Raw genomic sequence first — 57,671 nt, forward strand, 5'->3', positions numbered from 1 at the left:
TTCCAGGACTTCCCCACGTTCATGAAGAAGGTCATCAGCGTCGAGCAGCCCTCCGAGGAGAAGCTCAACTGGAAGGCCAAGATCTTCTGGTCCAGCCGGACCTGGGAGTCCACCATCATCGAACAACTGCCGGACAAGCGCATCGTGTGGCGTTCCAAGGGGCCCAAGGGCCATGTCGACGGCGCGGTGACGTTCCACCGGGTCGCCCCCAACCTCACGCGCGTGCTGCTCGTTCTCGAGTACCACCCGCAGGGTCTCTTCGAGCGCACCGGAAACCTGTGGCGGGCGCAGGGACGCCGCGCCCGGCTGGAGCTCAAGAACTTCAGACGGCACGTCATGTCCCAGAGCCTGCTCAAGGCCGACGAGATCGAGGGTTGGCGCGGCGAGATCCGTGACAGCAAGGTCGTCATGACGCATGAGGAAGGCCTCGCCGCCGAGGAGAAGGCGCAGAAGGAGGGCTCCGACCAGTACGAGGAGTCGTACGACAGGGAGCCCGCAAAGGCCTCCTCCTCGTCGTCGTCGAAGACCACCAGCAAGAAGTCGGAGAAGGAGCCGCAAGCCAGCCGTTAAGCCTGCCTACGCGGGTGGCAAGGCCGCCACCGCGACACCACCCGCGACACCGCGACACCCGCGACACCACCAGTGAGGCCACCCGTGGGAGACGCGGCCCTCCGCCAGAGGCCGCCCGCCCGCGGGTGGCTGCGTTGCTCGGCACGTCGCGCTGGTGAATTCTGCTGAATACCATGCGTGACGAAGACGCCGATGGCCAGGATGGGCGCATGCCCTTCCCGTTGATGCCTGGGTACGACCACATCAATCTGGTCGCCGACCTCGATCCGGTCGCGGCGGTGCGGGACGAGGAGACCGGCGAACGGATCCGCAGATTTCCCAAGCTCATCCCGGCCGGATCACCAGACTTCGGATACGCGGTACAAACCGGCACGGAATGGCGCATCGGCTGCACCGGTGCGTCCGATCCGGCGGGGGCGCGGTACGACCTGGCCCGCGATCTGCGCATGGAAGCGGAGCACGAGAACGACGCCGAGGTCGTCCATGCCATGCGGGCGGCGGCCGAGCAACTGGATCCGCCGGAGGGCAGGCAGCTCCCCAAGGACGAGTGGGAGATCGGAGAGCGCCGTTACCGGGTCATCAGGATCGAGAAGTTCACGCTGATCCACCAGGGCGTGATGGAGCCGCCCCGCGTGACCGACTCCGACACTCCCGAAGCGGATCCGCTCCTGCGCGGCCTTCTCATCCAGCCTCGCGCTCCCGCCGGTCAGTGGGAGGCCCAGCTGCGGCTCAACCTGGTCGGATACATCCCCAAGCCCGGCAGCGTGCCGGACGAGATCATGGTTGAGGCCGGCGATGCGATCCGCAGGCATGCCGGCGTCGTGCTGCTTCCGCCCACGTTCACCGTGCTGGAGATCCTCGGCACCGCGGCGAAACCCATCACGGGCGGGAATGATCCAAGGGAGGCTCGCAGCCGTCTCGCGGGCTATTTCACCAATCTGCTGCCGGGGCTGCGCGAGTTCCAGGGCGATCCGGCGTCCGCCGCCGAACTCGCCGAATGGAAGCACGCCGCCGAGCAGATCGAAGCGACGAACGGTCACGCGTTCAACGTGCTGGGGCGCCGGTTCTGCACCATTCGCGTCTCACGGATGCTCCGGCTCGGCCGCGACGGCCCGGAGGCTCCACGCGGCTCCGACCAGGCACGTTATGGACTACAGGAGCCCGACACCGGCTGAACGTCCGGTGGGAGGTCGTCATCGGCATCAGGAGCGCGTCGTTGCTTTGAGCTTGCTCAGGAGTTGGGCGCTCTGCTGTTCCCAGTAGGCGAGGCCGAGCCGCTGATGCGCGGCAAGGGAGGCCTCGGCGTGGTCGACGGCTTGGTCGGTACGTCCCAGACTCGCGGCGAGCTCGGCGAGGACCAGGTGGTTCGATCCCCACGCGGCGGTTCCCATACCGGCGACCACGAGCTGGTCCGCCACCGGCGCCAGCCGGTCGTACAGGGCCTGCGGGTCGGGGACGCCGAGCCGGGCGGCGACCAGGCCCCAGACCGGGATCACGAAGTCGGCGATCCAGGTCTCGGCGACCTCGGTCCCCCAGCGTGCGATCAGCTCGCGGGCGAGACCGGTCCGGCCCGCTTCGGCGGCGGCCAGGACGGCGACGGGCCGGAGCGGCACCAGGTCCGGCGCGTCCGCGGCCGTTGCGAGGTCGTCCACCATCTCGGCTCCGGTGCCCTGGCCTCGCCTGCACGTGTACGTGGCCAGCAACGTCCGGAACCGCGAGCCCCACGGCACCGAACCGAACCGCAGGGTCGTGTACGCGCCGACAAGTGCCTGGGCGTCCGCCCACCGCGCGTCGAGCGTGGCACGGGCCGTTTCGGCGACCCGCACCATCGACTCCAGCTCGGGCCGCGGCCGTTCGCCCAGCAGCACGCGGCATCGCGCCATCTCGCGGTCCCATCCGGCCAGGTCCCCGGACCGCAGCAGGCATGACATCAGGAAGATGCGCGCGATCAGCTCGGTGGACCGGGGAATGTCCGGCAGCGCCGCCATCTCCTCAGCTGCCCGGCGCATCGTCTCGGTCCCGCCGGGGACGAATGCGGCGAGCAGCAGGTTGTTGAGGGTCTGCGCCCGCAACGCCGGGTTGCCGACCTGGCGGGCGAGCTCGACGCCCTCCGTCGCGTGGCGTTCTCCCTCGGCACGGCGCGGGCCGTAGTACAGCTCAACGCCGAGCGCCCCGAGCAGCCCTGCGCGGTCGCGGTCGTCCAGCGGGCGTGCCAGGAGCTCCTCGATCGCCTCGATGACGGGCTGCTTGACCACGCCGAACGGCCGCCACGTCCACAACGTCGGCGCGCTGAAGGCGGTGAGGACGCCGATCAGCGCCCCCGCATCGTCCGACTGCCGGGCCAGGTCGAACGCTTCGTCCAGGTCCCGGCCGGCACCCGCGGCGTCGCCCACGGCACGACGTGCCTTTCCCAGCTCGGTGAGCAGCCGGGCCCGCCCCGACTCAGTGCCCGGGCCAAGCGCGGTCAATGCCAGCTCCCAGAACTCGACCGCTTCGGTGTAGGCGAGTTGCCCGGTGGCGTGCCGGGCGGCACGCGACGCGTACTCCACCGCCTTGGCCGCACCACCGACCTTCGCCGCCCTACCGAAGTGCCGCGCAAGGGTCGCCGACTCCGCCATCGGCAGAACGGGCTCCAGCGCCTCGCCCACCTTCAGGTGCAGCCGCGATCGTTCGAGCCGGCTCAGCCCCGCGTAGAGCGCCTGGCGCACCAGCCCATGGCTGAACCTGTAGTCGGCGTCCCCGAACGATCCATCCGGAGGCTCGGTGAGCAGGCCCGCCGCGACCGCCGGTTCGAGGGCCGTCATCACGTCCTCTGCCGTGGCCCCGGTGATGGCCTCAAGGAGATCGATGTCGGCCTCGGCACCGACCACGGCCGTGGCCCGCAACAGCCGCCGGGTCTCCTCCGGAAGCTTGGTGACCCTCCGTTCGATCACCTCACGCGCGCCCTGGGGTACCGCCTCCGGCAGGCCGCGCTCGCTCTCGCGCAGACGGAGCACCTCACCCAGGTAGAACGGGTTGCCGCCGGTCCGTTCCAGCAGGACGTCCACCAACCCCGGCTGCTCGGCGGTCCCGCGCGCTCGCAGGTAGGCCGACACGTCTCCGGCGTCGAACGGGGGCATCTCGACGTACTCGGTGCCTTCCAACCGGGACAGCGAGCCGAGGGCGGTGCGCAGCTGGTCCGGGTGGTCACCGGGCTCCGCGCGCAGCGTCGCCACGATGAGCACGGGCCGCCGGGCGATCGCGTCCGCCACGTACGCCAGCAGGCGCAACGACGACACGTCCGCCCAGTGCAGATCCTCCAGGACGACCATCAGCGGCCCTCCACCGCCGGAGCCGGCCAGCGCCGCGACGACCCGTTCATACAGGTCGTACAGCGCCGCATCCGGGTCGGCGGACTCCCCCGGCACCTCGCTCGACAGCAGGGCAGGGTCGGCTCCCGCGTCGCGCAGCACCTGGATCCAAGGCCAGAACGCGGGAGCGGTGCCGTCCACGCACCCCCCTTGGGCAACCCGGAAGCCGCGAGCCACCGCCTGTTCGGCGATCTCCCGGGCGAGCCTGGACTTCCCGATCCCCGCCTCCCCGGTCACCAGCAGCACCCCGCCGCTGCCACGCCGCACTTCGCCGAGCCGCTCGTCCGCGCGGGAAAGCTGCCCTTCCCTGCCGATGAGCCGATTGGACCCGGCCCTCCGTTCCTCTGGCGGCTCGGCAGAACGTTCCGCCGGCGCGGCCGCTGGAGGGGGGACGGATGGCACTTCCAGCTCCGGCGACTGGTCGAACACCGCCTGCTCCAGCCGGCGCAGCTCCGGGCCCGGCTGCAGGCCGAGGTCGTCATCCAGCCGGGAGCGGACGCGGCGGAGCGCGGCGAGCGCGTCGGCTTGGCAGCCCGCCCGGTAGAGGGCGAGAACGAGCAGGGCCCAGGCACGTTCCCGGTATGGGTGTTCTTCGACGAGGGCTTCGAGCTCGGTAACGGAGGCCGCGGCCTCGCCGAGCGCGAGCCGGGCCTCCAGCCGGTCCTCCCGCGCCACCGCCCGCACCTCGGCGAGCCTCGTGATCACCGGCTGTGCGAACTCCTGGTCGGCGAACTCCCCCAGCGGCTCCCCGCGCCAGAGCTCGAGAGCCCGGTCCAGGATCTGGAGCGTCTCGGCGTGCGCACCCCGCGCCAGCGCCCGGCGCCCCTCCTCGGCCCACGCGGCGAAGCGTTCGAGATCGACCTGACCGGGGGCGACGGCCAGCAGGTAGCCGGGTTCGCGGGTGAGCAGCACCTGCGGCGGGGTCCGGGGCGCCCGATCCGGCTCCAGCACCTTGCGCAGGTGGGCGATGTACGCCTGGAGGGTACGGGTGGCCCCGGCGGGCGGCTCCCCGGCCCACAGCTCCTGGATCAACCGGTCCAGCGACACCACGCGGCCGGGTTCCAAGGCCAGCATCGCGACGAGGGCGCGCTGCTTGCGGGTGCCCAGATCGAGGCGGGTCCCCGAGCCGTCGGTGACCTCCAGCGGGCCGAAGAGCCCGATCGACAGGCCGGCTGACATATCCACCTCGATGTTCATCCCCTCAGGCGTCCACAGCATAGGACCGTCCCCAGCCCACACCAGCTCGGACCTCAGCTCGATCCCAGCTCAACCTCAGACCGGTCGGCCGAAGCTAGGGTCATCGACGCGGAGGGAAGAGATCATGAACATCGCACACGAGCTGCGCAGCACGATCAAGGGCCGGGTTCTGGCGGCGGGTGATGAGGGGTTCGAGCAGGCCACCCGGCCCTGGAACGTCGCGGTCGCCCAGCCCGTGGACGCCGTCGTGGACGCCGCCGACGCCGACGACGTGGCCGCGCTCGTCCGCCACGCGCGGCTGAACGGGCGGACCGTCCTGGCCCAGCCGAGCGGCCACGGTGCCACCGGCGACGTCGAAGGCGCGATCCTGCTGCGCACCGGCCGCCTCAACGAGCTCGACGTCCGGCCGGACGAGCGGACCGCCCGGGTGGGTGCCGGGGTGAAGTGGGGCCAGGTGCTGGAGGCCGCGAGCCCGCACGGGCTGATGGGTCTGGCCGGAAGCTCTCCCGTGGTGAGCGTGACGGGGTACACGCTCGGCGGCGGACTCAGCTGGTTCAGCCGCATGCACGGCTTCGGCGCCGACGGGGTCCGCGCGTTCGACATCGTGGACGCCGGCGGCGACAAGGCCCGCGTGACGGCCGACTCCGACCCGGACCTCTTCTGGGCACTGCGCGGAGGCAGCGGGGATTTCGCCATCGTCACCGCCATCGAGTTCGACCTCTTCCCGGCACCGCAGCTCTACGGCGGCCGGTTGATGTGGCCCGCCGAGAAGGCTCCCGAGGTGCTGGCCGCTTTCCGGGAAGTCACCGCGACGGCTCCGGACGAGCTTGCCGTCTGGTTCGACCTTCTGCAGTTCCCCGGCGCGGCCCCGCTAGTCGCCGTGGACTCGACCTACCTGGGAGACGCAGCCGGCGCGGCCGCGCTGCTCGCCCCGTTCGAGAAGATCGAGGGCGTTCTGAACGACGGCCGCCGCGTGCTGCCGGTGGCCGAACTCGGCTCCATCACCGCCGAACCCACCGACCCCGCCCCCGGCCGGTCCCGCGCCGAACTGCTGACCGAGCTGACCGACGACGTGGCGGCGACGCTGCTGGAGAAGCCGATCGACCCGCTGCTCAGCGTCCAGCTGCGCCACCTGGGCGGCGCGCTGGCCCGCCCGGACGGGAACGCGGGTGCCAGCGGCCGGATCACCGAGCCCTACCTGCTCTACATGTTCGGCATCCCCACGACCCCGGAACGCGGCGCCGCCGTCCGCGACCGGCAAGCCGAGATCGCGACCGCCCTCACGGCCTCCACCAGCGGACGCAAGCCCTACACGTTCCTGGGCCCCGGCGAGAAGGCCGCGAGCGCGTTCTCCCCCGCCACCCTGTCCCGGCTCCGCGACATCAAGCGCGACCGTGACCCGCACGGCGTCTTCCGCGGCAACTTCCCCATCAACAGCTGAACGCGCGCCGCGAGTAAGTTGATCACGTGCCCTGGCCGTGCGGGCTGTACGGGGGTTGTACCTCGTAAGCTCGTGCGGTCACTGATCAACGGAATGGGCCGAGATGACCGAGATGTTGCAGGCGAACGATCCGCTGATGCTCGGCCGGTACCTGCTGAGCGGGCGGCTCGGACGCGGCGGCATGGGGACCGTGTACCTCGGCGAGGACCCCGAGGGCCATCGGGTGGCGCTGAAGGTCATCAACACCGAGCTGGCCGGGGATCCGGTGTTCCACGAGCGGTTCGTGCGCGAGGTGGAGGCGGCCCGGCGGGTGCGGCGGTTCTGCACCGCGCCCGTGCTGGACGCGTCGCTGGAGGGCGACACGATCTTCGTGGTGACCGAGTACATCGACGGGCCCACCCTCGACCAGGCGGTGTCAGAACGCGGGCCGCTGCGCGGCTCCAACCTCGACGGGCTCGCTGTGGGAGTCGCCACGGCACTGTCGGCGATCCATGACGCGGGTCTCGTGCACCGGGATCTGAAGCCTGCCAACGTGCTGCTGTCCGCGGTCGGCCCGCGGGTCATCGACTTCGGGATCGCGCGTGCCCTGGACGCCCAGACGGGGGTGACCACGACCGGGCAGGTCGTCGGCACACCCGCGTACATGGCGCCGGAGCTGCTGACCGGTGGAGAGATCACGCCGGCGTCGGACGTGTTCTCGTGGGGGTGCGTCGTGGCCTTCGCGGGCACCGGGCACAGCCCGTTCGAGGGCCAGCTCGTTCCCGAGATCCTCTACAAGGTGGTGCACGAGCAGCCCCGCCTTGACGGCCTCGATCCCGCGCTGCGCGAGGTGGTGGAGGCGGCGCTCGCGAAGGATCCGGCCGGCCGGCCGTCGGTGCCCGAGTTGCTCGAACGCCTCGCGGGGCACCCTCGTTCCAGCGGTGCCACGCAACCGCCGACCACGCCGCCGCCGACCACGCGGCTGACGCGACCTGATCGTCCGGGCAAGTCCGGGGTGCTGGCAGCGGGCATCGCGGTGGCGTCGGTGGCGGCCGCGGTCGTCGCGCTGGTCGTCCAGCCGTGGGCCGATGAGGAGCAGACCGGTGGGTCCCGGCCGGGCGGCGACGTCTTCGCGCGGTACGCCGGAACGTGGACCGGCAGCGTCGACCACCGGCGTGGAGGAAACGTCGTCTCCACGTTCGAGGCGGCCATGACGATCCGCCGGGGGAAACCAGGCCGGATCGTGGGCAACAGCGACTATGCCTCGCTCAACTGCAGTGGCAGCTTGACATTGCTGGACGTGACCGAGTCCAGGTTGCGGCTCTCGGAGAACATCGGCCAGGGGCCGTGCACGCCGACAGTGACGATCACGCTGTCGTACGAGAAGGACGGGTCGCTCGGCTACTCGTACAAGACGGTGGACAACGAGGGCACGGGCCGCCTCCACAAGGTCCGCTGAACGGTCTGAGCCGCCACCAGGTGAGGCTTCGCCACGCCCACTCCGCCGGGCCGTACGCGAACCGGCCCAGCCACCACCGGCTCGCCGTCACCTGAACGAGCAGGATCGCGAGCGTGAGCGGCACGAGTGGCAGGGTGCGGCCCGCGGCCAGAATCATGATGGTCGCGGAGAGGTAGTTGGTCAGGGCCATCCGTCCTAGCGGTTCGAGGGCGTAGCCGAGCGCGGCGCGGGCTCGGGTCCGCAGGGCGAGAAGGAGGCCCGTGGCGTAGGCGGTCGCCGTGACGACGCCTGCGACGGCCGGGATGCGGGGCGGCTCGGCTGTGAGCTGCCAGACGTTCAGCGGAACGGCCACGACCACGCTCGCGACGAAGGCGGCGCCGATCGGGTGCCGTTCGAGGTGGTCGAGGACGCCGTAGTCGACGGTGGCCAGGCCGAGCAGGAAGAGGCCCGGGATCAACTCGATCCCGCCTTCGGCGAACGCCAGTGCGGCGGCGGTGGCAGTGGCTCCCGTTCCGAGCACCAGGGAACGGGGCAGGAAGGAGGCCGGGAGCAGGACGAGGACACCGACGATCGCGTACGGCAGCAGCACTTCGCCCGGTTGCACCATCTGGTGCGCAAGGCCGATCGGGAGCAGGAAGCCGAGCCGGGCGAGCATCACCAGTTTGGGATGGTCCGTCTGAGCCGATGCCGCACGGAGGAACAGCGCGAAGCCCACCCCGAAGAGGAACGCGAAAATCGGGAAGAACCGCTGGTGCAACACCGTGTCGTACAGCTGCTCGTGCACGGGCTGGCCGGTCATGCCGGCGATGTTCACCGGCAGGATGCCGCAGAGTGCCAGACCGCGGAGTGCATCGATCTCGCGGACACGACGTCCGGGACCACGCATGCGCGTGCGGTCGGCGCCGCGGACACGGTCGGCGCCGCGGGTGTTGTCGGCGCTGCGGGCACGGTCGGCGCCGCGGGTGCGGACTCCGTCCATCCGTCTTCCCCCACCGCCTGTTCGGGGACGTCCTGACCCAGAATAGAAGCATGTCCAAACGCCGCGACGCCGCTCCATGCCCGTGCGGGCTCCCCGCCTCCTACCAGGACTGCTGCGGGCGCCTGCATCGCGGCGAGGCGCAGGCCGCGACGGCGGAACAGCTCATGCGCTCGCGGTTCAGCGCGTTCGCCGTCCAGGACGCCGCGTACCTCCTCAAGAGCTGGCACCCGGCGACCCGGCCGCCGTCGATCGACTTCGAACCCGGGCTGCGGTGGGAACGCCTCGAAGTCCTGGACGCGACCGAGGGCACGCCGTTCCACACGAAAGGGACGGTGGAGTTCCGCGCCGCGTACTCGGCCAAGGGAGGGCAGTCAGGGGAAATGCACGAGGTGAGCCGCTTCGTCCGCCACGACGGCGCGTGGGTTTACCTCAAGGGCACTGTGCAATAACTCTGGAGTCTCCCGAACCAAACCGGGTAACTTGCCATCAAAGCTGAGCAGGCTCTCTTTTTCGGATTTCCCGGGTCGGCGTGCCCCGGGCCGGTCAGCAGGATGGCGAACGTTGGTTCTGAGCAAACGATCTCGGTTTTTCGGACTCCTGCTGGCCGCTGGTCTGACGTTGTCCGCGTGCCAGTCCGATTCCGGCGGGCCCGGTGGCGGCGGGGGCGGGTCGGCGAAGGCACCCCCGGCCAAGGTGACGATCACCCCGGCGTCCGACACCAAGAAGGCGCGCCCCGACAGCGGCGTCACGGTGAAGGCGGTGGACGGCAAGCTCGACACGGTCAGCGTGAAGGCGGGGTCGAAGACCGTCGTGGGCGAGTTCAACGCCGCGCGCACCGAGTGGAAGTCCACGTGGACGCTCTCCCCCAACACCTCGTACGAGGTGTCCGCCAGCGCGAAGAACGCCGACGGCGTCGCGGCCCAGGCCGGCAGCAAGTTCAAGACGCTCAAGCCGGATGAGACCGTCACGGCCTCGCTGGACTGGATCCTGGAGGGCAACCAGGGCAAGAAGTACGGCGTCGGAACGCCGATCATCCTGAACTTCGACCGTGAGGTCCGCAACAAGGACCAGGTCGAGAGAGCGCTGGAGGTCAAGGCCGAGAAGCCCGTCGAGGGCGCCTGGCGGTGGATCGGCAACCAGCAGGTCGTCTACCGCACCAAGAGCTACTGGCCCGCGCACCAGAAGGTCACCCTCGTCGCCCACATGGCGGGCGTACGGGCGGCCAAGGGTGTGTACGGGACGAAGGACCTGACCCGCACGTTCAAGATCGGCGCGTCCCGGATCTCGACCGTCAACCTCAAGAAGCACAAGATGACCGTCAAGGTCGACGGCAAGAAGGTGCGCACGGTCCCGGTCAGCGGCGGCAACGGCACCACGCTCGAATACACCACCACCAGCGGCATCCACCTGGCGATGGAGAAGAACAACCCGACGCGGATGATCTCTCCGGGCCGCAAGAAGGGTGACCCGGGCTACTACGACCTGCTGATCAACTACGCGGTCCGGATCTCCAACAGCGGCGAGTACCTCCATCAGACCGCCGGCGAGTACTACTGCCTCGGCAGGGCCAACTGCAGCCACGGATGCGTCCGCCAGCCCGCCAAGGACGCGGTCTGGTTCTACCGCACCGTCCAGCCGGGCGACGTCGTGATCGTCACCGGTACGCGGCGCGACCTCCCTTGGGACAACGGGTGGTCCTTCTGGGAGATGCCGTGGAACAAGTGGAAGAAGGGCAGCGAGCTCGACTGAGCGGCCGGTTCGGATGAGCCGGTCGACTGGGCGGCCGGCTCGATCGATCCGTAGGTTCGATAGGGCAACCGACTAGGATGGACGGGGTGAAGCGCACCCCGTTCTCCCGCTGGCCCTGCTCCGTCGCCCGCACCGTCGACATCCTGGGCGACTGGTGGACGCCGCTGGTGCTGCGCGAGGCGTTCTACGGGGTGGCCCGCTTCGACGATTTCGCCAAGAGCCTGGGGATCGGGCGGAACGTCCTGACGCAGCGCCTCAACCGCCTCGTCGAGGAGGGCCTGCTCGAACGGGTGCCCTACCAGGAGCGGCCCGTCCGGCATGAATACCACCTCACGGAGAAGGGCCGCGACTTCTTCCCGGTGCTCACGGCGATGATGCGGTGGGGCGACAAGTGGATGGCCGACGACAGCGGCCCGCCCATCCTGATGCGCCACACCACCTGCGGCCACGCCGCGCACGCCGAGGTCGTCTGCTCCGAGTGCCACGAACCCCTCGGGCATGACAACGTTCTGCCCGAGCTGGGCCCGGGCTTCCCAGAACGCCTACGCGAACGAGCCGAAGCGCTACCCCGCTTCGCCGGCAACACCGGCGGCCAGTCCGCCAGCCGGTCAGGCGGCCGGTCCGGCGGCGGCTCCTGAGAGGGGCGAGACGCGTGCGGGGACGTGTTTGTGCCAGGGGGTGCCTGCGAACTCGTCGCGGTCTTCAGCCGCAGTGAGTTCGTTCGGGGCCACTCCGGTGACCGTCGGTGCGCCGTCGTCCGGGTCTTGGACTGCGAGGCCCAGGCCGTTCGGCAGCGAGATGTGTCCCGGGCGCATCCGGTCGGTCAGGTCCACGGGGACCTCGACGCTTCCACGCCGCGTGGTCAGGCGGACACGGTCGCCCGCGACCACGCCCAGTTCCTTGGCGTCCGCCTCGTTCATGCGCAGCATGCCCTCGGGGTCACGGCGGCGCCAGCCGGGGTCGCGGATGATCGTGTTGGCGGTGAACGCGCGCCGCTCGCCCGCTGAGAGGACGAACGGCCAGTCCGGCTCGGGTACCGGCCGCGGGCGCGAGGCGAGTCCGGCGACCTCGGTGAGGAGTTCGGGCACGTCCAGCTGGATCCGCCGGTCGCCGAGGCGCCGCCAGGTCTCCTCCTGCTCGTCGTCGGTGATGACCACGCCGTGCGGGTTCGACACGATGGCGTCGAAGAGCCGTTCGCCCGCTTCCAGCCCCTCCCCGTAACCGGCACGCTTCACCCCTGCGGGGTTGTCCTGGGCGCACTTGTGTGCGAGGGCCCAGAGGGCGGCGGCTGACGCGGCTCCGTTCGGCAGGGTGGGGCCGAGCGTCCGGTAGAGGAGTACGGAGGCCAGCTTCATGAGCTTTGGCCTCTCGGCGAGCGCGCTTAGGAACGCCTCCGCGAACGCCTGCCGCCCCTTGCCCGCGGCTTCGCGCAGCGGGGTGTAGTCGTCCTCGCTCAGCGCGCCCGCGGCCTCCACCAGACGCGCGTGGATCTCAGGCTCCGGCAGAACGCCGTCGGGGGCGTTCACCACCGGGTGGCGCAGATGGAAGATGTTGCGCGGGAAATCGAAGTTGAAGAACGTCGCCTCGTACTTCTCGTACTGCGTGGGCGCGGGCAGCACGTAGTCGGCCAGCCGGGCGGTCTCGGTCATCGCCACGTCGATGACCACGACGAGGTCGAGAGCCTTGAGCGCCTCGCGCATGCGCGCCGAGTCGGCGAGCGAGTGGGCGGGGTTGGCGCTCTCGACGAGCATCGCCCGGTAACGGTCGGGGTGGTCGGTGAGGATCTCCTCGGCGATGACGTTGCACGGAACGAGGCCGCCGATGATCTTCGCTCCGACCACCGGGCTCCTGGGGCCCTCACCGGCGGGATGGCCACGATCCCGGCCGATCGGCGCCATGCTGGAGAAGACGTACTGCGCGCCCTCCTTGCCGAGGTTGCCGGTCAGCAGCCAGATGAGCTTCTCGACGTAGCTGACGAGCGTGGAGTCGCGGTTCATCTGCACGCCGAGGTCTTCGAGGACCGCCACCGACGACGCACCCGCGAGTCTGCGCGCGGCGGCCCGGACGAGGTCCTCGGGCACGTCGGCGATCTCGCAGTAGGCGGCGATCGGGACGTCGTTCAGCACGGCCGTCACCGCCTCCAGGCCGTCGGCGTGCTCGGCGAGCCAGTCCGCCGCGACCAGGCCCTCCCGCACCAGGATCGCCGCCAGCGCGGTCAGCAGGTAGAGGTCGGTCCCGGGTCGCACCTGGAGATGGAAGTCGGCCAGCTCGGCGGTCTCGGTACGGACCGGGTCGATCACGATCATCGAGCGGTCCGGGTCCTTGGCGATCTCCTTGAGCACCGACCGGGCACGCGGGAAGCCGTGCGACTGGTAGGGGTTCTTGCCGACGAACAGCGCGACCTCGCAATGCTCGACGTCGGCGCGGTTGGGCAGGCCGAGCATCCGCGCGTTCACCCAGAACTCGCCGGTCTTCTCCTGCGCGAGCGCGCTGGAGCGGTACCGCATGCCGAACGCGCGCATCGTCGCGGGCGCGTACGCGCCGCCGAGGTGGTTCCCCTGGCCGCCACCGCCGTAGTAGAAGATCGTCTCGCCGCCGTGGGCCGCCTCGATCTCCTTGAACCGCGCCGCCACCTCGGCGATCGCGGTCTCCCAGTCGATCTCCTCGAAGGTGCCGTCGGGACGGCGCCGCAGTGGCCGGGTGATCCGGCCGGACCGGCCGTTCTGGTAGTGATCGAGGCGCAGCGCCTTGTTGCAGGTGTAGCCGTGCGAGGCGGGATGCGCCTTGTCGCCGCGGATCTTGTCGAACGACCCGCCGGCGCCCACGAGGATCTCGATCCCGCAGTTGCACTCGCAGAGGATGCAGGCGCTGGGCCGCCATTCCCCCGCCGTTCCCGGGCCGCCTGCCGGTCGTCCCGCGCCCGCCGTTCCGGTTCCGTGCTCGGCCATCGTCATCCGGACCTCCCTTGGCCCGCACTCTAACCGAGTCAGTTCTTTAGCGAAACCCACTGCCCGCGGCGGCGGGGATAGCCTTTTCACATGGCCGACCGCCGAACGCTGCGCATGACGTTCAACGAGAACGCCGCCCTCTACGACCGGGCCCGGCCGCACTACCCGGCTGGGATCTTCAACGACCTGGACGCGCTGGCCGGGACCGGCCCGGGCTGCCGCGTGCTGGAGATCGGCTGCGGTACCGGCCAGGCGACCGCGCCACTGGCCGCGCGAGGCTGCGAGGTCGTCGCCGTCGAGCTGGGCGCGGAGATGGCCGAGGTGGCACGCCGCAACCTGAAGGGCTTCCCTTCGGTCGAGGTCGTGAACGGGGCGTTCGAGGAGTGGTCGCTGCCGGACGAGCCGTTCGACATGGTGTTCGCGGCGACGGCGTTCAACTGGGTGGACCCGGAGGTGCGGGTGGCCAAGGCCGCCGACGCGCTCCGGCCCGGGGGCGCGCTGGCCACCGTCGCGACCCACCACGTGGCGGGCGGCACGGAGGCGTTCTTCGTCGAGGTCCAGGACTGCTACGAGCGGTACGACCCGGAGACTCCCGAGGGGCTGCGCCTGCCTGCGGCGTACGAGGTGCCCCGGGACACCGAGGTGGACCGGTCGGGGCTCTTCGGGACGGCGATCTTCCGGCGGCACGAGCTGGACCTCTCGTACACGACCTCGGAGTACCTCGACGTGCTCCGCACCTACTCCGGACACCGGGCCCTGCCATCGGGGACGCTGGCCGAGCTGCTCGACTGCATCGGGCGGCTCATCGACGACCGTTTCCGCGGCCGGATCACCAAGCGCTACATGTTCGAGCTACGGCTCGCGTACCGGAACCGGACCTGAACGGGGGCGGCTCGCGTACCGGAACCGGACCTGAACGGGGGCGGCTCGCGTACCGGAACCGGACGTGAACGGGTGCGTCAGCAGGTCCAGACCTCGAAGCTCTTCTGATCGGAGATGGGCCCGGACACCTTCACGGTGACCGTGACCCTCGCCCGGCCGTTGAACGATCCGTTGCCCTGCCCCTCCACCTTGGGGCTGCCCGCGCGGTGACTGCCGCCGTCGACCCGCGAGCCGTCCAGGTACACGCTGTAGTCGAAGCTGGAGCCGCCACTGGGCTCCCTGATCTCATAGAAGTAGAAGTAGCGGGCTTTGTTGCAGTCGCCATTCAGCGAGATGACGTTGACACTGCCGCCAGTGCTGCCACCGCCACCGTTGCTTCCGCCACCTCCACCATCGCTTCCGCCGCCGCCGTCGCTACCGCCGCCGCCGTTAGAGCCCCCGCCCCCGCCACCGCCACCGCCGCTTGAAGGCTTGGGACCAGGAATACCCGGCGTGCCCGGCTTCCCGCTGGATCCCGGTTTCGGCTTGCCGCTCGCGCTGGGCGAACCGCTCCTGCCCGGGGAGGGCTTGCCCGACTGGTCGCCCTTCCTGCCGTTTCCAGCATTGCCCGCGTTGGGCCCAGTGGTGCCGTTCTGCGTACCGGCGGAGCCGCTATCCGAGCCGGAGCCGCTGCCCTTGCCCTTGGCCGAGTTGGACGCGTCCGACGGCCCAGGCCAGAAGATGAACCCGGTGGTGATGACGACCATTGCCAGCACGACAGCGGCGGCGACCGCCAGAACAAGCACCCTGTTCTGCTGTGGCGACCCTTGCACGCCCTGCTTACCTTGCTTGCCCTGCTTACCTTGCTTGCCCTGCTTGCCTTGCCGAGCGCCGGGCATCGGCATGGGAAGCGCCGGCGAAGCCGCCCCCGACGGCCGAGTCACAGGAGCCGGCGGTTGCGGGCCAGTCCCCAGCGGCTGCGGAGGCACGGGCACCTGTGGGCTGTTCGACGGCGCTTCCCCAGCAGGGACCGGCGCCTGTGGAAGGCCCGGGCCTGGAGCCGGGATGGGTGGTTGAGGGGCGGTCGATGCCGAACGGGCGCTGAGAAGGCGCAACACCACGTCCTGCATCGTGGGCCGCTGGGCGGGGTCCTTCGCCAAACAGGCGACGACCAGCGACCGCAGCGGCTCGGACAGCTCTCCGAGCCTGGGCTCGCCCTGCAGGACGCGGTGCATGATCGCCGGGAGGCTGTCGGCGCCGAACGGCGGCTTGCCGGTGGCGGCGAACGCCACGACGGCGCCCCACGCGAACACATCAGCGGCAGGGCCGACGAATTCGCCCGCGAACTGCTCGGGCGCCATGTAGGCCGGGGTGCCGATGATACTGCTGGTCATCGTCAGCGGCGCGGCGCTGTCGCGGGCGATCCCGAAGTCGATGACGCGCGGGCCGTCCGGGCCGAGCAGGACATTGGACGGCTTGAAGTCGCGATGCACGATGCCGGCGCCGTGGATCGCCGCGAGCGCGGTGGCGGTGGCGACGGCGAGCCGCTGGACGGCTGCCGCGTTCTCCCGTGCCCCCGCCTCCTGCAGTGACGGTCCCTCGATGTACTCGGTGACGATGTACGGACGCGGCCCCTCCAGCGAGGCGTCAAGCACCTGCGCGATGCAGAACGGGTCGACTCGCCGCGCCGCAGCGATCTCCTTCATGAACCGCTCGCGTACGCGCGGATCGGCGGCGAGCTCCTCGCGGAGCAGCTTGACCGCCACCGGCGTGCCCCCGGCCGTCGAGCCGAGATACACCACGCCCTGACCACCCATCCCCAGCCGCTTGGTGAGCCGGTACGGCCCGACCTCCCTGGGGTCGTCCGGGCGCAGAGGGTCGGCTTCGGACATGGGGTGCGGCTCCTGCGACGGGAGAATGATCAGGGGAGATTCGCCACGATATTGCACCTTCGCGGCCCCGCGTCCCCATTTGCCGATCTTGTTATTGGACCGAGAGAACCAGGTCAGGCGCGGTACATGACCAGGCCACCGAAGGCGTTCCATGAAGCCGCGCAGAAGACCCCGGCCGTGACGGCCATCGCCGGCCCGAGCACCCCGGGCTTGAGCCTGCCGACGGCCATGGCGACCAGCCAATGGACGATCCCTATGGACGCGACGGTGACGACGAACGCCCACCACGCCCGGGCCGCCCCGTTCGGCTGGACGTAGAACGTGAACATCAGCAGCAGACCGATGGTGCCGGCACTGAAGAGTCCAGCCAGCACCCAGGCCGCGATGCGAACCGCACTCCGAATCATGGCGCGCCTCCACGTTCCCGCACGCCACCCCGAACTGTCTCCTACCCACCGGCGAGCAAAGCCCTGACCATCGACTTCGTCCCAGTTCATCAATGAGTCGGCCAAACGGCGCCCGGAGCGCGGGCCCGCACACCCGGGTGCTGGTTGAGTCCAAGGATGCGTTCGACAAAGCGAATCATCGCCGTGGCGATCGCCACGGGTCTCGCCGGCACCGCGACCGCGATCCCGGCGTCCGCCCTCGCACCTCCGCCGGTCCACAAGCCGGGGGTCTACCGCCTCATCGCCAGCCGCGTCACCGCCGACGGGGTGAACAGCCGTAGCGGCCCCAGCACAAAGTTCAAGGTGGCCGGTGTGCACAAGCCGGGTTCCCTGCTGGCCGCGTCCGGGCGCAACTCCCAAGGCTGGTCGGAGGTCTTCCTGTCGACCGGCGGCTCAGCCTGGCTCCCGTCGGCTTACCTCACCAAGGGGTCCGGCACCGTCTACAAGGTGCAGGGGCAGCCCGGGGTCAACATCCGCTCCGGCCCGGACGCCAAGAAGTTCAGGCAGGTCGGCTTCCTGAAGAACGGCGTCATCGTCCCTGGCACGGGCAACGCCAAGTACAAGTGGGCACAGCTCCTCCTGTCCGATGGCCGGCTCGTCTGGGCGTCCACCCGGTACCTCGTTCTGATGAACGAGACGCTGACGGCACCCGCCACCAACACGCCTCCCGCCAACGACGCGCCGAAAGACTCACCGAAGGTCAAGGACACCGACAAGCGGCCAGCGACCAGAACACCGCCGCCCGCCGAGGAACCGGCGGGCCCTCCCCACTGAACCGCGGCACAACAACGGGCCGGTGCCCATCGCCGCCAGTGGCGAGGTCACCGGCCCATCCCGTCGCGTCCTGGTCCAGGCATGACCTGAGGCTTGATAAACATGGGCCCGTGATCAACGTGCTGCTCGCCGATGACCACCACATCGTGCGCGGCGCCCTCGCCGCACTGCTCGACCTGGAGCCGGACCTGACCGTGGTGGCGCAGGTCGACGCGGGCGACAAGGTGGTCCCCACCGCCCGCAAGTACCGCCCTGACGTAGCCGTACTGGACGTCGACATGCCCGGCCTGGACGGTCTCGCCGCAGCCGCGGAGCTCCGCGCCGAGTTCCCCTCCTGCCGCGTCCTGATCCTCACCGGCCACGGCAAGCCCGGGCACCTGCGTCGCGCACTGACCGCGCAGGTGAGCGGCTTCCTGCTGAAGACGGCTCCCCCGGACGAACTGGTGGCCGCCATCCGCGCCGTCGCCGAAGGCCGCCGGGTCCTCGATCCGAGTCTCGCCCTCACCGCCTGGGACGTCACCGACAACCCGCTCACCCCGCGCGAGACCGACGTCCTCAGATTGGCCGCGGAGGGCGCCGAGGCCCCCGAGATCGCCGAACGCCTCCATCTGACGGCCGGCACCGTCCGCAACTACCTGACCGCCGCCGTCACCAAGCTCAACGCCCGCAACCGCACCGACGCCGCCCGCATAGCCCGCGAAGCCGGCTGGATCTGAAACGCCTGAATCCCGAGCGTTCCCGAAAACAGGGCCTGAAGCGGTCAAATCGATCGATCCTTGACACGAACCCCCAGGTCCCAGCAACCCTCTAAACCAGCAGGCGGGCAGGAGACGCCGGCCACGGGGGCTCATCGGAGAGATCCATGGACGTCGCGCTGCACGAACTCCACGTCGGCCAAGCCGACACGCTGGCGCAGCTCTACCGTGAAAACCGCTCGCACCTACAGAAGTGGGAGCCGGCACGCGATGACGCGTTCCTAGAACCCGACCACCAGCGCAAGCTCCTCGCTGAGGCCCAGCGACTCCGCGAAGAGGGCAGACGCTGGGCTGCGCTGATCCACGAAGGTGACGAGTACGTCGGGTTCCTCGCGCTCAACCACATCGTGCGCGGCGCGTTGCAAAGCTGCCAACTGGGGTACTGGGTCGCGGAACGGCATTGTGGCCGCGGGATCGCGTCCGGCGCCGTCGCGCTCGGTCTGGATGTGGCCTTCGGCATGCTGGGGCTGCACCGGGTGGAGGCTTCTGTGCGAACCGACAATCCAGGCTCGGTCCGGGTCTTGCAAAAGAACGGTTTCCGCCGCATCGGCTTGGCCTTGTCACACGTCTTCCTGGACAGTTCCTGGCACGACCAATGGCTTTATGAACGGCACGAACCGGGTATCGCGCAGTGACAGCGATCTTTGTTCGGCGCGTTCCCGCGCGCCGCCGGTCGGGCCCGTGTACCTTGACGTGCGGTGGACCCTAGCCCTTACGACCAAGGGAATCAAGGCTCGACACGGGGTCGCCGCCAGTCCTTGAAACCGCAGGCCCGTGCCCCGGCGACTCCTCCGTCACCGCATGGGTCTTGCTCGCTTCCGGGGACCGCAATTCAACCGATGTGTGGTGGAGGGAATCGCAGACACGATGACCACTACCATGGTATTTCGCCCTCCACTGGAATCACCTAACGATCCTGCCTGGCAGCGCGACTACAAGCTGTTGTGGGGTGGTAGCGCTATTTCGATGCTCGGCGGTATGGGCGCGACCCTGACCGGGCCTTTGGTGGGCCTTGCTCTCTCAGGTTCGGCCGTCGCGACGGGCTGGATCGTGGCGGCGGGTACGTTGCCCCATCTCCTTCTCCAAATACCCGCGGGAATCGTGGCTGATCGGCTGGATCGCAGATGGACCATGCTGGTGAGCCAGATCGTGCGTGGAATGGTGGCGGCCACGGCGGGGGCGCTCCTGTTCGTGGACGAACTCTCGATCCCCCTGCTTCTCCTCTCGGTGGCCATCAGCGGCATCTGCGTCACATTCCACGGTGTGGCCGAGGTGGGTGTCGTTCCAATGATCGTTCCACGGAGTCGGCTTCCGCAGGCCATGGCGACGAACGAAGCGCGCAACCATCTGGCCCTGTTGCTCGGGCGTCCGCTGAGCGGCCTGATCTACGGCCTGGATCGGGCCTTGCCGTTCGCGGCCGAGTCCTTCTCGTGCCTGGTCTCCGCTGTGACCATCGCGCTGATTCGGACCAAGCGCCTCCGGCCGACCTTGCTCCGGCCCCAGAAGAACGCGCAGGACCGCGCCGGCCGGACCGGCACCGCCCGCTCATTGATCAACGAGATGGGCGGGGGGTTAAGGTGGCTCTGGGAAGTCCGCTTCCTCCGAACAGCGATGCTCGTCTGCGTCGTGACCAATTTCCTTTTTCAGGCGATCATCTTGCTGTTGGTCGTCGCCTCGAAAGAGCGAGGCCTGTCCACACTCGTGATCGGTGTCCTTCTCGCGGCTCCAGGGCTCGGCGGACTCGTGGGGACTCTGGTGGCCCCGGCCTCGTTGAAACGCGTCAAGCCCACGACCGTGGTCAGGGCATGTGTCTGGGTTTGGTTCGGTCTCACCGGCGCCATCGCCCTGTCCTCGGATCCCCTCGTGTGGTTCGTCGCCTGGGCCGGTGTCGGCTTCATGGGCGCGCATATGAATGTCACGATCGCCACGCATCAGGCCATGACGGCTCCACCGGAACTTCTCGGCCGGGTGACGAGCGCCAACCGGTTCCTGTCGCTTGGAGCCGTCCCTCTCGGCACGATCTGCGCGGGTTATGGCATCTCGGTCATGGGCCCGTCCTACGCCTCGCTGGTCGTCTGCGCTGTGATCGGCGCGCTGGCCGTCGCCATCACAGCGCGCCGCCGGTCACTTCCGCCCCTGTCACTGCGGGCTCTACAACCCGAACTCGCCTCGACCGACGATCACCCTGACGTTCCTGTGGACTGGAACAGGGTCGTGCCGGGAGAGGTCATCCGGGAGCCATCTGGGGACGAGCAGATCCCGATCGGTCACACTTTCGTCCCCGCCGACCGCCTCCGCCAGAACAGCCACGATCTCCTGCCCGACCGGGTGCTCGGCCGAACCGTTGACGGAGCGCCGGGCAGGCCCGCAGGTGCGCCGTCCGCACCGATCCCCGTTCCCGTGGTCTCGGGGGCGGGTCCGGACGGAAACACCTGCACGCTCAGCAAGCGAAGCGACGAGCGCACCGCATTTTCCATCTCGTCAGCGTCACCGAGCGGGGCGGCCAACGAACTCGCATGCCCATAGGCGCGGCTCACGTCGGACCGCAACTGGTCGGCGGCGGGGCGAGCTTCTTCTCCAATCAATATCCAGAGCGCCTCGATGGCGACGATCGCGTCCAGGTACTCCACCCGGGCCCGGTTGACCACGGCTTTCAAATCGTCGTTGTCCATCCTGGCGAGCCCATGCTCGACGCCGCGCATGCCCATGCAGACCCGCACGGTGACGGCGAGACGGAGCACCGCGGACCTAGTTTCGTCGAGCGCACCGCGAAGGCGCAGCTCACGAGCGGTGACCTGCTTGAATTCCCGGGCATCACGCTTGCGGCGGAGCTCGTGAGTCGCGCGCCGACCCTCACCCAGTATCTGCCAGCCCGCACTGAGAGCGAGCGTGAGGCCACTCGCCAGCGCCACCCATGCGGTGTCCTGCATCCCGCCAGGATGATTCGGGTCTCCCACGCAATACAGTGACCACTGTCACATTTCACTCAGGAGTCTCAGAGCCGCTGCTTTCTGATGCGGAGGGAGCGGCGGATCACTGGCCTTCACTGCTCGGGACGCGAGTTCGGTGGCCGCGCCGACATCGCCGGTGAGCCGTTGTACCCGCGCGACGCGAAAGAGCAGCGAGCCGTCGTCGGTGGCTTCGGCATCGATCTCCTTGAGCTCTTGCCTGGCCGCCTCCACACGCGAGAGTGTGGCCAGAGCCAGTGCTCGCGCCGCTCGCGTGGACGGACGGGGACGCCGTTCAATCCGATCGAGGTCACGAAGAGCCGATTCGGCGTCACCCAGATCGGCGAGTATCTCTCCTCTGGCTCGTAGCGCTTCGGCAGTGTCGCCCTCCCGGGTGAGCACACTGCCAAGGACAGCCAGTGCCGTCTGCGGCTGACCGGCGATCCACAAAGCCTGCCCGAGCTCCGTCTGGAGCATTGAATCGTTGGGGATGCGCCTGACTGCCGCTTTCAGGTTCTCGACCGCCGCGCCGCGGTCTCCCAGGTCGAGCTTGAGCATGCCGACGGCAGCCAGCAACCATCCCACGTTCTCACTGGCCTGGAGCGTCTCGTACATTGCCGCCGCAGCGCTGTAGTGCTGGGTGGCCGCTTCAAGCTGACCGCGCTGGAGAGCGACGTTACCGAGGAAAGACTCCGCCTCGGCTCGTTCACGCATGTCACTCGCGCCATATGCGCGTACTGCCTCTTTGACGTGTCGCTCAGCGAGATCAGGCTCATCTGTTGACAGAGCCACCTCGGCGGCGCGCAGGAGAGCAGCGGGTTCAGAGCGCCGTACGGTCCAGCGCGCCTCACCAAGCCGCCAAATGGGCTCGATCAGCCGTGGATGCTGGAGTTCGTATGAGCGGGCACCAGCCCTGCGTTTGATCAGATGCTGGTCTTCCATTGCCCGGATCACCGAATCCGCAAGGGACAGGTGTGCGGACCCGGCTCCGCCGAGCAGATTCCGCAGCCAGGCCGACAACTTGTCCGGGCGTACCCCATGGTCGGATGCCACCGCTGTGAGCGTCTGATGGCAGAAGTCGGCGAGCGCCCGGTCGCTGTCGGGAAGCAGCCCGACAGAGACGACGGCGGTGTCGTCCGCCAGGTCCTCCCACATCCTGCGGCACACGGCTTGCAGGAGGACTGGTTCGACCGAGGTTCCGGCCTCCTCCATTCTGGCTGCAGAGGATTCGGTGAAGCGCCAGCGATCCGATGTGACCGGCCCAGCTGCCAGGTCGTCCACCAGGTGAACAGCGGCATCCGGGTCGAAGGTCCGTCCAGTCGCCTCAAGCGGGCCTGTCACAGCCGCCCGCGCACGTTGGCGATCGAACGGCCGGAGCACGTACGGGTCACTTCTCTCTGGCACCAACTCCTCGGCGACCTGCATGACCTCGTCGAGGTGATTCTCACGTACGGCCATCAGCAGGTGAGTTCGCGGCCGCTCCTTCATGGCCTCCTTCAACTCTTCGAGGAAGCGAACGCGATGCCGTGAGCCGGCGGCGTGGAAGAGCCGCTCAGTCTGGTCGATGGCGACCAGCATCGGAAGCCGCCGGCCATATCGGTCGGTCAGCTCCCGGCGGTGCAGGAACCGGGCGATCGACAACATCGAAACCCGGGTGAGTGTCTGTTGCGGCCACCAAGATGCCAGAAGCGCAAGCGTGTAGGGATTCTGCTCCGGTACGGCGGCCATCGGGAAGGTCGAACCATGGGACACACGCCCGACAGGGAGCACGTTTGCGGGCTCTGACGCCAGGGCTGGCACCACACCCGCCCGGAGCAGCGAGGTCTTGCCTGCGCCAGGTGCGCCCGACAGGATGGTCAGCCTGCTGGTCAGCCATGCGTCAGCGACCGCACGCGCCTCGTCCTCTCGCCCGAAAAAGAACCTTTGGTCAGCTTCCGTGAAAGGCCGCCGTCCCACGTAGGGGCCCGACCACGCACCGGGCGGACTGCCGACGACGCTCCTGGCATCGGCCTCGCCACGCGAAAGCCCCTCATTCACGATGGCCCTTTCATCGTCAGGCCATCAAATGCTACGGCAACACACAACGCCCGGTGAATGGATCGCCGAAATCCGGACGGGGCGGAAAGTGGTTTCATGGCGGTCGCCCCTTCACGGTCGGCTCAGCTCAACACGACCGGCTCACTGCCTCAGTGTGGTACTGGCGTTCTGATTCGGTGGGGGGGCAGCGTTGAACCTGGCGATACCCTCCTCGCCCAGCGACTCGGTGATCTCGCACAACTCTTGCACCAGCACGATCCTGTCCAGATCGCCCAAGGCGAACCCGGACAGGTCCGGGATGACGCCGCCGAGCCCGACTTCTTCGTGCATACCGGTCCTCCACTCGGCGTCCGCCGACCTCAAGTACGGGTCTTCCCGCTCCCCGACCGGCGAACCTGTCCAGATCGCGCCAGAGACCTATCAACGAGATAGGCGGACGATCCCATCAATAGGCAGAAATACCATCAATCTTCGGATAACTCAATTACGGACGGTCCATAAATTACCTCTATTACACCCGCAACAGCGGGTTCATCTCATTCGAGCACAGAGATCATTACATGGTTGATCTTATGTGTTGACGATCGTTGTCACGTGATGCTGGCATTGCCGGTTTCGCGACATAAGATGTCGCGCAGGGGGGTCGGCCGACCGAATGACGCGAAGGCGGTACGCGTGATGAATTCACCACCTCCACGAGGATCGCCCGGCCGAGCGCCCGAGGTATGGGAGAACGTCCCGCCACGCAACCGGAACTTCACCGGACGCGAGGAACTTCTCGCCAAGCTCCGCGCGAGCATCACCGGGGACGTCACTGCCGTCGTCTCGCGGGTCGAGGCGCACGCACTGCACGGACTGGGAGGCGTCGGCAAGACCCAGATGGTGGTCGAATACGCCTGGCGGTACCGGGCGGAATATGACCTGGTCTGGTGGATCCCATCCGACCAGCCCATCCTGGTGCGCTCATCGTTGGCGGGGCTGGCTCCGTACCTCGGCCTGCCCCCGGCGACCACGACGGGTATCGAGGACGCCGCCAGAGCGGTGCTGAGCGCGCTACGCCGGGGCGAGCCCTATGCCAACTGGCTACTGATCTTCGACAACGCCGACCAACCGGAAGACATCAAGGAAACCATCCCCGACGGCGGCCCCGGACATGTGCTGATCACCTCGCGTAATCCTCGATGGCAGACCGAGGCGAACGCGATCCCGATCGACGTCTTCTCCCGCACCGAGAGTGTGCAGTTCCTGTGCAAGCGCGTCCGCGGGATCGACTCCAAGGAGGCTGACGCGCTGGCCGAGGCCCTGGGCGACCTGCCACTCGCCCTGGAGCAGGCGGGCGCGTTGCAGGCCGAGACAGGCATGACCGTGGAGGAGTACCTCCGCCTCCTCAAAGAACGAACAGGGCAGCTGCTGGCGGAGGGCAAGCCGACCGAATATCCGGACTCGATGACCGCAGCCTGGGGGCTGTCGGTGACCAGCCTGAAGGAAAAGCTGCCCGAAGCGATCGAGCTACTCCGGTGCTGTGCGTATTTCGGGCCCGAGCCCATTCCTCGCGCCGTCTTCAACACTGCGCCTGCCGGGATCGCACCAGAGCTGGCCTCCCTGTTGCGCGACCCCATTCGGCGCAGCCGCGCCATCGGTGAGCTTGGCCGTTTCGCTCTCGCTCGCGTCGACGCACCTGGCCGGACCATCCAGGTGCACCGCCTCATCCAGGCGCTGGTCCGTGACGGACTCTCACCGAGCGAGCAAGAGCGCTGCCGGTCCGACGTGCACCAGATCCTGGTGGCGACCACTCCTGACAGTCCTGACAACACGGCCAACTGGGCGCGCTATGCGAGCCTGCTCGCCCACGTGGCACCCTCCGCCCTGGCCCAAAACCGTGACGGCTCCGTCCGTGCGCTCGCCCTGAACTTCGTTCGTTACCTCTACATCTCCGGCGACTACCGGTCCGCGCTCGTCTTCGTCGAACAGTTCGAGGAGCGGTGGACGGCCGACTCGGGTCCTGACGACCTCGACGTACTACAAGCACGCGTACAGCGCGGGATCATCATGCGGGAGCTGGGCCGCTACAACGAGGCCTATGAGATCGACAAGGCCACCGCCGACCATATGGACGCGATGACCCAAGGCGGTGAGGCGTTCAGAGACGCTCGACTGATCGTCCTCAACAGCTTCGGGGCCGATCTGCGGGCGAGAGGTGACTTCATCGCTGCTCGCGAGCACGATGAGGAATCTGTGCGGCGGCACGAAGAGGCATACGGTCCCGACGAGCGACGCACACTGCGTGCCGTCAACAACCTCGCACTCGACTATGGCCTGGTCAGTCTCTACAACGAGGCCCGCGACGCGCACGGACGCAGCTACCAGGGCCTGGCCCCCGGCGGGCGCGGGGTCGGCCGCGCCGACGTCCTGAGCTCATGGAGCGGACTCGCCCGTGCCGTCCGGCTCTGCGGGGTCTACAGGGAAGCCTGCGATCTGGGTGAGGAGGCGCACGGCTTCGGTGTGGACGAGCTGGGCGCCGAGCACCCGTGGACGCTTCGTACCGCCAAGGACCTGGCGATCGCCCTCCGGCGAGCAGGAGACTACGACCGGGCGCTTGAGCTGGCCCTGGAGGTCCATGCTCGCTACCTGCGGCTCTTCGGTCCCAATCAGCCGGACTCGCTCGCCTCCGCCATGTGCCTGGCGAACATTCAGCGCTCGATGGGGCAGATCGACGAGGCTTTCGAACTTGCCTCCGAGACTCTCAAGCTCTATCCGGCCATGTACGGATCAGACCATCCGTACTACCACGGCTGCGCTGGGAATCTCGCGCTGCTACACCGAGTCCGCGGCGAAGCGGCGGAGGCACGCCGGCTCAACGAAAGGGCGTTGGCCGGGCTTGAGGCCAAGCTGAAGCGCGACCACCATTATTCACTCACCGTCGCCACCAATCTCGCCAGCGACCTGGCCGCACTGGGTGATCTGGCGTCTGCCCGCCAACTGGGAGAAGGAACCCTGCGGCGGCTGCGTGTCGTGCTGGGCATGGATCACCCGATGGCGCTGGCCTGTGCGGCGAACCTCGCGGCGGACATGAAGGCGGACGGCGCGGAGGAAGAGGGAACGAAGCTCTTCGAGGACACGCTTGACCGGTACGCACGCGTGCTCGCTCCGAATCACCCGGACGCGCTCGTCGCCCAAGAAGGCCGCCACCTCGACTGCGACTTCGACCCGCCCCCCATCTAGGCTCGGCTAGCCAGCCGGATCCATGCCGTTCCGCAAGTGCCATCTGGCCCGGTGGCGTACTGCAGCGGTTCGCGCATGGTCCAAGGCCACCTTCGGTACAGGTTCGCGGCGCCACGCACGGAGCGTTCGTGCCATTTCGGCGACAAATATCTCTCCGGCATCGGTAAGCCGCCCGCTTGCCGCAAGGGTGTGAGCCGCAAGAGCCGCCGCGTCTCGCCAGCGGGCGAACTCCATGTGCGCCCGCATCATGGTCGCCCCGCGCTCGTGCGCGCGTTGCCGACGCCAATAACCAGCGACGCCGAGGTGAGCGTAGGCGCCGTGAAGCAGGCCATTGATCGGACGTGGATCGTCGCGCCAGGGCGCGTAGTGACGGCTGCCGTCGTCAGGTCGGGTGAGCGGGACCAGATCCATCAGAGCGCCGAGCTTGGTGTGCTGCACCTCATGCGCCAGCGCGACGGCAAAAGCATGGTCGTCAGGCGGGAGCGAGAGGCCGATGCCGCCGAAAGTGTGATGTGCCGTGGCGCTGGTGTGTTCCTTCCCGTGGGGCACGAGCGGTGACACCACGGAGATCGCAGCGGCGACCTCCTCGGCGGCGGTCCAATGGAAGCGCACCAGCAGACGCCAGGCGCGGCGCATTCCGGCGCGCCAGCTCTCCAACTCGGCCGGGGACAACCGGGTCTGGGCCACCTCGGTACCGGGCATCCGGTACGGGTCGCCTTCGTCGAGCAGCAACCGGATCGCCATGCCGTGATATTCCGCCTCCATGCGTCGAAGTCCCTGCCAGCCAGGCGCGTCTCGATATGGATCCGTGGGAATACGCACGCTCACACCATGGGCGGCGGTCACTCTGGCGACACCTGGCCGCACGACCGCGCTATTGCAATCCGGCAGAATCGCGCGTCCGAGCGACGGCAGCACGACCACGCCATCCGAGGCGGGCACCTCAATCGGACGGGGAAAGCCGGCACGCACCGCCGCAGCCGCCGCCAAAGCCGCCAGCCCGCCTGTGTCGCCCCTTCCCACCAGTACGTCACGTGCCCACGCGCCGACAGTGGGATAGCGGATCGTCGTCTCAACGGCTTCAGGTGCCAGTTCCTGGATCTCCGCGAGCAAGGCGAAAGCTTGACGCGCTCGCCGGGCCCGCTTCGGCTCCTCGGCCCTCGCCGCATCCCGTACGCCGCGAAGGAGAAGGAGTCGTCTGCTGTACTGCGCGACTTGGAGGTACCCCACCGCGTGGGCGCCACCGCTACCTCCCGCCAGCGCATCGAACACCTTTCTGGGTATTCGGTGGCGTTTCATCGGCGCCCTTCCGTCAGATCATCAGTGACTCGCCCATGGATATGAGCGATAAGCCGAAAAAGGTCACGACAGTAGACGGATGGGTTAAGGAAGCCGCTCCCAGATCTGTAGCGATGCGCGTACATGCCTCCGCCGCAGACTCTGCGCACGGTGCAGGCACGGCATTGGCCCGAAAGCGCCTGTTCGCCGAGTTGCCTCGCGGCCATAGATGGAAGCTCGAGTGCCGCGTCGAAATCGTCCCTCAGGATATGTAGGCCGGTTCCCGCCGCGCCTTCGTACGCCGACTTAAGACTGTCGACCTGCTCGATGCCTCCATCGGTCTCCACCACTACCAGCGCTGATGGAGAAAGACCGACCGCCTCGGTTTGAGAGGCGCCACCCAGCAACATTCGTATGATCTCGCCGAAGAGGCGGACGCGTGTTTCACGGACCGGCGCGTCGTACCAGCGGTCGAAGACCGCGATGAGCCAATCCCCGTAGGGTGTCGACAGGCCGCTGACTTCGAGGAACGGAGGAGGGGTTTCCCAATTGCCATGAGGCAGCAGGAAATCGACCGCCGGAGGCCCGAAGGAGATCAGCGCCTCATAGGTGGTCCGCGGATCGTTGCGAAGATCGATCGTGCTGAGCAGCCCGGCAAGCAGATGGGGATACGCAGAAAGTCGTTCGAGCCCTGCGCGGACCTCAGCGTGGCTTCCCCTGCCGTCTCCATGACGTCGGTGTCTGTCATGGCCTTCCGCATCGCCGTCCAGGCTCACCCCGACCGACACGCCCAATTCGTCGAAGAGCCGAATGAAACCATCGTCGATCAGCACACCATTGGTCTGCACAATCGCCCGCACCGTCACGCTGTCACCAACCGCCGCGCGAACAGCGGTCACGGCTTGCCGGATCAACTGGGGGCCTGCAAGCAGGGGTTCCCCACCATGGAGCATCAACTCGATCCCGGTCAGCCCGTGGGTATGCACGTGGTCGGCAATCCGAGCCGCTGCGCGGTCGACGATGGCAGGTGACATACGCCGAGGACGGCTTCGCCACCCCTGATCCGCCATCTCGTACATATAGCAATAGTCACAACCGAGGTTGCACCGGCTGTGCACCTTCAAAATGAACTGCTGGAAGGGAACGGGCCGCCATCCGGCGGCGCGGAGCGCATCGACGTCGAGAGTCTCAGGCCACTCGAGGCCGTCCGTGCGACCTGCCACGCCGATCAGCTCCTAATGCGTTTACGCTCGAGCGCGGCGTTGCGCATATTCCGCATTACATGGTCATGTACACGCGCGTAGAGATCAACAAACCCGTTCACAATGGCCGGGTTCAGTCACCGGTCAAGCTGAAAGTCAAGCCCTGCCATCGGACGATGATGTTTGTTTCGGTGTGGTCCGGGCGACTCAGCGGGCGGGCCCAAACTTCGTGTGATGACCAGATGCGGCACTGGAATGGACTTCCCGCCGCCCACACCGCGAAGCCCCTTGCCTCAGAGGCAAGACAGCCGAAGTCAGATGGCTGCGGAGAGTAGGCGAAAGTAAAGCAGGTTGCAGGGGTAGCCGTCGGACCGAGGAACGTCCTGCTGGATGTGAACGTCACGTGGCTGGCGCATCCTGAACAGGCGATGATGTGGGTGGCGGTGTTCGTGTCGCTGCCGTTCACCTCGTTCGTGATCCTGGCCAGGCTGCAGACCCTCCCGGGGCGACTGCCCCGACCGCGCCACCGACACCACCACGGTCGTCCTCACCGGCATGGGCTGGCTGGTCGGGCTACTCCCGTACATCCGGATGCTGCTGACCTCACTCAAGCCCGAGGACGAGCTCACCGAGTCACCCGGCACGTACCTGCCCGGCGACTGGAAGTGGTCGAACTTCATCGACGTGTGGAGCTCGCAGCCAATCTGGCAGAACATGCGTCGCCGCCGTGGCCACCCTGGTGATGCTGGTCTGTGCGCTACCCGCCGCGTACTACACGCCCCGCAACCGTTTCCGCGGCCGTAACGCGTTCCTCCTCCTCATCACCCAGAGGTTCGCGCCGACCGCGCTCGTGATCGGCATTTACCGGGAGATGGGGGCGCTCGATCTGACACCCTCATGGCCCTCATCCTGGTGAACGCGGCGGGGAACGAGTACATCGTCGCGCTCACCGTGACGGCCTCCCCCAACCGCCGTCCCCTCACGGTCGTGATCCCGTCCTTCGTGAACCAGTACAGGAACACTGGCAGTTCCTGTTCGCCACGTTCTTGATCGCTATCGTGCCGGTGGTGATCCTTTTCATCTTCATCGAGCGCGGCCTGACCACGGGGTCGGTCCAATGACCGTCATCGCCCTGGACGTCGGCGGTACGTCCATGAAGGGCGCGATCCTCTCCGGCGACGCCGTCCTGGAGACCGAGCGCCGTCCGACAGGACGCGAACGCGGCCCGGCCGCCGTAGTGGGATCGATCCTGGACTTCGCCGCCGACCTGAAATCCCGCGCCCTCCACCGGGGCGAGACACCCGTAGCCGCAGGTATCGCCCTCCCCGGAGTGGTGGACGATGCCACAGGCACAGCGGTCCGCTCCGCCAACATCGGCTGGGAGAACGTTCCCATTCGCACGCTCGCCGCCGAACGCCTGGGCATCCCGGTCGCCATCGCCCACGATGTCCGGACGGGCGGCGTGGGCGAAGCCGTGCAAGGCGCAGGCCGCGACGTGGGCGACTTCCTCTTCCTCCCCATAGGCACTGGCATCGCCGCGGCCCTGATGCTGAACGGTGCGCCCTACCCCGGCGCCACGTCCTGGAGCGGCGAGATAGGCCACATCGTCGTCCGCCCTGGGGGCGAGTCCTGCCCGTGCGGTGCCCGTGGCTGCCTGGAGACCTACGCCTCCGCCGCCGCCATCTCGCGCCGCTACTCCACCCCGACCCGTTCGTCCATAGGCATCTGGGAGACCGAGCCGCCGCTCCCGCCCGAACCCCCCGTCCCCGCCGAGGAAGTCATAGAACGAGCCGAAACCGGCGACCCCATCGCCGCCCGCGTCTGGACGGAGGCCCTGGACACCCTCGCCGACGCCCTGGCCACGGCAACCATGCTCCTGGACCCGTCCCTGATCGTCATAGGCGGCGGCCTGGCCGAAGCCGGAGACCGCCTCTTCACTCCCCTGACAACCCGCCTGGCGGACCGCCTTCCCCTCCGCCCCGCACCACCCCTGGTCCCGGCCCAACTAGGCCCCGAAGCCGCCATGCGAGGCGCCGCAGTCCTAGCCCACCAAGCCATCACCTGACGCCCCTCAACTCCGCCCCCGCGACCCAGCAGCTCCAGTCCCGCCACCTAAAGGACCCTCGCTCCGCTCGGGGCTGCTTCATTGGGGCTCTGCCCCAAATCCCAGCAGGGGCTCCGCCCCCGCACCCCGTCCCCTTCAGCCCAACCAAGCAACAAGACAGCTGGAGAAGGACGTAACCGCGCGGTAGGGCGACATTCGTGTGGTCCTCCGCGCCGTCACCACAGTCCCTTAGCAACCCGCCACCTGGCGTCACAGTCTGCTCAGGGCAGCAGGGCCAGCTTGCCCACGGTGGCCCGGGCTTCCAGTTCCGCGAGGGCCTTTGGCCCCTCGGCCAGCTCAAAGACGGTGGGCTGGCCGGGGCCGAGCACCCCTGCTGCGACGAGCCCGAGCATCTCACCCATGACTTCGCCGAAGATTTGCGGTGCGGCCTGGATGAGAATGCCGATGTTCAGGCCGATGACGTGGATCTGGTGTTTGTAGACCAGTTCCCAGTTGGTGATCGCGGCTTCGCCACCGGCCATGCCATAGACGACGACCCGGCCGGTGACCCGTTTGGTGGCGGCCAGGCTGGCGTCGAGGGTGGCGCCGCCGACCGACTCCAGGACCAGGTCTGCGCCCGCGCCGCCGGTCAGCCGCAGGACCTCGGCGGCGAGGTCGGCGCCGCGGGAATCGATGACGTGGTCGGCGCCGAGCGCCCGTACCACCTCGTGCTTGCCTGGCGATGCCGTGGCGATCACCGTCGCGCCATAGTGCTTGGCCATCTTCACCGCGGCCTGGCCGGTTCCGCCGGCGGCGGCGTGGATCAGTACGGTCTGCCCTGCGGCGATGCGGCCCAGTGGCTTGAGCGCCGCCAGCGCGGTCGGCCAGTTCACGACCAGGCCCAGCGCCTGCTCGTCGGCCCAGCCTGCCGGCACGGGGACCGCCGCGGCCGCGGGCAGCACCATGTACTCGGCGAAGGCGCCGCCTCCGATGCCGACGCCGATGACGTGGGTGCCGGGCTCCAGGCCGGTCACTCCCTCACCGACGGCGGTGACTTCACCGGCGCCCTCGATGCCCGCCAGATACGGCGGCTGCGGTCCGCCTGCGAACGTGCCGCGGGCCTGTGAGATGTCGACGAAGTTCACGCCGGCGGCGGTGACCCGGACCAGGACCTCGCCCGGGCCTGGGCTCGGTACCGACACGTCGGCGATCAGGCGCAGGTCCTGCGGGCCGTTCAGTGACGTCTGCTGCAGGGCGCGCATGGTGGACGGAATGCTCATGACGGTTGGCTCCCGTTTGTTTATCGAACGACCAACAAACCGTGGCACGGCCTCTGGCATGGGTCAAGATATAATTGATCGAACGACAAAAAATTCCGAGGGGACGCTGGATGGCTGCTCGCGGCAGGCCGCGCACATTCGACCCGGACACCGCCTTGCGCCAGGCGCTGGACCTGTTCTGGGAGCGGGGCTACGAGGGCACCTCGCTCAACGACCTGGCCCAGGCCATGGGGATAGCCTCCGCCAGCATCTACGCCTGCTTCGGCAGCAAGGAGGACCTGTTCCGCAAGGTCATGGCGCTCTACGCCACGACCTCGGGCGAGCCTCCGAGGCGCGCGCTACGCGAACAGCCGACCGCGCGCGCGGCAATCGAGGCCATGCTGCGCGCCACCGCCGATGAGGTCACTCGCCCGGACACACCGCACTACTGCATGCTCATCCTGGCCGCGCCCACCGGCGCCGTGGAAAACCACGCGATCCGCGAGTTCCTGGCCGACCGCCGGCGCGACATGCTCACCACCATCAGAGACCGGCTCGCCCGCGGTGTCACCGACGGCGATTTCACCGCGCCACCCGCGCACCTCGATGCCATCGCCCGCTACTACACCACCGTGGTGCAGGGCTTCTCCATACAAGCCCGCGACGGCGCCACCCGCGCCGAGTTGGAAACGGTCATCACCTGCGCGATGGCCGCATGGGACACACTCATCTCCGCAGCGTCACACCCAGTGAACTAGGACCTACCGGCAAGCACCCAAACTGCATGCATCAGCGGCCAAGGACTCCGAGCAGCCAGGGCTGGCGGTGTCGTGCTGGAACATTCGCATGCCTCGCTCACATCCCGACGAGGCTCCGCCGCGTTCAGCGGAGCCTCGTCCGCCTCATCACGTCAGGAGCGGCGACCCCGCGATTCAGCACGCTCTCGTCCATGACCACACTGATGATCACAGACCCCCTGTCAACTCCCGCGTCTGGCGGAAGACCACCAAGATGACGATTGGCTGGTTCCAACTCAGCCTGCGCAGCTCTCATGATCCGCTGCGGCTCCTTGGTATGCCGCCGTCGCAGTAGTGCCAAAAACCATTGATCACCCTGCCGTTGCACTTGGGACTTGTGGAAGGGGTCGGGGGTGCGGGGGCAGACCCCTGCTGGGTTGGGGCGGAGCCCCAATGAGGACAGCCCTGAGCGGAGCGAGGGACCATGCCTTTGCCTGCCCGGGGGGCTTCCCCCGGGCAGGCCGGTGCGGGGCCGTCCTTTCGGGACGGCCCCGCAGGGGTCTTAGGCGATTGCTTCCAGGGGTTCTCCGGTGGGGGTCTTGGGCGGGCTGTCCTGCTGGTCGAACTGGGTGCGGTAGAGCTCGGTGTAGCGGCCGTCGGTGGCCAGGAGGTCGTCGTGGGTGCCGCGTTCGACGATGCGGCCGGACTCGACCACCAGGATCTGGTCGGCGGCGCGGATCGTGGAGAGGCGGTGGGCGATGACGATGGCGGTACGGCCGTCCAGCGCCTCGGTCAGGGCCTCCTGGACGGCGGCCTCGGAGGTGGAGTCGAGGTGGGCGGTGGCCTCGTCCAGGATCACCACGCGGGGGCGGGCCAGGAGAAGGCGGGCGATGGTCAGGCGCTGGCGTTCGCCACCGGAGAGGCGGTAGCCGCGTTCTCCGACGATCGTTTCCAGGCCGTCGGGAAGGGACCTGATCAGGTCGTCGAGGCGGGCGCGGCGGAGGACGTCCCAGAGCTCGGCCTCGGTGGCTTCGGGGCGCGCGAGCAGGAGGTTGTCGCGGATCGACTCGTGGAAGAGGTGGCCGTCCTGGGTGACCATGCCCAAGGTGTCGCGGATGGTGTCGAAGCTCAGGTCGCGGACGTCCACTCCGCCCAGGCGGACGGCGCCCTCGTCCACGTCGTAGAGGCGCGGGAGCATCTGGGCGATGGTCGACTTGCCGGCGCCGGACGAGCCCACCAGGGCGATCATCTGGCCGGGCTCGGCCCTGAACGAGACGTCGTGCAGGACCTCGACGCCGCCGCGGGTGTCGAGGTTGGCGACCTCTTCGAGGGAGGCCAGGGAGACCTTGTCGGCGGACGGGTAGCTGAAGCGGACGTTCTCGAACTCGACGGAGACGGGGCCCTCGGGGACGGGCTTGGTCTTGGGCTTCTCGGCGACCAGCGGCTTGAGGTCGAGGACCTCGAAGACGCGCTCGAAGCTCACCAGGGCGCTCATGACCTCCACCCGGGCGCTGGCCAGGGCGGTGAGCGGGGCGTAGAGACGGACCAGGAGGAACGACATCGCCACGACTGCGCCGGCGTCGAGGCTCCCCTTGAGGGCGAAGAAGCCGCCCATGCCGTAGACGAGGGCGAGAGCCAGGGCTGAGACGACCGTCAGCGCGGTGATGAAGACGTACTGCACCATCGCGGTGCGCACGCCGATGTCGCGGACGCGGCGGGCGCGGCGGGCGAACTCCTCCGACTCGCGGGAGGGGCGGCCGAAGAGCTTGACCAGGGTCGCGCCGGGCGCCGAGAAGCGCTCGGTCATCTGGGTGCTCATCGCCGAGTCGTGCGCGGCCGCCTCGCGCTGGAGCCGGGCGAGACGGGAGCCCATCCGCCGGGCGGGCAGCACGAAGACGGGCAGCAGGACCAGCGCGAGCACGGTGATCTGCCAGGAGATGCCCAGCATGACGATCAAAGTCAGGAGGAGCGTGACCAGGTTGCCGACCACGCCGGAGAGGGTGTCGCTGAAGGCCCGCTGCGCGCCGATGACGTCGTTGTTGAGACGGCTGACGAGCGCGCCGGTGCGGGTCCGGGTGAAGAACGCGACCGGCATGCGCTGGACGTGGTCGAAAACGGCGGTGCGCAGGTCAAGGATCAATCCCTCGCCGATGCTGGCCGACAACCAGCGGTTGAGCAGGGCGAGGCCGCCTTCCGCCAGGGCGATGATCGCAATGATCACGGCCAGCCAGACCACCGTCGAGGTCGAGGAGCCCTTGACGATCTCGTCCACCACCCGGCCGGCCAGGACGGGAGTGGCCACGGCGAGCACGGCCGTCACGACCGACAAGAGCAAGAACCAGCCCAGCCAGGGGCGGTGCGGGCGCGCGAAAGCCCAGATGCGCTTCAACGTGGCCTTGGAGAACGGCCGTTTGTCATCCTGTGCGTTCATCGCGTGGTGCAAGGACATCCACGCGGTCACTTCCATGTCCATGGCATACCGTCGCTATCAGAGGGCCTCAGCGGCCGCCGTCCGGCGACCTGTGATCAGGATGCAACCTCAACATTGATTGAGGTCAACTCCCGGGCTCTCGCCAGGGTCTCCCAAAGGTCTGACACTTTGCGCCGCCGAAACTCATCGGGCAGCCTCTGACCATGGGAATCGACATCGAAAAGGTCCGCGCCGAGACTCCCGGCAGCGCTGGCGTCGTCCATCTCAACAACGCGGGGGCCTCGCTCCCTCCCCGTCCGGTGACCGATTCCGTCTTCGCACACCTCGAACTCGAGGCGACCATCGGCGGGTACGAGGCCGCCGAACGGAACGCCACCGCGATCGCCCGCTTCTACGGCGCCGTGGCCGAACTGATCGGCGCCGTCCCCGAGGAGATCGCCTACGTGGAGAACGCCACCCGGGCCTGGGACATGGCGTTCTACGGCATCCCGTTCCAGCGCGGCGACCGGATCCTGACCACGACGAGCGAGTACGCCAGCAACGCCATCGCGTTCCACCAGATCGCCCCCGCACGCGGGGTGAGCGTCGAGGTCGTCCCGGACGACGAGCACGGGCAGATCTCGCTGGAGGCGCTCGCCACCGAGCTCGCCAGGGGCGGGGTCCGGCTCGTCGCGATCAACCACATCCCGACCCACAACGGACTGATCAACCCGGCCGCCGCGGTCGGGCGGCTGGCCCGGGAGGCGGGCGCGCTCTACCTGCTGGACGCCTGCCAGTCGGTGGGGCAGCTCCCCGTCGACGTGCGCGAGATCGGCTGCGACATGTTGTCGGCGACCGGGCGCAAGTTCCTGCGGGGCCCGCGTGGCACCGGTTTCCTGTACGTACGGCGCGACGTCATCCCGACTCTGGAGCCACCGTTCCTCGACCTCCAGTCCGCCGACTGGACCACGCCTGAGACGTACGAGGTGCACGACGACGCGCGCCGCTTCGAGACCTGGGAACGCTTCGTGGCCGGGCAGGTCGGCCTGGGCGTCGCGGCCGACTATGCCGCCGCGATCGGCATCGAGGCGATCGAGGAACGGGTGACCGGCCTCGCCGCCCTCCTGCGCGGTGAGCTCGCCGCCCGCCCCGGCATCACGCTCCTGGACCGGGGTGAGCGGCGTTCCGGCGTCGTCACGTTCACCGTCGAAGGACACGACTCGATGGCGGTCAAGCTCGCCCTGCGCGAACGAGGCGTCAACGTCAGCGCGACCGACGCCGCGCACCAACGTTTCGACCCGCATGCGGTCCCGTCCGCCGTACGGGCGTCGGTGCACTACTACAACACCGAAGACGAACTGGACCGCCTGCTGGCCGCGCTCCCTTAACTCCTGAAGGTCTGGAGGAGTTTGCGGGCGGTCGGCTCGTTCAGGGCCAGCCGATTGGGATCGTCCGGATGCGGCCGTACGGGGATGGTGCTGAACCGCGCGGTGTCCGTCTCCGTCCTTTCGAGGATCCGGGCGATCTCCTTCATCACGGGGACGCTCAACTGCCCGTAGGTCTCCATCGTCCCGGCCATCATGTTGAGGAACATCGGCAGCCGCACTGGGCTGAGCATCTGCTTTTCCTTGGCCCTCTTCAACATGGCGGCCATGAGCTGCTGCTGCCGTTTGATGCGTTCGAGATCCGAGCCGTCGCCAAGGCCTTGCCGTGCCCGTGCGTACGCCAGCGCCTGGTCGCCTCGGATCATCTGCCGTCCGGGGCTGAGGTTCAGCCCGGCCTTGGGGTCTCTCATCGCCCTCGGCACCACGACCTCCACCCCGCCCATCCCGGACACGATCCGCTTGAAGCCGGTGAAGTCGATCGACATCGCATGATCGATGCGGACGTCGGTCAGCTTTTCGACGGCGCGGACGGAACAACCCAGACCACCGACCGTGTACGCGCTGTTGATCAGGCCTGTCCGCGCCGCCGTGGCCTCTCCCGACCTCGTCTTGCAGGACGGCAAGGGCACCATGAGGTCGCGCGGGATGCTGACAGCGGAGATTCGTTCGTTGTCCCTCGGCAGGTGCAGCAGCACGATCGTGTCCGAGCGCGGCGCGAACTTGTCGCCGCGACCGTCAGTCCCGAGTACCAGGATGTTCAGGGCCTTGGTCGCCCCAGCACGGTGCGTGGATCTTCCGAGCGGGTCCTCCGCCCCCTTTCCGCCGCCGCGCAGCAGCACTGTCGGCACGAGGATGAGCGCGGCCGTCACCGCCGCGGCCACACCGATCAGGATCCAGCCCCGGCCACGGTGGCGGCCGGTCCGCCCGGCGATCGCCTCGGCGAGGCGGTGCCGCTGCCGGACGAGGGTGGCGGGGGGCTCGTGTTCGAGATCGTGACCAAGGTCGCGAAGCAGGCCGAGGTCGTCCATGGTCACTCCTCCTCGTTCATCGGATTGGTGTCGCCCAGGACGGCCCGGACCTTGCGGCGGGCGCGGTTGAGTCGTGAACGGACCGTGCCGACCGGGATGCCGAGCGCCTGCGCGACCTCCTCGTACGCCAGATCACCCCACGCCACCAGCAGCAACACGTCCCGGTCACGGCGCGGCAGCCCGGCCAGCGCCTCGGCCAGCAACGGCCGGGACGCCGTCGCCGTCACACCGGCGGCGACCCGGTCCGCGGGCCCCTCGACATGGCCGTCCACGGGGCTGCGCTGCAGCGCCCGGTAGCGCGCCGCCTCGCTGCGGTGGTGCCGGGAGACGAGCTTGCTGATGATCCCGAACAGCCACGGCCGCGCGTCCGCGTAGCTCAGGTCGTACCGGGCACGGCGGCTGAACGCGATGAGGAAGGTCTCACCGACCAGGTCCTCGGCCACTTCGGGCCCCAACCGCCGCGAGACGTATCTGTAGAGCATGCCGCTGTAGCGGTCGAACAGCGCGGCGAACGCCTCCGGGTCCGTGCGGGACCGTTCGATCAGATCGGCGTCAGCAGAGTCGGCCGCGTCGGCGGTCGCGTCGGCGGCGTCGTCGGCCTCGGCGGCCGGCATGGGTGCGGGGACACCGGCGCGGGCACCGGTGGGGGGAGCGGTCATCGCGGACACCATGGCATGAAGACCGGCCTTCCCGTCGTTGGGGATCTCGTACGGGGATGTATCGCCACAACCCCCGATCCGGGTTCACGCCACGGCTCGGCAAAGTCTCGATCCCTCCGGCGGATCGGCGGCGGAATGCCGGGAAAGACCGGAGGCATGAAGGTCAACGCCGAGAAAGCCGACACGCTCGTCCTCTTCGGCATCACGGGCGACCTCGCCACGAAGATGTTGCTGCCCGCGCTCTACCGGCTGACCGCGCGCGGCGAGCTCGACATCCCGATCATCGGGGTGGCCAGGTCCGACTGGGATGACGAGGCGCTCCGCTCGCACGCGCGCGAGGCGATCGCCGCCGTCCACGAGGTCGACGACGAGGTCTTCGGGCGGCTCGCTCGACGGCTGCGCATGGTCAACGGCGACTACCGGGACGGCGCGACGTTCTCCCGCCTCCGCGAGGCCGTCGAGGGTTACGGGTTCCTGACGCACTACCTGGCGATCCCGCCGACGTTGTTCGAAACCGTGGCGGAACGGATCGCCGGGGTGGGGCTGAACGAGAACGCCCGGCTCGTGGTGGAGAAGCCGTTCGGCCACGACCTGGAGTCGGCGCGCGCGCTCAACGCCGAGCTGCAGAAGTGCTTCGACGAGGACCATCTGTTCCGGGTCGACCACTTCCTGGGCAGCGAGCCGGTCGACGGGCTGGTGATCGCGCGGTTCGCCAACACGCTGCTCGAACCGCTCTGGAACCGGTCGTACGTGGACAATGTGCAGATCTCACTCGCGGAGGACTTCGACGTCGCCGACCGCGGCTCGTTCTACGACTCGGTGGGGGCGCTGCGCGACGTCGTCCAGAACCACCTCCTGCAGGTGTGCGCGTACCTGATCATGGATCCGCCGGCCAAGCCCGACGTCGCCTCCTGGCAGAACGAGAAGTGGCGCGCCCTGAGCACCGCCCGCGCCATCTCCCCTTCCGACGTCGTACGCGGGCAGTACGTGGGCTACCAGGACGTCGAAGGCGTCAAACCGGGCTCCACGACCGAGACGTTCATCGCGCTGCGGATGCACGTCGACAACTGGCGCTGGGCGGGCGTCCCGTTCTACATCCGTTCCGGCAAGTGCATGTCGACCTCCGCCACCGAGGTCATCGTCGAACTGCGCAAGCCCCCGGTCACGCTCTTCCAGACGCCCGAGGGCACCGCGCCGCCCAACCTCATCCGCTTCCGCCTCGAACCCAGGGCCGGAATGACGTTCGACCTCCTGGTCGAGCGGCCGGGCAACGAGGACCGGCCCGTGCCGGTCCCGGTCGCCGTCGACTTCTCCGACGTGCTGGGCCCGGGCGAGATGCCGTACGAGCACATCCTCGGCGCCGCGGTCTCCGGCGATCCGGAGCTGTTCACCCGCTTCGACCTGGTGGAGGAGTCCTGGCGGATCGTCCAGGACATCCTCGATCCGCACGATCCGCCCGAGCCGTACAAACCCGGCACCGACGGCCCCGCCTCGGCCGAGCGGCTGCCCGGCCCGGACGGCTGGCACCCCCTGGAAGGCTCCTCCAGGTGATCACCTGCCTGGCGAGCTTCGAGTGACGGCCATGATCGTGCACCGGTACGCCCCCCATCCCCACGCCCTTATGATCTTCACAGCGGTCCAGCTCAACGACCCTTTTCGCCGCGTTCGACCATGCCACTCCGGATTCCAGCACCATCGACGCGCACCGGCCCCGCCGCCCCTGACCAGCCCCGACTTTGATCACCAATGCGTAACAAGGTGAACTTTCGGGCTAAGCTGCGCATCCTCAATGGTGCACGGGGGATCGCCGGCGAGGCCGCTCCTTCTGCCTGTCCCGGAACAGTCGTCGAGGAGGTCGCGCGGTGAAGGAATCCCGGCACGAGCCGGAGTCTGCGGACAAGGCCGCCGACCCCACAGAGCCCGTCACGGACCCGGCGGGCGACGACCCCAGCCGTGCGGACACGGCCGAGTTCCCCCTCCCCCAGCCCGCCGCCTCAGACCCGGACGAAGTGACCCCGGACGGTGAGGAACTCTCAGCCCTCCTGGGCGTCTCCCCCACGCCCGAGAACGAGCCTGCGGAAGCCGAGCCCGAGGCCGAAGAGCCCACGCCCTCCGCCCCACCTCCCGCACCCGACACGGATCCTGATCGCGGTTCATGGACCATTGAGGACCCCGGCGTCACGGCTGCGCTGACGGACTTCTTGGACGACCCCAGCACAACCGAGCCCGCAGCGGAACCGGAGGACATCGACCCGGACCGTACGGCAACCGACCCCGTCCCTCCGGCGCCTTCAGCCACGCCCGAACCGCCGTCCCCTCCATCTCAGGCGCCCACACCCGAGGCACCCACACCGACGGCTCCCGAGGCTGCGCCGCCCGCCCCCAAACACGCGGCGCCTGCATCGGATGCGCCCGAATCCGCGCCACTCGCTCCCACAGCGCCAAAACACGCGGCCTCTGCTTCACCAGCGCCGGTATCGGAGCCCCCCACACCGGCGGCCCCAGATTCCGCGCCACCAGCACCCTCAGGCCCCAAACACGCCGCGCCCGCGTCACCCTCGCCAGCATCGGAGGCTCCCGACCCGTCGGTGGCCACACCTGCGCCGCCAGACCCGGCCGCGGAGCGCCCTGCACCGCCAGCGCATCCCTCGGAAAGCCCCACACCGGCGGCGCCGACACCTGCGACCACTGAACCATCAACTGGCACCGCACCAACGCCTGCACCGCCCGCGGCCGAACACGCCGCGCCCACGCCACCGGCACCCGCAGAGCGCACACCGGCCGATCCTGCACGACACGCGGCCACCCCACCGCCGCTCGAACACACCACGCCCACGCCACCCGCACCCGCGGACCGCCGCACATCGGCAGAAACCGCACCACACGCGACCACTCCACCCGCGGCCGACCATGCCCCGCCAGCGCCACCGACACCCGCGGGACGCCGGACACCGGCAGAACCTTCACCACAGGCGGCCACACCACCCGCGCCCGAACATGCCCCGCCAGTGCTGCCGACGCCCGCGGAGCGCACATCGGCAGAACCTTCACCACAGGCAACCAGATCACCCGAATCCGAACACACCCCGCCTACGTCACAGATACCTGCGGAGCGCACACCGGCAGAACCTGCACCACAGACCGCCACACCACCCGCGACCAAACACGCCGCGCCGGCGCCAGCGGCACCCGCAGAGCGCGCACCGGCAGAACCTGCACGACACGCGGCCACCCCACCCGCGCCCGAACATGCCCCGCCGGCGCCACCGGCACCCGCAGAGCGCCGCACACCGGCAGATCCTGCACCACAGGCAGCCACACCTCCGGCGGCCGAACACGCTCCGCCAGCGCCACCGGCACCTGCCGGGCGCCCCACATCGGCAGATCCTGCACCACCTGCGGCCAAACATGCCGCGCCTCCGGCACCCCCGTCGACGACTCCTGCATCGCGGCCCAGACACGCGGCGCCTTCCGCGGGGTCGGGGGCCGCACCCGCACCGGCGGCGGGGTCCCCTGCGCCGCCGGGGGCGGAGTGGCGGCCGGAGGGGGCGGTTGATCCGGATCGGACGACGGACGATCAGGTGCCTCCGACGCTCAGGCAGGTCACTGAGTGGAGGGCCGCGGTCGCGCCGCCTCGGACGGATCCGGGGCAGGAGCAGTGGGGTGCTCCCTCCGTTCACCCCGATCCGTCCTTCCAGTCAGGGTGGAGGGCTGCTGGCGACCCGGCCTCCACGACTCAGACGGATCTGCCGATGCGCAGTTCGGCTCCGACTGTCGAGACACCGCTCTCGTCCACACCGGCGCCGCCCGCGTCCACGGACTCGGGCCAGTGGGCGGTTCCGTGGGAAAGCCAGACGCCGCAGCAGGCCGAGGCGCCGCCTAAGAAGAAGAAGCGGCGCGGTCGGCTGATCGCGGCCGTGCTGGTGCTGGTGCTGCTGGCCGGTGGGCTGGTGGCGGGGCAGTTGCTGCGGCCGTTGCCCGAGCCCACGCTCTCATTGACGTTGTCCAAGACCAGTCACACCTTCGCTGGGGCCAAGCCCGTGCTGGCCTGGCCCGGCCAGGGGCAGTCGGCGTTGTTCGTCGAAGGCATCGGGACCATGGGTGCGGCAGGCGGCGGGGCGCCCACTCCCACGGCCAGCGTGGCCAAGGTGATGACCGCGTACGTCTTCCTCAAGAGCCATCCGCTCGCCAGCGGACAGCCCGGTCCCACGTACACGGTGTCCCGGGAGGCCGCGATGCGGCTGATCGGGCAGAAGCGGCGCGGCGAGTCGCTGCTGGAGGTCACGGCGGGACAGCGGCTCACCCAGCGCAAGGCCCTTGAGGCGCTGATGATCATTTCGGCGAACGACGTGGCGCACGAGCTGGCCCGGTGGGACGCGGGCAACCCGGTCGCGTTCGTCGCCAAGATGAACGCGGCGGCCAAGCAGCTGGGCATGAACAACACCCGTTACACCGACCCCAGCGGCTACCGGTCCGACACGGTCAGCACGGCAGGGGACCAGGTCAAGCTGCTCCGCGCGGCGATGCGCATCCCGGCGTTCGCCGAGATCGTCGCCCAGCGGACCTTTGTGCCCGACAACGGCGGTCCGGTGCGCATCGGCGGCAACATGCTGCTCGGCCAGCTCGGCGTCGTCGGCGGCAAGACCGGCTTCACCGACGCGGCGGGCGGCAACTACGTCTTCGCCGCGCGCAAGCGGGTCGGCGACGTCAACACCCTCATCATCGGCGCGGTGATGGGCCAGCGGTCGGCGAGCGCGGTGGGCGCCATCGACGCGGCCAAGAACCTGGTCGCGGGCGCCGAAGGGGCGCTCGTCTCGGCCACGCTGGCCCCGGCGGGCCAGCAGGTCGCGAAGGTCGACGACGGTCTGGGCGGCACCACTCCGGTGACCACCAAGGCCCCGCTGACCGTGATCGGCTGGCCCGGGCTCACCGTGCCGGTGAAGATCGATGCGACCGCGCCCCACAAGGCCGCACAGGGCACGCAGCTGGGCACGGTGTCGGCGGGCGCGTCGCGCGTGCCGCTGGTGCTGGGCGCGGAGCTGACCGAGCCGCCGGTGACGAAGCGGCTCCTCCGCCTGGCCGACTAGGCCGTCCGGCGTGGGCCGTCCAGGTCGGGTGTGCCGGCTGGGCGGTCCACGGCGGGGGTGAGCCACACGGTGAGCGCCATCTCCATCTCCAGCCGGTTCTCCGGCTTGTAGAGGCTCTCGCCGAAGAGCTCCTCCAGCTGGTGCAGCCGGTAGCGGACCGTCTGCGGGTGGACGTGCAGCCGGGACGCCACCTCCGTGGCGTTGAACCCGCTCTGCAGGCATGCGAGCAGGGTGCGGGCGAGCCTCCCGCGATGGCGCGGCCGGACGGTGCGAAGCGGCGCGAGGCGCACGTCGGCGACGGCACGGACGAGCTCCTCGTCCTTGAAGACGACGAGCGTCGGCATGTGCTCCGAGCAGCGGATCAGCTGGTCCGACGGCAGGATGCCGCGCCGGGCGAGGGGCAGCGCCTCGCGCGCCCAGCGGAGCGATTTGGAGGCGTCCTCAGTACGGACCGTGGGCCCCATCGCGGCGACCCAGCTGCGCAGCGCCGAGTCGAGCAGGCGCCCGCGCCCCGGCCCTTCCGGATCCGGGACGACCAGGCACGGCTCGCGCCGGTTGACGTCGGCGAGCACGTCGGGAGGCAACGACGGCTGGGAGAACGGGTGCTGGCCGCGCTCGTACAGAACGACCGCGGCGACCGTCCGTGGAACGCGCCACTGCGCGAGACGCGCAAGATCCGCGATCGCCTGTGGTGACGCGGGCGGCTCGGCCAGCAGCAGGTCCAGCAGGCGCCTGCGGCGGTGTTCGAGCTCGCCGGCCTCCTGCTCGCGCGCCTTGGTGTACCCCTCGGTCGCGGCACGCGCGATCTCGTCGAGGAACGCGAAGATGGCCTCGGCGATGCTGGCCAGATGGCGGCGCGAGACGTTCATCTGCTCGGACTCGGCGGCCAGGCGCCGCCACGCCACCCGGGCGCCGAGCCGCAGCGTGCCCTGCAGGACGTCGAGGTTGCGCCCCTCCCGGGCCTCCGCCCAGCCGATCTCCCGGTAGACCGCGGCCACGGGCTCCCAGGACGCGTCCGGGTCGACGATCAAGTCCACGAACTGCCGCAGCGCGCCCTCGACCGCGAGCCGCACCAGCCGGGCGTACTCCTCGTCCTGCGGCCGGTCGTACTCCGGGATCCCGGCGAGGATCTCCTCGATCATCTCGTCGGCCAGCTCGGCGAGATGGGGCCGGAAGATGTCGGAAAGCTCGCCCGGCACCCCGGCCCAGGGTTTCAGGGGCGAGTGTTCCTCGATCGCCATGGTCACCGTCCGCACCTCCCGCCCCGCACAGGAACGCGGGGGCGTTTCGGAAGTTACCTCGGTGTGATCCGCAGCTCTTCACCGCATGTGAAGCAATGAAATCACCGAATTGTCATCCGGATGACAAGGCCTTGTCAGACGCGCCGATGCCCCGGGCCCGCGAAGACCGCCGCCGCGCCCAGCCCCAGATAGATGAATCCGGTGGCGAAGCGCTGCCGCCGCTGGAACGCAGGCCTGGCCCGCAGCCAGCCGGCGATCGAGTCGGCCGCGAGCGCGTACAGGATGTCGCTGACCAGCCCGATCAGGCCGGTGATCAGCCCCAGCACCAGGATCTGCATGGGCACCGCACCCGCCTTCTGGTCCACGAACTGCGGCAGGAACGCGAGGAAGAAGAGGATGACCTTCGGGTTGAGGACGTTGACGAGCGCGCCGTCCAGGTAGACCCGGCCGAGCGACTGCGGCTTGAGGTCGGGCGTGTCATGGTCGCCCCGGCTGCGGAACGTGCGGATCGCCATGTAGACCAGGTACGCGGCGCCCGCGTACCGCACGATGCCGAACGCGGTCGATGAGGCCGCGATCACCGCTGACAGTCCCGCCGCCGCGGCCACCATGTGCACGAGCGTGCCGGTCTCCACGCCGAGGGCGGACGCGATGCCCGCGCGCCGGCCTTCCGCGATGCTGCGCGTGGTGATGTAAAGGTGGTTCGGCCCGGGGATGACGACCAGGGTCGTCGCCGCGAGCAGGAAGAGCAGCGGATTCGTCATCCCATGGACGTTACGGGGCACACCGGACGGCATGTAGTGCCAAACCGGTCCGCCTTGCGTGGACCATACGGCCGAGGTGATCGCCCCAGGCGGTCGGCTCAGGCGGTCGGCTCAGGCGGTCGGCTCACGTTCCGGCAGGCGCGGGTCCGACCGCCAGGGCGCCCGCGAGCACGAACCGCCCCGACATGCGGACCATGCGGGTGACCTCCTCGGTCGGACGCCGCAGCGCGGTGAGGCTGACCAGGGCGGCGAGCAGGATGTGACCGAGCACGATCTCCACGTCGTCGAGGTCGGGCACCGGGTCGCCGATCGCCACCGACAGGCGGTCGCGGACGAACAGGAACAGCACCGTGCGGGCATCGTCCACGCTGGAGTCGTCCGAGGTCACCGCCTGGATGATGGCCGACGTGAGGGTGAGCTCGGAGGCCGCGACCTCGACGATGCGCTCCAGCAGCGCGGTGAGCCGTTCGGCCGGGGTGTCCCCGATGGCCAGCGCGTCGATGTCGTCGGTGACCCGGTGCGCCCAGGTGGCGGCGACTTCGGTGAGCAGGTGATCCTTGGTGGCGAAGTAGCGGTACACCGTCGCCCTGGCAACGCCCGCGCGGTCGGCCACGTCGTGCATGGTGACGGCCGGGTAGCCGCCCTCGTGCGCGAGTTCGCGGGCGGCTTCGAGCAGCCGCTCCCGTCGGGCCTGCTGATCCTTGCTCAGCGTCCGCGTGACGGTGATCCGCACATCGCCGGTCAAGTGTCGCCTCCTATATGTGGCCGTGACCATCTTCTCGCACATTTGTTTCGTTCCGGTCGCACATAGCTCATGAACGGCCGGAAGGGGAAAGCCGATACCGGGGGACCGCGACCACATCTGGCCTTGTTCGCCGGCGCCGGTGACGTCAGGATGGCGAGAAGTCCGGCCTACCGCTTGCTTGGTTGAGACCTTAGTCTAGACCGAAGTCTCACACCCGGGAGCCGCCCATGCACGACCCCTCCCCCACCACCGGCATCATCATCACCGGCGGCGCCTCCGGCATCGGAGCCGCCAGCGCCCGCGCCCTGGCGGAAGCCGGCCGTCCCGTCGCCCTCTGGGACCTCGCCGATCCCACCCCGCTCGCCAAGGACATCGCCGGGACGTACGGTGTCGCCGCCCATCCCGTCACCATCGACGTCACCGACACCGGCGCCTTCCCCGCGGCCGTCGCCGCGAGCCGCGCCGCCCTCGGCACCATCGGCGGCCTCGTGCACGCCGCCGGCACGCCCGGCCCGCACCCTGTCGGCGACCTGACCGAGGAACGCTGGGACTTCGTCCTCGACGTCAACCTGCGCGCCCACGCGCTCCTCGCCCAGGAGCTCCTCGACGACCTCAAAGCCAACCCCGGCTCCGCCATCGTCGGCATCGCCTCCATCGAGGCGTTCCTCGGCCAGGCGTTCATCCCGGCCTACTGCTCGTCCAAGGCCGGGCTGCTCGGCCTCACCCGCTCTCTCGCGCACCTGCTGGGCGGCGACGGTGTCCGGGTGAACGCGGTCTGCCCGGGTTACATCGACACCCCGATGCTGCGCGGCGCCACGCCCGACGACCTCATCGCGAGCTTCTCCACCAAGGCCGTGCTCGGCCGTCTCGGTGAACCGTCCGATGTCGCCAAGGCGGTGCGCTTCCTCATGAGCGACGACGCCTCGTTCATCACCGGGACACACCTGACCGTCGACGGCGGCGCCACCGCGGTGGACCGCTGATGGAGGAGCCCCCATGACCACATCCCTCGCCGGAACCACCGCGCTCGTCACCGGCGGCGGCAGCGGCATCGGCCTGGCGTGCGCGCGCCGCCTCGCGGCCGACGGCGCGATCGTGACGATCTGCGGCCGTACGGAGGAACGCCTCGCCCGGGCCGCCAAGGAGATCAGCGCCAGCAAGACCAGCGCCAAAGAGACCGGCGCCACGAAGACGGGCACCGGCGAAACCGGCGAAACCGGAGTCCGGTACATCGTCGCGGACGTCACCGACGAGGAGCAGATCGCGGCCGCCGTCGCGTTCGCCGCCGAGCCCGCGCCCCTCCGCGCCGTGGTCCACAGCGCCGGCGGATCCACCTCGATCGGCCCCGTCGGCGCGCTCGACGCCGACGCCTGGCGCGCGACCCTCGAACTCAACGCGACCGGCACCATGCTCACGCTCAAGCACGCCGCGAACGAGATGGCGCGCTCGGGCGGCGGCGCGTTCGTGGCCATCTCGTCGATCGCGAGCTCCAACACCCACCGCTGGTTCGGCGCGTACGGCGTCTCCAAGGCCGCCGTCGACCATCTCGTCGCGCTCGCCGCCGACGAGCTCGGTACCGCCGGAGTGCGCGTCAACGGCATCCGCCCCGGGCTCGTCCGGACCGAACTCGTCGCCGGGATCGCCGAGCCGGGCCCGATCCTCGACGACTATCTCGCCTGCATGCCGCTCGGCCGCATAGGCGAGCCGGAGGACATCGCGGAGGCCGCGCGCTTCCTCGCCGGCCCCGAGTCGTCCTGGATGACCGGCCAGGTCATCAATGTCGACGGCGGCCACCACCTGCGCCGCGGCCCCGACTTCCGCGCCATGTTCGACCCCATGTTCGGCGCCGGCGCCCTCGACGGCGTCCACGGTGCACCTCCCGGGGAGCGACCGACCGCGGGGTGACCAGCCCCAGGCTAGGAGCACGCTGATGACCGACCTCAAAGTGGATCTGCTCGACGGGGAGATGTACGCGACCGACCCGTGGTCGGTGTACGCGCGGCTGCGCGCCGAGGCGCCCGTGTACCACGACGCGGAGAACGGGCTGTACGGGATCTCCCGGCATGCCGACGTCTTCGCGATCGAACGCGACGCCCGGCTGTGGAGCAGCGCCGGCGGCTACCGGCCGCAGCTCCCCTCGGACCCGTCCATGATCGGCCAGGACGATCCCGAGCACATGCGCCGGCGCCGTCTCGTCTACGACCGCTTCACCCCGCGCGGCGTGGCCCGCTATGCCGACAGGATCCGCGCCACCGCGATCGACTGCGTCGACACCGCGCTGGAGAAGGGCACGGTCGACGCGGTCGCCGAACTGGCCGCACCGCTGCCCGCCCGCGTGATCGGCTGGCTGCTGGGTTTCCCCGAGGACGCCTGGCCGAAGATCGTGCACTGGTCGGAGACGGCCGGGCCGGCGGGCGGCGGCCGCCGTTACATCACCGATGCGGCGACGATCGCCGCCGGCGAGTTCGCGCTGGCGGCCCTGGAGATGGCGAAGGAACGCCGCACCTGCCCGACCGACGACCTGCTGTCCATCTGGTCGAACGTCGGACCCGGCCAGCCCGCGTACGACGACGAGCACCTCGCCCACGAGGCGCTGCTGCTGCTCGTCGGCGGCGCCGAGACGACCCGGACGGTCATCGCCACCGCGATCGACGCGCTCATCCAGCATCCGGACCAGTGGCGGCTCCTCCGGGAGGATCCGGCACTCATCCCGGACGCGGTGGAGGAGTTCATCCGCTGGACGACGCCCATCCTCAACATGTGCCGCGTGCCCACGCGCGACACCGAGCTGCACGGCGTGCCCATCCCGGCGGGCGAGCAGGTGCTGCTGATGTACGGCTCCGCGAACCGCGACGAGACCGTCTTCGACGCACCTGAAACGTTCGACGTGACCCGCACGCCGGGCGACCACATCGCGTTCGGCCTGGGCGCCCACTTCTGCCTCGGGGCCTCGCTCGCACGGCTTGAACTCAGGATCTTCTTCGAGGAGTACCTCGCCCGTGTCGGCACCGCCGAATGGGCCGACGCCGAGGGACCGCGGCTCCTCCGCAACGCCTTCTTCCGCGGCGTGAGCTCGTTGCCCATCACGCTGACTCCATCGCCCTGACCCGCAGCCGGCGTCCCCGGCAGTGGCGAGAAGCTGATCGACCACTGCCGGGACGCTGACGAATCCGGCCTACGCGACGTCGAGTTCGCTCCGCCGTTCAGCCCAGAGCAGTGAGTGCCGGATGGCGTCCTCGATCGTGTACTCCGGTTTCCAGCCGAGCAGGTCACGAGCCTTGGCCGGGTTGACGTAGGCGCCGACCACATCGCCGGGACGCGCCGGGGCCTCCTCGGCCAGGAAGCCGTCGCCGACGACGTCCCGGAACGCGGTGACCAGCTCCCGCACCGTGGTGCCGTCGCCGGTGCCCAGGTTGATGACCTGGTAGGCCCGCTGCCGGTCGGCCGGCTGGAGCGGCGGCACGATCGAGTCGAAGCGGGCCGCGGCCTCGTAGAAGGCGCGGGCGATGTCCCAGACGTGGATGTAGTCGCGGATCGCGGTGCCGTCGCGGGTCTCCCAGTCCACCCCGGTGATCTTGAACGGCACGCCCAGCCGGTACGACTCGATCATCTTGCCGAGCGCGTGTGTGGGCTTGCTGTTCTGCAGGCCGGTGCGCAGCTGTGGATCGGCGCCGATCGGGTTGAGGTAGCGCAGGGAGATGACCCGCAGGCCGTACGCGGTCGCGAAGTCGTCGAGCATCTGCTCGGCCATCATCTTCGAGCGCGTGTAGGGATTCTGCGGTTCCAGGCCGGATTCCTCGGTCACCGACAGGTCGGCCTCCGGCCGGTACATGCCGGCGGTGGACGCGAAGATCATCCGGTCGCAGGCGTTGCGGTGCAGGTGCCCGGCCAGTTCCAGCGTCTTGGCCACGTTGACCCGGTAGTACCGCAGCGGATCGGTCATGGAGTCGGGCACGACGATGAGCGCCGCGCAGTGCACGGTGACGGTGATGTCCGGGTGGTCGCGGAAGATCTGGTCGACCAGGTCTCCGTCCGCGATGTCGCCCTGGTAGAAGATCTTTCCCTCGGTGAATTCCGGCCGGCCGGTGATGAGGCTGTCGAGCACGACGGGGGTGACTCCGCGCTCGGCGAAGGCCGAGGCGATCGTGCTGCCGATGAATCCGGCACCCCCAGTGATCAGGACCTTCACGGTGTTCCCCTGAAATCCGTTGAGCTCCCCTGAATCTGTACGCACAGGATCAACAGGCAGTGGTGGACGGTCAACGCCGCGTCGTCCAACTGACCGGCTCCGGACTCGCGTCAACCGGCGCGCGCTTCCGGGCGTCCGCGCGTGATTCGTCGGACAGGCGCGCTCTCGCGAACCGGTCCGTCAGTTACGGACGTGCTGATACGGCGGATTCGGTTCTGTCCACGACGTACAGCGTTTGGAGGATCCCTTTCGGCCGCGGACGCGCCATCGTCGTGTACATGCAGCTCATCCGCGTCCTCATCGTGGACGATCACGCACTTTTCGCAGAGGCGTTGTCCGCCCGCCTCGGGCGGGAACCCGACCTGGTGGTCCTTCCGGTCGCCGCCGACGTCCGTCGCGCCCTCGCGCTGACCGCGACCGAACGGCCGCAGGTGATCGTCCTCGACCTGACCCTGGGGCCCGAGAACGGCCTGGACGTGCTCGACAGGGTCCGCGAGCACCATCCGGACGTCCGGGTGGTGGTCCTCACCGCGATGAGCGATGTGGACGCGATCGTGCAGGCGATCCGGCGCGGCGCGGTCGGCTGGCTGTCGAAGACCGAGAGCGCCGACCTGGTGGCGCAGGTGATCCGCGGCGCCGCCCGGCGCGGCGGCTGGATCCCGCCCGAGGTCCTGGGCGACGTGCTGCGGCGGCTCGCCGGCGACGACCCGGAGCCGAACGGCGGCGCCCAGCTGCTCGCCGACCTCACGCCGCGCGAGCGCGAGGTGCTCCAGTGCATGGTCGACGGCCTCAACCGCGCGGAGATCGCGGACCGGCTCGGGCTGTCGGCCAACACCGTCCGCACGCACACCCAGAACCTGCTGGCCAAACTCGACATGCACTCGGCTCTGGAAGCGATCACTCTCGCGATGCGCGCCGGTATGCGCCCAGGCCGCCGCGACTAGGCGCCGCGACCAGACCGCCCCAGGGGCCCTCGGGGGCTGTGGTGCAAACGACGTAGCGGGCCATCGTCTCGATGAGCGATTCGACCTCCGCGAGCCCTTCTTACGCTCGGGCCTACGTACAGCCGCCCGGCGGCTGGACTGAGGAGCGTAGGGAGCTTGCGACCGAAGCGACGAGGGAAGCCGCCGGGTCAAGGCGGCTGCACGTCGGCGAGCGGAGCGAGCCCATGAGCAGGGCAGCCGGAGGGAAGATCGTGGAGATCGACGAAGTCGCGGCACGCGTCATCCGCAGCTACTGGGCGCTCCTGCTGGTCATGACGGTTCTCCCGCTGCTGCTCGTGGGGTACGTGATGAGCGGCCAGGAGCCTGCGCACGTCGCCAAGTCCCGGATCCAGGCCAGCAGCCGGGCCACCGACGCGGCACCCGGGGACGCGGGCGTGAGCATCGTGGTGAGCCAGGTCAAGGCGTTCGCCACCAGCAACACCCTGCTGCTGCGGGTCATGCGGGCGCAGAACGTGGACCGCGACCCGGCGAAGCTCGCCAAGCAGATCGAGGTCACCGGCCTCGGCACGTCCACGATGGTCGAGATGTCGGTCAAGGACGCCGACGCCGGTCTGGCGCGCCGGCTCAACGATGCCATCGCGACCGCGGTCGTCGCCGAGATCAACGAGTCGAACCAGGGTGCGATCACCCGGCAGATCAAGGAGCTCGACAAGCGCATCCGGGCGCTGGAGAAGCGGCTGGGACCGCTGTCGCGCCAGGCCGGTGCCATCCCGCGCCCCGACATCAGCGCGGCCAACGAGCGCGAACGCGTCCAGGCCGAGCTGACCGACCTGCGCTCCAACCGCAGCGACCTGCGCACCCAGCTCACGACCACCGGGACCGCCTCGGTCGTCCAGCCGGCCGTGCTGGCACCGCCCTCCAACCCGGTCGTCATGATGTCGGCCGTCGCCGGGCTGGCCGGACTGATCTTCGGCATCCTCGTCGCGGTGGTGACCGAGATGTTCCGGCCCACGATCCCCGGCCAGAGCCGGGTGGCCAAGCGGCTGGACACGCCGCTGCTGGGCTGGGCCGACCGCACCGACGCCGAGCTCGTCGATCTCGGCCGCCGCATCCGGCTCGCCTCCAAGCGTGCCGGGGTCACCCAGGTGACGCTGGTCGGGACCCGCAAGGAGCCGCTGCCCCCGGAGCTGGTCTCCAAGGTGGCCGCCGCGGTGTACGGCGACGAGACGAAGGTCGTCACGACCGCGCGCCCCGCCACCACGAAGCCGAAACCCGAGAAACCAGAAAAGCCTGGGAAGTCCGGCGGCGAGGACGCGGACGCCGGCGGCTCCTCCAAGGCCATGGCGAACGGCAAGGTCAGGGACACGGGCAAGGACAAGGGCGCCGACAAGGGTGACGGCCCCTCCTCGCCCAGCGGCACCTCGGTCGTCCGGGCCGGCAGCAGCACGGCGCTCAAGCCCAAGCCGCCGACCAGCGAGACCGTGTCGGCCAGCGAGCTGACACAGCCGCTGCAGATTCCGGTTCGCGCCACCTGCCATGTGCACGCCTTCGAAGACATCGACCCGGGATCCGACGACAAGGTCGGCGTGGTCGCCGTGGTCGGGCCGGTGACCCTGGTCACGGGCCTGGACTCGGTCCGCGATCTGATCACCGCGTCCGGCTGGCCGCTGCTCGGGGTCGCCGCCACGGCACGGAAGATGAAGAGGTAGCCGCATGACCACCGACAGCCCCGCCGCACCCAACTCCCCTGGCGGCAGCGCCACCGGCAGCGCCGCCGCCGACAAGCCGGAGCAGGCCACGATCCCGTTCGCCATCCCGACCGTGGCGAGCGAGGTCCCCGACGCCGTCGCGAAGGTGCTCGGCTCCGGCTGGATCACCACCGGCCCGCAGACCGGCGCGTTCGAGCAGGACTTCGCCGACCACCTGGGCGCGGCACACGTCGTCGCGGTCGCGTCCTGCACCGCGGCGCTGGAGCTGTGCCTGCGCGCGATGAACCTGCCGCCGGGATCGGCGGTGCTCACGCCGAGCCTGACGTTCTGCGGAGCGATCAACGCGATCCTGCACGCCGGGCACCGGCCCGTCCTGGTCGACATCGATGAGGACACTCTCGTCCCGAGCCCGCACACGGTCGCGGCGGCCGCCGCCCGCCACGCGCCGGCCGCGATGATCACGCAGAACCAGGGCGGCTACCCGGTGGACGTGGCGGCGCTGACCGAGGCGGCGGGCCTGGACCGCACGCGGGTGATCGAGGACGCGGCGCATGGGCCGGGCGCGGCCCGCGACGGCGTCCCCGTGGGCGCCCACTCGTTCGCGGCCTGTTTCAGCTTCTACGCCACCAAGAACATGCCGATCGGCGAGGGCGGGGCGGTCGCCACGAGCGACCAGGAACTCGCCGACCGGATCAGGTCCATGCGGCTGCACGGCATGAGCAAGGACTCGTGGCGCCGTTACCTGCCCGGAGGCAGCTGGCGCTACGACGTGAAGAACGTGGGTCTCAAGGCCAACATGACCGACGTCCAGGCCGTCATAGGCCGGGCCCAGCTCGCCGCCCTGCCCGGATGGCAGCGAGAACGCGGCGAGCTCGTCGCCCGCTACGACGCGGCTCTGGCCGGCCTGCCGAATCTCACGCTTCCCCAACGCGACCTCGACGGCGTCCAGCACGCCTGGCATCTCTACCAGGTGCGCGTGCCGGACCGGGACGCGATCATCGCCGAGCTGGAGACGGCGGGCGTGGGGACGTCGGTGCACTTCATCCCGGCGAGCCACATGACCGCCTACCAGTCGATCCTCGGTCCCGAGGAGTGCGCGGCGGTCCCGGTCACCGACCGGGTGGCCGACGAACTGCTCTCCCTGCCGCTCTATCCCGGCCTGTCCGCCGCCGCCCAGGAACGCGTCATCACCGCGATCACCGAGGCATTGCGGAGCCGAGGCTGACCGTGCGCAGATTCCTGCGGCGCAGCGTGCCGTACCTCTCGAGGGGGGACAACCCCCCACGCCCCCCGTGGCGGCTCCGCCGCGAGGGTGACCTCTCGAGGGGGGACGACCCCCCACGCCCCCCGTGGCGGCTTCGCCGCGGGGGTGAGGCCCTGGCCCAGGCCGCGCCCGCCGAGGAGAGCCCGCTGGCCCGGCTGATGGGCCGCGAGGAGGTGGTCCTGACCGGGCTGCGCGGCCACCGGCTCATCCCGGGCAGGCGCGTCCTGGTGACCGGCGCCTGCGGAACGGTCGGCTCGGCCTTCTGCCATCAGGTGAAAAAGCTCGATCCGGCCGCGCTGTGCCTCGTCGACCGGGACGGCCCGCGGCTGCGCCGGCTCGGGCATGAGATGACCGGCCACCTCGACACGGAACGGATCACTCTCGCCGAGACCGACGTGAGCGACCGCGAAGCCGTCGACGACGTCTTCCGCGCCGCCCGCCCCGAGCTGGTGTTCCACATCGCCGGGCAGAACGAGCTGGCGAAGCTCGAGGTGGAGCCGTGCCAGGGGGTCACCGCCAACGTGCTCGGCACCCGCCATGTGGTGGACGCCTCCGTCCGGCACGAGGTGGCGCGGCTGGTGTTCGTGTCGTCCGACAAGGCCGCCGACCCGACGTCGGTCTTCGGCGCGACGATGCGGCTGGGCGAGCTGCTCACGCAGAGCGCGACCGGCGGCCCGACCTGCTTCGCCGCCGTCCGGATCGGCAACATCATCGGCGAGCCGGGCGCGCTGCTCAGCACGCTCGCGCACCGCATCTCCTCGGGCGAGGTCGTCACCATCACCCATCCGCAGGTGGCCCGCCACTTCATGACCGTGGACGAGGCCGCCGGGCTGCTCCTGGAGGCCGCCGCGCTCGCCGAGGAGGCCGAGACGTTCGTGCTCGACATGGGGAGTCCCGTCCCGGTGATCGAGCTCGTGCACCGCTACGCCGAGCAGCTCCGGCTGCCCGAGGTGACGATCCGGTTCAGCGGGCTCGGGCCGGGCGAGAAGCTGGCCGAGAAGACCTTCGCCGACTCCGAGCGGCGCATCAGAACCGCGCATCCCAAGATCTGGGCCACCCGGCCCGCACCGCCCCCCGCCGGGCTCCCGCAGTTGCTCGACGCCCTCTGCGACGCCGCGGGCAGCGGCGACGACGACGAGGTGCGCCTGCAACTGCGGCGGCTGCTCCCCGAGTACCACCCCGTACGACGCCCGCGCCCCCAGCGTGAGCCGGGCGGCGACACGCCGCTCTGCGACGCGGGCTGCAGCCCCGATCCGCCCGGCCTGTGAGGTGCTCCATGGGTACAAGCCGCAAGCTCAGAGTGGCCACCGTGATCACGAGGTTCAACGGCGGCGCCGGCCAGGTGGCGCTGAACGGCGCCCTCGCCCTGCCGCCCGGAGACTACGAACGCGCCGTCATCACCGGCGGTGTCGGCATCGACAGCAAGGCCAACGGGGCCGGCCACACGACGGACAAAGCCACGGACAAGGTGCTGTACGGGGATGAGGCGGTGGCCAACGCGGCCGCCGGGGACCTCACGCCGCAGGCCCACGCGGCCGGCATGGAGATCGTCCAGGTGAAGCCGCTCGTTCCGCAGATCTCGCCACGCGACGACCTGGCCGCGCTGCGCACGCTGACCCACGTTCTGGCCGAGGGCCGGTACGACGTGGTGCACACCCACAGCGCCAAGGGCGGCGTCATCGGCCGGGTCGCGGCGGCGCGCGCCGGGGTGCCGCGGATCGTGCACACCTGGCACGGCTTCCCCTTCAACGAGTTCCAGTCGTGGGCGCGGCGCCGCGCCTACATCGCGCTGGAACGCGTCGCGGCCAAGCACACCGACGCCTTCCTGGCGATCGGCTCGGAGACGATCACCACCGCGCTGCGCCTCGGCCTGACGACGCCGGAACGGGTACGGCTGTCCTGGCCGGCCGTCGACACCTCCGCGTACACGGCCGCGCCGGGCTCGCGTGCGCAGGCACGCCGCCGCCTCGACCTGCCGCTCGGTGTGAAGGTCGTCGGCTCGGTCGGCCGGCTCACCTTCCAGAAGGGACCGGAGATCTTCGTCCGGGCGCTGGCCGGCCTGCCCGACGACGTGTTCGGGTTGTGGGTCGGCGGCGGGCCGATGGCCGGCAAGCTCGCCGATCTGACGGCCAAGCTCGGCGTCGAGGACCGGATGCGCTGGCTCGGCCACCGCGACGACGTCGCCGACGTGCTGCCCGCGTTCGACCTCATGGCGATGGCCAGCCGCTGGGAGGGCCTGCCCTGCGTGCTGGTCGAGGCGATCAGCGCGGGCATCCCGCTGGTCGCCACCGCCGTGCCGTCCAACCAGGACCTCGTGCTCGCCGGGGAGACCGGCCTCCTCGTACCGCCGGAGGACGCCGGGCAGCTCGCCCGTGCCATCGCGCACCTCCTGGACAACCCGGCGACGGCGGCCCGGATGGCCGACCGCGCCCGTGACCGGGTCGGCGACTGGTTCTCGCCGGAGTACCTGGGCGGCGTGCTCGACGACACCTACCGAGGGAGCTCCAAGCGGCCCTACCAGAAGTGACGACGCGCCAAGTGTGACGACCTGCAGAAGTGACGGAGAGACACCATGTCGCCGACCACCAAGGCTCCGCGGGTCACACCGCCGCCGACCGCGGCGGCGACGGCCACGCCCGCGGCGACGACCGGGGCGGAGCCCGCGCCGCAGCCGGAGTTGCGGCGCCGCCGGTCACTGGCCGGCATCGTCACGGTGCTCGGCATCGCGTCACTGCCGATGCTGATGCCGTTCGGGATGGGTCCGGGGCCGGGCAACACCGGCCTGCCGGACGCCGCGCTCATCGTGGTGACCGCGGTCGTGCTGCTGTGGGCGGGTTCGCGCAGGCAGCCGATCCGCTGGCCGTTCCTCATCCCCACCCTGCTGACCATCATCGCGGGCGGCATCGCCTCGATCGCGAACGAGGGCGTCGGCGCGCTGACGCTGGTCAAGGACCTGTTCGTGCTGCTGTGGGCGGTCAGCCTCGCCAACCTCGGCCGCGACCCGGCGCTGCTCCGCGTCGCCATCAAGGCCTGGGTCTGGATCGGCACGTTCTACGCGCTGGTGATGATCTTCGGCTTCGTGACCGGGAACGACACGCTGTCGGGCAAGCAGATCGACG

46 protein-coding genes (1 of these 46 running past the window's edge) are annotated in these 57,671 nt (G+C 69.5%); 29 read left to right on the plus strand and 17 right to left on the minus strand.

The annotated features are described in order from the left end of the window. The coding region (locus tag F8566_RS03605) for an SRPBCC family protein (RefSeq protein WP_192809503.1) at positions 1-570 on the plus strand (570 nt) is incomplete at its 5' end. Positions 571-779: 209 nt separating this feature from the next. Beyond that, positions 780-1,745 (plus strand): DUF5954 family protein, encoded by a 966-nt coding sequence (locus F8566_RS03610; protein ID WP_151558015.1) that lies wholly within the window; start codon positions 780-782, stop codon positions 1,743-1,745. A 27-nt stretch (positions 1,746-1,772) separates the two neighbouring features. On the opposite strand, the gene F8566_RS03615 is transcribed toward F8566_RS03610, so the two are convergent. Then, complete coding sequence (locus F8566_RS03615; protein ID WP_192809504.1) at positions 1,773-5,117, minus strand: AfsR/SARP family transcriptional regulator; 3,345 nt, start codon at positions 5,115-5,117, stop codon at positions 1,773-1,775. Positions 5,118-5,241: 124 nt separating this feature from the next. Between F8566_RS03615 and F8566_RS03620 the strand changes: the two genes are divergently transcribed. Continuing rightward, positions 5,242-6,558 carry an FAD-binding oxidoreductase gene (locus F8566_RS03620; RefSeq protein WP_151558019.1) on the plus strand — a complete coding sequence of 439 codons (1,317 nt, stop codon included), beginning with the start codon at positions 5,242-5,244 and terminating at the stop codon, positions 6,556-6,558. Between the two features lie 103 nt (positions 6,559-6,661). Continuing rightward, positions 6,662-7,996 (plus strand): serine/threonine-protein kinase, encoded by a 1,335-nt coding sequence (locus F8566_RS03625; RefSeq protein ID WP_151558021.1) that lies wholly within the window; start codon positions 6,662-6,664, stop codon positions 7,994-7,996. Here F8566_RS03625 and F8566_RS03630 read toward each other — a convergent pair. Beyond that, on the minus strand, positions 7,905-8,975 hold the full coding sequence (locus F8566_RS03630; RefSeq protein ID WP_225992844.1) for a DUF418 domain-containing protein: 1,071 nt from the start codon (positions 8,973-8,975) through the stop codon (positions 7,905-7,907). The two genes, F8566_RS03625 and F8566_RS03630, sit on opposite strands and share 92 nt — an antisense overlap. A gap of 50 nt (positions 8,976-9,025) precedes the next feature. Between F8566_RS03630 and F8566_RS03635 the strand changes: the two genes are divergently transcribed. The 3 genes from F8566_RS03635 to F8566_RS03645 all read left to right on the plus strand — a co-directional run bounded on the left by F8566_RS03635 (position 9,026) and on the right by F8566_RS03645 (position 11,362). Next, complete coding sequence (locus F8566_RS03635; protein ID WP_151558023.1) at positions 9,026-9,424, plus strand: YchJ family protein; 399 nt, start codon at positions 9,026-9,028, stop codon at positions 9,422-9,424. A gap of 244 nt (positions 9,425-9,668) precedes the next feature. Next, positions 9,669-10,724, plus strand: coding sequence for a L,D-transpeptidase (locus F8566_RS03640; protein WP_225992845.1), 1,056 nt, complete (start codon positions 9,669-9,671; stop codon positions 10,722-10,724). Positions 10,725-10,810: 86 nt separating this feature from the next. Continuing rightward, positions 10,811-11,362 carry a winged helix-turn-helix transcriptional regulator gene (locus F8566_RS03645; protein ID WP_151558025.1) on the plus strand — a complete coding sequence of 184 codons (552 nt, stop codon included), beginning with the start codon at positions 10,811-10,813 and terminating at the stop codon, positions 11,360-11,362. Here F8566_RS03645 and F8566_RS03650 read toward each other — a convergent pair. After that, positions 11,333-13,678, minus strand: coding sequence for a molybdopterin-dependent oxidoreductase (locus tag F8566_RS03650; protein WP_225992846.1), 2,346 nt, complete (start codon positions 13,676-13,678; stop codon positions 11,333-11,335). The genes F8566_RS03645 and F8566_RS03650 overlap by 30 nt on opposite strands. Positions 13,679-13,762: 84 nt before the next feature. Here F8566_RS03650 and F8566_RS03655 point away from each other — a divergent pair, with 84 nt between their 5' ends. Next, positions 13,763-14,554 (plus strand): class I SAM-dependent methyltransferase, encoded by a 792-nt coding sequence (locus tag F8566_RS03655; protein WP_151558026.1) that lies wholly within the window; start codon positions 13,763-13,765, stop codon positions 14,552-14,554. A 77-nt stretch (positions 14,555-14,631) separates the two neighbouring features. On the opposite strand, the gene F8566_RS03660 is transcribed toward F8566_RS03655, so the two are convergent. Further along, positions 14,632-16,425 carry a serine/threonine-protein kinase gene (locus F8566_RS03660; RefSeq protein WP_192809505.1) on the minus strand — a complete coding sequence of 598 codons (1,794 nt, stop codon included), beginning with the start codon at positions 16,423-16,425 and terminating at the stop codon, positions 14,632-14,634. 113 nt (positions 16,426-16,538) lie between these two features. Then, positions 16,539-16,832 carry a hypothetical protein gene (locus F8566_RS03665; protein WP_151558030.1) on the minus strand — a complete coding sequence of 98 codons (294 nt, stop codon included), beginning with the start codon at positions 16,830-16,832 and terminating at the stop codon, positions 16,539-16,541. A 156-nt stretch (positions 16,833-16,988) separates the two neighbouring features. On the opposite strand from F8566_RS03665, the gene F8566_RS03670 reads away from it, so the two are divergent. The 5 genes from F8566_RS03670 to F8566_RS03690 all read left to right on the plus strand — a co-directional run bounded on the left by F8566_RS03670 (position 16,989) and on the right by F8566_RS03690 (position 21,369). After that, positions 16,989-17,645, plus strand: a complete 657-nt coding sequence (locus tag F8566_RS03670) for an SH3 domain-containing protein (protein ID WP_151558032.1) — start codon at positions 16,989-16,991, stop codon at positions 17,643-17,645. A 110-nt stretch (positions 17,646-17,755) separates the two neighbouring features. Then, positions 17,756-18,361, plus strand: coding sequence for a response regulator transcription factor (locus F8566_RS03675; RefSeq protein ID WP_151558034.1), 606 nt, complete (start codon positions 17,756-17,758; stop codon positions 18,359-18,361). Positions 18,362-18,507: 146 nt separating this feature from the next. Continuing rightward, on the plus strand, positions 18,508-19,035 hold the full coding sequence (locus tag F8566_RS03680) for a GNAT family N-acetyltransferase (RefSeq protein WP_151558036.1): 528 nt from the start codon (positions 18,508-18,510) through the stop codon (positions 19,033-19,035). Positions 19,036-19,201: 166 nt separating this feature from the next. Continuing rightward, positions 19,202-20,926, plus strand: a complete 1,725-nt coding sequence (locus tag F8566_RS03685; RefSeq protein WP_151558037.1) for an MFS transporter — start codon at positions 19,202-19,204, stop codon at positions 20,924-20,926. Beyond that, the gene (locus tag F8566_RS03690; RefSeq protein WP_151558039.1) at positions 20,917-21,369 is read left to right on the plus strand and encodes a hypothetical protein; all 453 of its coding nucleotides are present in this window, start codon (positions 20,917-20,919) and stop codon (positions 21,367-21,369) included. Before F8566_RS03685 ends, F8566_RS03690 begins: the two co-directional genes overlap by 10 nt. 6 nt (positions 21,370-21,375) lie before the next feature. On the opposite strand, the gene F8566_RS03695 is transcribed toward F8566_RS03690, so the two are convergent. Next, entirely contained in the window at positions 21,376-23,385 is a 2,010-nt protein-coding gene (locus tag F8566_RS03695) for a tetratricopeptide repeat protein (protein ID WP_151558041.1), read from the minus strand. Positions 23,386-23,526: 141 nt separating this feature from the next. Then, the gene (locus F8566_RS03700; RefSeq protein WP_151558044.1) at positions 23,527-23,715 is read right to left on the minus strand and encodes a hypothetical protein; all 189 of its coding nucleotides are present in this window, start codon (positions 23,713-23,715) and stop codon (positions 23,527-23,529) included. 348 nt (positions 23,716-24,063) lie between these two features. Here F8566_RS03700 and fxsT point away from each other — a divergent pair, with 348 nt between their 5' ends. Beyond that, positions 24,064-26,607, plus strand: coding sequence for an FxSxx-COOH system tetratricopeptide repeat protein (fxsT, locus tag F8566_RS03705; RefSeq protein ID WP_151558046.1), 2,544 nt, complete (start codon positions 24,064-24,066; stop codon positions 26,605-26,607). Between the two features lie 6 nt (positions 26,608-26,613). Here fxsT and F8566_RS03710 read toward each other — a convergent pair whose 3' ends face one another. Both F8566_RS03710 and F8566_RS03715 read right to left on the minus strand, forming a co-directional pair. Next, positions 26,614-27,720: an HEXXH motif domain-containing protein gene (locus F8566_RS03710; protein ID WP_264159283.1), complete on the minus strand. Its 1,107-nt coding sequence runs from the start codon at positions 27,718-27,720 to the stop codon at positions 26,614-26,616. Positions 27,721-27,902: 182 nt separating this feature from the next. Beyond that, entirely contained in the window at positions 27,903-29,108 is a 1,206-nt protein-coding gene (locus F8566_RS03715; protein ID WP_151558050.1) for an FxsB family cyclophane-forming radical SAM/SPASM peptide maturase, read from the minus strand. A gap of 706 nt (positions 29,109-29,814) precedes the next feature. Here F8566_RS03715 and F8566_RS50870 point away from each other — a divergent pair. Both F8566_RS50870 and F8566_RS03725 read left to right on the plus strand, forming a co-directional pair. Then, positions 29,815-30,003 carry a hypothetical protein gene (locus tag F8566_RS50870; protein ID WP_225992847.1) on the plus strand — a complete coding sequence of 63 codons (189 nt, stop codon included), beginning with the start codon at positions 29,815-29,817 and terminating at the stop codon, positions 30,001-30,003. 201 nt (positions 30,004-30,204) lie between these two features. Continuing rightward, positions 30,205-31,152, plus strand: coding sequence for an ROK family protein (locus F8566_RS03725; protein WP_151558052.1), 948 nt, complete (start codon positions 30,205-30,207; stop codon positions 31,150-31,152). A 260-nt stretch (positions 31,153-31,412) separates the two neighbouring features. Here F8566_RS03725 and F8566_RS03730 read toward each other — a convergent pair whose 3' ends face one another. Next, entirely contained in the window at positions 31,413-32,411 is a 999-nt protein-coding gene (locus F8566_RS03730) for a zinc-binding dehydrogenase (RefSeq protein WP_151558054.1), read from the minus strand. 110 nt (positions 32,412-32,521) lie between these two features. Between F8566_RS03730 and F8566_RS03735 the strand changes: the two genes are divergently transcribed. Then, the gene (locus tag F8566_RS03735) at positions 32,522-33,148 is read left to right on the plus strand and encodes a TetR/AcrR family transcriptional regulator (protein WP_151558056.1); all 627 of its coding nucleotides are present in this window, start codon (positions 32,522-32,524) and stop codon (positions 33,146-33,148) included. Between the two features lie 541 nt (positions 33,149-33,689). Here F8566_RS03735 and F8566_RS03740 read toward each other — a convergent pair. Next, on the minus strand, positions 33,690-35,600 hold the full coding sequence (locus F8566_RS03740) for an ABC transporter ATP-binding protein (RefSeq protein WP_151558058.1): 1,911 nt from the start codon (positions 35,598-35,600) through the stop codon (positions 33,690-33,692). A gap of 161 nt (positions 35,601-35,761) precedes the next feature. On the opposite strand from F8566_RS03740, the gene F8566_RS03745 reads away from it, so the two are divergent. Beyond that, positions 35,762-36,925, plus strand: coding sequence for an aminotransferase class V-fold PLP-dependent enzyme (locus tag F8566_RS03745; RefSeq protein ID WP_151558060.1), 1,164 nt, complete (start codon positions 35,762-35,764; stop codon positions 36,923-36,925). Here the strand turns inward: F8566_RS03745 and F8566_RS03750 are convergent. Both F8566_RS03750 and F8566_RS03755 read right to left on the minus strand, forming a co-directional pair. Next, a complete protein-coding gene (locus F8566_RS03750) occupies positions 36,922-37,950 on the minus strand; it encodes an LCP family protein (protein ID WP_151558062.1) in 1,029 nt (342 codons plus the stop codon). The genes F8566_RS03745 and F8566_RS03750 overlap by 4 nt on opposite strands. Positions 37,951-37,952: 2 nt before the next feature. Continuing rightward, positions 37,953-38,564 (minus strand): RNA polymerase sigma factor, encoded by a 612-nt coding sequence (locus tag F8566_RS03755; protein ID WP_151558985.1) that lies wholly within the window; start codon positions 38,562-38,564, stop codon positions 37,953-37,955. Positions 38,565-38,765: 201 nt separating this feature from the next. On the opposite strand from F8566_RS03755, the gene zwf reads away from it, so the two are divergent. Continuing rightward, positions 38,766-40,160 (plus strand): glucose-6-phosphate dehydrogenase, encoded by a 1,395-nt coding sequence (gene zwf, locus F8566_RS03760; RefSeq protein WP_151558064.1) that lies wholly within the window; start codon positions 38,766-38,768, stop codon positions 40,158-40,160. A 2,201-nt stretch (positions 40,161-42,361) separates the two neighbouring features. Beyond that, the gene (locus F8566_RS03765) at positions 42,362-43,696 is read left to right on the plus strand and encodes a D-alanyl-D-alanine carboxypeptidase family protein (protein ID WP_151558066.1); all 1,335 of its coding nucleotides are present in this window, start codon (positions 42,362-42,364) and stop codon (positions 43,694-43,696) included. Here F8566_RS03765 and F8566_RS03770 read toward each other — a convergent pair. The 3 genes from F8566_RS03770 to F8566_RS03780 all read right to left on the minus strand — a co-directional run bounded on the left by F8566_RS03770 (position 43,693) and on the right by F8566_RS03780 (position 46,446). Beyond that, positions 43,693-44,937 carry a PucR family transcriptional regulator gene (locus F8566_RS03770; RefSeq protein WP_151558986.1) on the minus strand — a complete coding sequence of 415 codons (1,245 nt, stop codon included), beginning with the start codon at positions 44,935-44,937 and terminating at the stop codon, positions 43,693-43,695. The two genes, F8566_RS03765 and F8566_RS03770, sit on opposite strands and share 4 nt — an antisense overlap. A 134-nt stretch (positions 44,938-45,071) precedes the next feature. Then, the gene (locus F8566_RS03775) at positions 45,072-45,701 is read right to left on the minus strand and encodes a LysE family translocator (RefSeq protein WP_151558068.1); all 630 of its coding nucleotides are present in this window, start codon (positions 45,699-45,701) and stop codon (positions 45,072-45,074) included. A gap of 124 nt (positions 45,702-45,825) precedes the next feature. Further along, positions 45,826-46,446, minus strand: a complete 621-nt coding sequence (locus F8566_RS03780; protein WP_225992848.1) for a TetR/AcrR family transcriptional regulator — start codon at positions 46,444-46,446, stop codon at positions 45,826-45,828. A gap of 227 nt (positions 46,447-46,673) precedes the next feature. Here F8566_RS03780 and F8566_RS03785 point away from each other — a divergent pair, with 227 nt between their 5' ends. Genes F8566_RS03785 through F8566_RS03795 form a run of 3 tightly spaced genes read left to right on the plus strand, consistent with a single transcriptional unit; the run spans position 46,674 to position 49,552 of the window. Further along, a complete protein-coding gene (locus F8566_RS03785; RefSeq protein WP_151558071.1) occupies positions 46,674-47,429 on the plus strand; it encodes an SDR family NAD(P)-dependent oxidoreductase in 756 nt (251 codons plus the stop codon). Between the two features lie 13 nt (positions 47,430-47,442). Further along, positions 47,443-48,351 carry an SDR family oxidoreductase gene (locus F8566_RS03790; RefSeq protein WP_151558073.1) on the plus strand — a complete coding sequence of 303 codons (909 nt, stop codon included), beginning with the start codon at positions 47,443-47,445 and terminating at the stop codon, positions 48,349-48,351. A gap of 25 nt (positions 48,352-48,376) precedes the next feature. Then, complete coding sequence (locus F8566_RS03795; protein WP_192809506.1) at positions 48,377-49,552, plus strand: cytochrome P450; 1,176 nt, start codon at positions 48,377-48,379, stop codon at positions 49,550-49,552. Between the two features lie 69 nt (positions 49,553-49,621). Here F8566_RS03795 and galE read toward each other — a convergent pair whose 3' ends face one another. Then, positions 49,622-50,635, minus strand: coding sequence for a UDP-glucose 4-epimerase GalE (gene galE, locus F8566_RS03800; RefSeq protein WP_151558077.1), 1,014 nt, complete (start codon positions 50,633-50,635; stop codon positions 49,622-49,624). A gap of 278 nt (positions 50,636-50,913) precedes the next feature. On the opposite strand from galE, the gene F8566_RS03805 reads away from it, so the two are divergent. The 6 genes from F8566_RS03805 to F8566_RS03830 form a co-directional block, all read left to right on the plus strand. Beyond that, positions 50,914-51,579, plus strand: coding sequence for a response regulator (locus tag F8566_RS03805; protein ID WP_151558079.1), 666 nt, complete (start codon positions 50,914-50,916; stop codon positions 51,577-51,579). 224 nt (positions 51,580-51,803) lie between these two features. Then, positions 51,804-53,288, plus strand: a complete 1,485-nt coding sequence (locus F8566_RS03810) for a YveK family protein (RefSeq protein ID WP_151558081.1) — start codon at positions 51,804-51,806, stop codon at positions 53,286-53,288. Between the two features lie 4 nt (positions 53,289-53,292). Further along, positions 53,293-54,513 carry a DegT/DnrJ/EryC1/StrS family aminotransferase gene (locus F8566_RS03815; RefSeq protein WP_151558083.1) on the plus strand — a complete coding sequence of 407 codons (1,221 nt, stop codon included), beginning with the start codon at positions 53,293-53,295 and terminating at the stop codon, positions 54,511-54,513. 2 nt (positions 54,514-54,515) lie between these two features. Next, complete coding sequence (locus tag F8566_RS03820; protein ID WP_151558085.1) at positions 54,516-55,820, plus strand: SDR family NAD(P)-dependent oxidoreductase; 1,305 nt, start codon at positions 54,516-54,518, stop codon at positions 55,818-55,820. Between the two features lie 8 nt (positions 55,821-55,828). Next, a complete protein-coding gene (locus tag F8566_RS03825) occupies positions 55,829-57,079 on the plus strand; it encodes a glycosyltransferase (protein ID WP_151558087.1) in 1,251 nt (416 codons plus the stop codon). Positions 57,080-57,124: 45 nt separating this feature from the next. Next, positions 57,125-57,671, plus strand: partial view of an O-antigen ligase family protein gene (locus F8566_RS03830; RefSeq protein WP_151558089.1) — the beginning only. 803 nt of this gene lie beyond the right edge of the window; the window shows 547 of its 1,350 coding nt (coding positions 1-547); its start codon is at positions 57,125-57,127; the stop codon falls past the right edge of the window.

It is taken from the genome of Actinomadura rudentiformis, assembly GCF_008923185.1.
GTDB classification, from domain to species: Bacteria; Actinomycetota; Actinomycetes; order Streptosporangiales; family Streptosporangiaceae; genus Spirillospora; species Spirillospora rudentiformis.

Excerpts from the sequence above, each read along its gene's own strand:
- F8566_RS03770 (WP_151558986.1), bottom strand. The coding sequence starts at position 44,937 with ATGGCGATCGAGGAACACTCGCCCCTGAAACCCTGGGCCGGGGTGCCG.
- fxsT (WP_151558046.1), top strand. The coding sequence starts at position 24,064 with ATGAATTCACCACCTCCACGAGGATCGCCCGGCCGAGCGCCCGAGGTA.
- F8566_RS03680 (WP_151558036.1), top strand. The coding sequence starts at position 18,508 with ATGGACGTCGCGCTGCACGAACTCCACGTCGGCCAAGCCGACACGCTG.
- F8566_RS03815 (WP_151558083.1), top strand. The coding sequence starts at position 53,293 with ATGACCACCGACAGCCCCGCCGCACCCAACTCCCCTGGCGGCAGCGCC.
- F8566_RS03700 (WP_151558044.1), bottom strand. The coding sequence starts at position 23,715 with ATGCACGAAGAAGTCGGGCTCGGCGGCGTCATCCCGGACCTGTCCGGG.
- F8566_RS03795 (WP_192809506.1), top strand. The coding sequence starts at position 48,377 with ATGACCGACCTCAAAGTGGATCTGCTCGACGGGGAGATGTACGCGACC.
- F8566_RS03735 (WP_151558056.1), top strand. The coding sequence starts at position 32,522 with ATGGCTGCTCGCGGCAGGCCGCGCACATTCGACCCGGACACCGCCTTG.
- F8566_RS03730 (WP_151558054.1), bottom strand. The coding sequence starts at position 32,411 with ATGAGCATTCCGTCCACCATGCGCGCCCTGCAGCAGACGTCACTGAAC.
- F8566_RS03650 (WP_225992846.1), bottom strand. The coding sequence starts at position 13,678 with ATGACGATGGCCGAGCACGGAACCGGAACGGCGGGCGCGGGACGACCG.
- F8566_RS03785 (WP_151558071.1), top strand. The coding sequence starts at position 46,674 with ATGCACGACCCCTCCCCCACCACCGGCATCATCATCACCGGCGGCGCC.
- F8566_RS03690 (WP_151558039.1), top strand. The coding sequence starts at position 20,917 with ATGCCCATAGGCGCGGCTCACGTCGGACCGCAACTGGTCGGCGGCGGG.
- F8566_RS03655 (WP_151558026.1), top strand. The coding sequence starts at position 13,763 with ATGGCCGACCGCCGAACGCTGCGCATGACGTTCAACGAGAACGCCGCC.
- F8566_RS03765 (WP_151558066.1), top strand. The coding sequence starts at position 42,362 with ATGCGCAGTTCGGCTCCGACTGTCGAGACACCGCTCTCGTCCACACCG.
- F8566_RS03610 (WP_151558015.1), top strand. The coding sequence starts at position 780 with ATGCCCTTCCCGTTGATGCCTGGGTACGACCACATCAATCTGGTCGCC.
- F8566_RS03745 (WP_151558060.1), top strand. The coding sequence starts at position 35,762 with ATGGGAATCGACATCGAAAAGGTCCGCGCCGAGACTCCCGGCAGCGCT.
- F8566_RS03810 (WP_151558081.1), top strand. The coding sequence starts at position 51,804 with ATGAGCAGGGCAGCCGGAGGGAAGATCGTGGAGATCGACGAAGTCGCG.
- F8566_RS03725 (WP_151558052.1), top strand. The coding sequence starts at position 30,205 with ATGACCGTCATCGCCCTGGACGTCGGCGGTACGTCCATGAAGGGCGCG.
- F8566_RS03775 (WP_151558068.1), bottom strand. The coding sequence starts at position 45,701 with ATGACGAATCCGCTGCTCTTCCTGCTCGCGGCGACGACCCTGGTCGTC.
- F8566_RS03670 (WP_151558032.1), top strand. The coding sequence starts at position 16,989 with ATGCGTTCGACAAAGCGAATCATCGCCGTGGCGATCGCCACGGGTCTC.
- F8566_RS03630 (WP_225992844.1), bottom strand. The coding sequence starts at position 8,975 with ATGGACGGAGTCCGCACCCGCGGCGCCGACCGTGCCCGCAGCGCCGAC.
- F8566_RS03805 (WP_151558079.1), top strand. The coding sequence starts at position 50,914 with ATGCAGCTCATCCGCGTCCTCATCGTGGACGATCACGCACTTTTCGCA.
- F8566_RS03660 (WP_192809505.1), bottom strand. The coding sequence starts at position 16,425 with ATGTCCGAAGCCGACCCTCTGCGCCCGGACGACCCCAGGGAGGTCGGG.
- F8566_RS03755 (WP_151558985.1), bottom strand. The coding sequence starts at position 38,564 with ATGCCGGCCGCCGAGGCCGACGACGCCGCCGACGCGACCGCCGACGCG.
- F8566_RS03625 (WP_151558021.1), top strand. The coding sequence starts at position 6,662 with ATGACCGAGATGTTGCAGGCGAACGATCCGCTGATGCTCGGCCGGTAC.
- F8566_RS03740 (WP_151558058.1), bottom strand. The coding sequence starts at position 35,600 with ATGGACATGGAAGTGACCGCGTGGATGTCCTTGCACCACGCGATGAAC.
- F8566_RS03685 (WP_151558037.1), top strand. The coding sequence starts at position 19,202 with ATGGGTCTTGCTCGCTTCCGGGGACCGCAATTCAACCGATGTGTGGTG.
- F8566_RS03615 (WP_192809504.1), bottom strand. The coding sequence starts at position 5,117 with ATGAACATCGAGGTGGATATGTCAGCCGGCCTGTCGATCGGGCTCTTC.
- F8566_RS03635 (WP_151558023.1), top strand. The coding sequence starts at position 9,026 with ATGTCCAAACGCCGCGACGCCGCTCCATGCCCGTGCGGGCTCCCCGCC.
- F8566_RS03620 (WP_151558019.1), top strand. The coding sequence starts at position 5,242 with ATGAACATCGCACACGAGCTGCGCAGCACGATCAAGGGCCGGGTTCTG.
- zwf (WP_151558064.1), top strand. The coding sequence starts at position 38,766 with ATGAAGGTCAACGCCGAGAAAGCCGACACGCTCGTCCTCTTCGGCATC.
- F8566_RS03665 (WP_151558030.1), bottom strand. The coding sequence starts at position 16,832 with ATGATTCGGAGTGCGGTTCGCATCGCGGCCTGGGTGCTGGCTGGACTC.
- F8566_RS03790 (WP_151558073.1), top strand. The coding sequence starts at position 47,443 with ATGACCACATCCCTCGCCGGAACCACCGCGCTCGTCACCGGCGGCGGC.
- F8566_RS03825 (WP_151558087.1), top strand. The coding sequence starts at position 55,829 with ATGGGTACAAGCCGCAAGCTCAGAGTGGCCACCGTGATCACGAGGTTC.
- F8566_RS03750 (WP_151558062.1), bottom strand. The coding sequence starts at position 37,950 with ATGGACGACCTCGGCCTGCTTCGCGACCTTGGTCACGATCTCGAACAC.